The 49498-nt window shown below is 63.8% G+C and carries 52 protein-coding genes; 25 read left to right on the top strand and 27 right to left on the bottom strand.

Annotated elements, in window-relative coordinates; all coding sequences use genetic code 11:
• Positions 1-118: 118 nt before the first annotated feature.
• A complete protein-coding gene (locus tag FJ425_RS28805) occupies positions 119-1054 on the bottom strand; it encodes a helix-turn-helix domain-containing GNAT family N-acetyltransferase (protein WP_140727593.1) in 936 nt (311 codons plus the stop codon).
• 174 nt (positions 1055-1228) lie between these two features.
• Here FJ425_RS28805 and FJ425_RS28800 point away from each other — a divergent pair, with 174 nt between their 5' ends.
• Together FJ425_RS28800 and FJ425_RS28795 are read left to right on the top strand one after the other, a co-directional pair.
• Positions 1229-1525 (top strand): type II toxin-antitoxin system HigB family toxin, encoded by a 297-nt coding sequence (locus FJ425_RS28800; RefSeq protein WP_140542535.1) that lies wholly within the window; start codon positions 1229-1231, stop codon positions 1523-1525.
• Entirely contained in the window at positions 1525-1926 is a 402-nt protein-coding gene (locus FJ425_RS28795) for an XRE family transcriptional regulator (protein WP_140727591.1), read from the top strand. Before FJ425_RS28800 ends, FJ425_RS28795 begins: the two co-directional genes overlap by 1 nt.
• A gap of 5 nt (positions 1927-1931) precedes the next feature.
• Here FJ425_RS28795 and FJ425_RS28790 read toward each other — a convergent pair whose 3' ends face one another.
• The 3 genes from FJ425_RS28790 to FJ425_RS28780 are packed head-to-tail and all read right to left on the bottom strand — an operon-like array spanning position 1932 to position 5544.
• Positions 1932-3068 (bottom strand): alanine racemase, encoded by a 1137-nt coding sequence (locus tag FJ425_RS28790; RefSeq protein WP_140727589.1) that lies wholly within the window; start codon positions 3066-3068, stop codon positions 1932-1934.
• Positions 3065-4345 (bottom strand): D-arabinono-1,4-lactone oxidase, encoded by a 1281-nt coding sequence (locus tag FJ425_RS28785; RefSeq protein WP_140727587.1) that lies wholly within the window; start codon positions 4343-4345, stop codon positions 3065-3067. Before FJ425_RS28785 ends, FJ425_RS28790 begins: the two co-directional genes overlap by 4 nt.
• Positions 4346-4359: 14 nt before the next feature.
• Positions 4360-5544, bottom strand: coding sequence for an MFS transporter (locus tag FJ425_RS28780; RefSeq protein WP_140727585.1), 1185 nt, complete (start codon positions 5542-5544; stop codon positions 4360-4362).
• A 119-nt stretch (positions 5545-5663) separates the two neighbouring features.
• Between FJ425_RS28780 and FJ425_RS28775 the strand changes: the two genes are divergently transcribed.
• On the top strand, positions 5664-6290 hold the full coding sequence (locus FJ425_RS28775; protein ID WP_140631132.1) for a TetR/AcrR family transcriptional regulator: 627 nt from the start codon (positions 5664-5666) through the stop codon (positions 6288-6290).
• A gap of 6 nt (positions 6291-6296) precedes the next feature.
• Here the strand turns inward: FJ425_RS28775 and FJ425_RS28770 are convergent, their stop codons facing one another.
• Positions 6297-7193, bottom strand: a complete 897-nt coding sequence (locus FJ425_RS28770) for a LysR family transcriptional regulator (protein ID WP_140631134.1) — start codon at positions 7191-7193, stop codon at positions 6297-6299.
• Positions 7194-7299: 106 nt separating this feature from the next.
• Between FJ425_RS28770 and FJ425_RS28765 the strand changes: the two genes are divergently transcribed.
• Positions 7300-8055 (top strand): SDR family oxidoreductase, encoded by a 756-nt coding sequence (locus FJ425_RS28765; RefSeq protein WP_140727583.1) that lies wholly within the window; start codon positions 7300-7302, stop codon positions 8053-8055.
• Between the two features lie 8 nt (positions 8056-8063).
• On the opposite strand, the gene FJ425_RS28760 is transcribed toward FJ425_RS28765, so the two are convergent.
• A complete protein-coding gene (locus tag FJ425_RS28760; RefSeq protein WP_246673324.1) occupies positions 8064-8438 on the bottom strand; it encodes a hypothetical protein in 375 nt (124 codons plus the stop codon).
• Positions 8439-8459: 21 nt separating this feature from the next.
• Between FJ425_RS28760 and FJ425_RS28755 the strand changes: the two genes are divergently transcribed.
• The 6 genes from FJ425_RS28755 (at position 8460) to FJ425_RS28730 (ending at position 15007) form a co-directional block, all read left to right on the top strand.
• Positions 8460-8762: a hypothetical protein gene (locus FJ425_RS28755; RefSeq protein WP_181164899.1), complete on the top strand. Its 303-nt coding sequence runs from the start codon at positions 8460-8462 to the stop codon at positions 8760-8762.
• Between the two features lie 229 nt (positions 8763-8991).
• Positions 8992-9288: a co-chaperone GroES gene (gene groES, locus FJ425_RS28750; protein WP_010915433.1), complete on the top strand. Its 297-nt coding sequence runs from the start codon at positions 8992-8994 to the stop codon at positions 9286-9288.
• A 63-nt stretch (positions 9289-9351) separates the two neighbouring features.
• Positions 9352-11007 carry a chaperonin GroEL gene (groL, locus tag FJ425_RS28745; protein WP_140542511.1) on the top strand — a complete coding sequence of 552 codons (1656 nt, stop codon included), beginning with the start codon at positions 9352-9354 and terminating at the stop codon, positions 11005-11007.
• An 882-nt stretch (positions 11008-11889) separates the two neighbouring features.
• Positions 11890-13962: a TadE/TadG family type IV pilus assembly protein gene (locus FJ425_RS28740; RefSeq protein ID WP_281407526.1), complete on the top strand. Its 2073-nt coding sequence runs from the start codon at positions 11890-11892 to the stop codon at positions 13960-13962.
• The gene (locus FJ425_RS28735; protein ID WP_140727581.1) at positions 13962-14543 is read left to right on the top strand and encodes a TadE/TadG family type IV pilus assembly protein; all 582 of its coding nucleotides are present in this window, start codon (positions 13962-13964) and stop codon (positions 14541-14543) included. Before FJ425_RS28740 ends, FJ425_RS28735 begins: the two co-directional genes overlap by 1 nt.
• Complete coding sequence (locus tag FJ425_RS28730) at positions 14540-15007, top strand: TadE/TadG family type IV pilus assembly protein (protein WP_140727579.1); 468 nt, start codon at positions 14540-14542, stop codon at positions 15005-15007. Before FJ425_RS28735 ends, FJ425_RS28730 begins: the two co-directional genes overlap by 4 nt.
• Before the next feature lie 73 nt (positions 15008-15080).
• Here FJ425_RS28730 and FJ425_RS28725 read toward each other — a convergent pair whose 3' ends face one another.
• Positions 15081-15689, bottom strand: coding sequence for a TetR/AcrR family transcriptional regulator (locus FJ425_RS28725; RefSeq protein ID WP_140727577.1), 609 nt, complete (start codon positions 15687-15689; stop codon positions 15081-15083).
• A 112-nt stretch (positions 15690-15801) separates the two neighbouring features.
• Here FJ425_RS28725 and FJ425_RS28720 point away from each other — a divergent pair, with 112 nt between their 5' ends.
• From FJ425_RS28720 to FJ425_RS28710, 3 genes are read left to right on the top strand one after another with little or no spacing between them, the layout of a single operon-like run.
• Positions 15802-16812, top strand: a complete 1011-nt coding sequence (locus tag FJ425_RS28720; protein WP_140727575.1) for an NAD(P)-dependent alcohol dehydrogenase — start codon at positions 15802-15804, stop codon at positions 16810-16812.
• Positions 16813-16849: 37 nt separating this feature from the next.
• Positions 16850-17284, top strand: coding sequence for an OsmC family protein (locus tag FJ425_RS28715; RefSeq protein WP_140727573.1), 435 nt, complete (start codon positions 16850-16852; stop codon positions 17282-17284).
• Between the two features lie 19 nt (positions 17285-17303).
• Positions 17304-17690 (top strand): nuclear transport factor 2 family protein, encoded by a 387-nt coding sequence (locus tag FJ425_RS28710; protein ID WP_140727571.1) that lies wholly within the window; start codon positions 17304-17306, stop codon positions 17688-17690.
• Here FJ425_RS28710 and FJ425_RS28705 read toward each other — a convergent pair.
• The 10 genes from FJ425_RS28705 to FJ425_RS28660 all read right to left on the bottom strand — a co-directional run bounded on the left by FJ425_RS28705 (position 17687) and on the right by FJ425_RS28660 (position 25636).
• On the bottom strand, positions 17687-18085 hold the full coding sequence (locus FJ425_RS28705) for a RidA family protein (RefSeq protein ID WP_140542518.1): 399 nt from the start codon (positions 18083-18085) through the stop codon (positions 17687-17689). The two genes, FJ425_RS28710 and FJ425_RS28705, sit on opposite strands and share 4 nt — an antisense overlap.
• Positions 18086-18206: 121 nt before the next feature.
• On the bottom strand, positions 18207-18818 hold the full coding sequence (locus FJ425_RS28700) for a LysE family translocator (protein WP_140727569.1): 612 nt from the start codon (positions 18816-18818) through the stop codon (positions 18207-18209).
• 417 nt (positions 18819-19235) lie between these two features.
• Positions 19236-19556 carry a YkgJ family cysteine cluster protein gene (locus FJ425_RS28690; protein WP_181176099.1) on the bottom strand — a complete coding sequence of 107 codons (321 nt, stop codon included), beginning with the start codon at positions 19554-19556 and terminating at the stop codon, positions 19236-19238.
• 62 nt (positions 19557-19618) lie between these two features.
• Entirely contained in the window at positions 19619-19777 is a 159-nt protein-coding gene (locus FJ425_RS31740; RefSeq protein WP_181176097.1) for a hypothetical protein, read from the bottom strand.
• 1 nt (position 19778) lies between these two features.
• Entirely contained in the window at positions 19779-20186 is a 408-nt protein-coding gene (locus tag FJ425_RS28685; protein ID WP_140727599.1) for a hypothetical protein, read from the bottom strand.
• 371 nt (positions 20187-20557) lie between these two features.
• Positions 20558-21313, bottom strand: coding sequence for an SDR family NAD(P)-dependent oxidoreductase (locus FJ425_RS28680; protein ID WP_140727567.1), 756 nt, complete (start codon positions 21311-21313; stop codon positions 20558-20560).
• 105 nt (positions 21314-21418) lie between these two features.
• Positions 21419-22078, bottom strand: coding sequence for a glutathione S-transferase family protein (locus tag FJ425_RS28675; protein WP_140727565.1), 660 nt, complete (start codon positions 22076-22078; stop codon positions 21419-21421).
• Between the two features lie 18 nt (positions 22079-22096).
• Positions 22097-23500 (bottom strand): patatin-like phospholipase family protein, encoded by a 1404-nt coding sequence (locus FJ425_RS28670; RefSeq protein ID WP_140727597.1) that lies wholly within the window; start codon positions 23498-23500, stop codon positions 22097-22099.
• Between the two features lie 353 nt (positions 23501-23853).
• Positions 23854-24978 (bottom strand): metallophosphoesterase, encoded by a 1125-nt coding sequence (locus FJ425_RS28665; RefSeq protein WP_181176095.1) that lies wholly within the window; start codon positions 24976-24978, stop codon positions 23854-23856.
• Positions 24979-25027: 49 nt separating this feature from the next.
• On the bottom strand, positions 25028-25636 hold the full coding sequence (locus tag FJ425_RS28660; protein WP_140727595.1) for a TetR/AcrR family transcriptional regulator: 609 nt from the start codon (positions 25634-25636) through the stop codon (positions 25028-25030).
• 278 nt (positions 25637-25914) lie between these two features.
• On the opposite strand from FJ425_RS28660, the gene FJ425_RS28655 reads away from it, so the two are divergent.
• Positions 25915-26673 (top strand): NIPSNAP family protein, encoded by a 759-nt coding sequence (locus FJ425_RS28655; RefSeq protein WP_140727561.1) that lies wholly within the window; start codon positions 25915-25917, stop codon positions 26671-26673.
• Here the strand turns inward: FJ425_RS28655 and FJ425_RS28650 are convergent, their stop codons facing one another.
• Positions 26674-27495 (bottom strand): alpha/beta hydrolase, encoded by an 822-nt coding sequence (locus FJ425_RS28650; RefSeq protein WP_246678051.1) that lies wholly within the window; start codon positions 27493-27495, stop codon positions 26674-26676.
• Positions 27496-27506: 11 nt separating this feature from the next.
• A complete protein-coding gene (choX, locus tag FJ425_RS28645; protein WP_140727558.1) occupies positions 27507-28445 on the bottom strand; it encodes a choline ABC transporter substrate-binding protein in 939 nt (312 codons plus the stop codon).
• Between the two features lie 84 nt (positions 28446-28529).
• Between choX and betI the strand changes: the two genes are divergently transcribed.
• The 4 genes from betI (at position 28530) to FJ425_RS28625 (ending at position 32106) form a co-directional block, all read left to right on the top strand.
• Complete coding sequence (betI, locus tag FJ425_RS28640) at positions 28530-29180, top strand: transcriptional regulator BetI (RefSeq protein WP_140542529.1); 651 nt, start codon at positions 28530-28532, stop codon at positions 29178-29180.
• Positions 29181-29292: 112 nt separating this feature from the next.
• Positions 29293-30690 (top strand): class II fumarate hydratase, encoded by a 1398-nt coding sequence (gene fumC, locus FJ425_RS28635; RefSeq protein ID WP_140542530.1) that lies wholly within the window; start codon positions 29293-29295, stop codon positions 30688-30690.
• A gap of 465 nt (positions 30691-31155) precedes the next feature.
• The gene (locus tag FJ425_RS28630; RefSeq protein ID WP_140542531.1) at positions 31156-31572 is read left to right on the top strand and encodes a DoxX family protein; all 417 of its coding nucleotides are present in this window, start codon (positions 31156-31158) and stop codon (positions 31570-31572) included.
• A gap of 111 nt (positions 31573-31683) precedes the next feature.
• Positions 31684-32106 carry a DoxX family protein gene (locus FJ425_RS28625; protein ID WP_140727556.1) on the top strand — a complete coding sequence of 141 codons (423 nt, stop codon included), beginning with the start codon at positions 31684-31686 and terminating at the stop codon, positions 32104-32106.
• Positions 32107-32110: 4 nt separating this feature from the next.
• On the opposite strand, the gene ppx is transcribed toward FJ425_RS28625, so the two are convergent.
• Complete coding sequence (ppx, locus tag FJ425_RS28620; RefSeq protein ID WP_140727554.1) at positions 32111-33646, bottom strand: exopolyphosphatase; 1536 nt, start codon at positions 33644-33646, stop codon at positions 32111-32113.
• Complete coding sequence (locus tag FJ425_RS28615) at positions 33643-35838, bottom strand: RNA degradosome polyphosphate kinase (protein ID WP_140545464.1); 2196 nt, start codon at positions 35836-35838, stop codon at positions 33643-33645. The genes ppx and FJ425_RS28615 overlap by 4 nt, the downstream gene beginning before the upstream one ends.
• A gap of 251 nt (positions 35839-36089) precedes the next feature.
• On the opposite strand from FJ425_RS28615, the gene FJ425_RS28610 reads away from it, so the two are divergent.
• Together FJ425_RS28610 and FJ425_RS28605 are read left to right on the top strand one after the other, a co-directional pair.
• Complete coding sequence (locus FJ425_RS28610; protein ID WP_140727552.1) at positions 36090-36335, top strand: zinc-finger domain-containing protein; 246 nt, start codon at positions 36090-36092, stop codon at positions 36333-36335.
• 15 nt (positions 36336-36350) lie between these two features.
• Positions 36351-37583 carry an FAD-dependent monooxygenase gene (locus FJ425_RS28605; RefSeq protein ID WP_140727550.1) on the top strand — a complete coding sequence of 411 codons (1233 nt, stop codon included), beginning with the start codon at positions 36351-36353 and terminating at the stop codon, positions 37581-37583.
• Positions 37584-37810: 227 nt separating this feature from the next.
• Here FJ425_RS28605 and FJ425_RS28595 read toward each other — a convergent pair whose 3' ends face one another.
• The 5 genes from FJ425_RS28595 to FJ425_RS28575 form a co-directional block, all read right to left on the bottom strand.
• The gene (locus tag FJ425_RS28595; protein WP_140631193.1) at positions 37811-38479 is read right to left on the bottom strand and encodes a TIGR02117 family protein; all 669 of its coding nucleotides are present in this window, start codon (positions 38477-38479) and stop codon (positions 37811-37813) included.
• 172 nt (positions 38480-38651) lie between these two features.
• Positions 38652-39455 (bottom strand): amino acid ABC transporter ATP-binding protein, encoded by an 804-nt coding sequence (locus FJ425_RS28590; RefSeq protein ID WP_095768430.1) that lies wholly within the window; start codon positions 39453-39455, stop codon positions 38652-38654.
• A 14-nt stretch (positions 39456-39469) separates the two neighbouring features.
• Positions 39470-40627, bottom strand: a complete 1158-nt coding sequence (locus FJ425_RS28585) for an amino acid ABC transporter permease (RefSeq protein ID WP_140631196.1) — start codon at positions 40625-40627, stop codon at positions 39470-39472.
• A 4-nt stretch (positions 40628-40631) separates the two neighbouring features.
• On the bottom strand, positions 40632-41819 hold the full coding sequence (locus FJ425_RS28580) for an amino acid ABC transporter permease (protein ID WP_140545461.1): 1188 nt from the start codon (positions 41817-41819) through the stop codon (positions 40632-40634).
• 62 nt (positions 41820-41881) lie between these two features.
• On the bottom strand, positions 41882-42910 hold the full coding sequence (locus FJ425_RS28575; RefSeq protein ID WP_140545460.1) for an amino acid ABC transporter substrate-binding protein: 1029 nt from the start codon (positions 42908-42910) through the stop codon (positions 41882-41884).
• Positions 42911-43376: 466 nt separating this feature from the next.
• Between FJ425_RS28575 and FJ425_RS28570 the strand changes: the two genes are divergently transcribed.
• The 5 genes from FJ425_RS28570 (at position 43377) to FJ425_RS28550 (ending at position 47807) form a co-directional block, all read left to right on the top strand.
• Complete coding sequence (locus tag FJ425_RS28570; RefSeq protein ID WP_140631198.1) at positions 43377-44549, top strand: cystathionine beta-lyase; 1173 nt, start codon at positions 43377-43379, stop codon at positions 44547-44549.
• A gap of 144 nt (positions 44550-44693) precedes the next feature.
• Positions 44694-45392, top strand: a complete 699-nt coding sequence (locus FJ425_RS28565; RefSeq protein WP_140631201.1) for an RNA polymerase sigma factor — start codon at positions 44694-44696, stop codon at positions 45390-45392.
• A gap of 93 nt (positions 45393-45485) precedes the next feature.
• Positions 45486-46010: a DUF4142 domain-containing protein gene (locus tag FJ425_RS28560; protein WP_140631203.1), complete on the top strand. Its 525-nt coding sequence runs from the start codon at positions 45486-45488 to the stop codon at positions 46008-46010.
• A 92-nt stretch (positions 46011-46102) separates the two neighbouring features.
• Positions 46103-46393, top strand: a complete 291-nt coding sequence (locus FJ425_RS28555) for a cupredoxin family copper-binding protein (protein ID WP_246673331.1) — start codon at positions 46103-46105, stop codon at positions 46391-46393.
• Between the two features lie 328 nt (positions 46394-46721).
• Positions 46722-47807, top strand: a complete 1086-nt coding sequence (locus FJ425_RS28550) for an HPP family protein (protein ID WP_140631208.1) — start codon at positions 46722-46724, stop codon at positions 47805-47807.
• A 101-nt stretch (positions 47808-47908) separates the two neighbouring features.
• On the opposite strand, the gene FJ425_RS28545 is transcribed toward FJ425_RS28550, so the two are convergent.
• Positions 47909-49132: an anion transporter gene (locus FJ425_RS28545; protein WP_140631211.1), complete on the bottom strand. Its 1224-nt coding sequence runs from the start codon at positions 49130-49132 to the stop codon at positions 47909-47911.
• Positions 49133-49498 lie beyond the last annotated feature (366 nt).

Below are 49498 nucleotides of genomic sequence, written 5' to 3'. Positions count from 1 at the left end.
GGCGCGCAGCGCCGAGACGGATGAGGGGTGTTCCAGCGGAGTGAGACGCTGGCATTCCCTGGAGCACCCCTCATCCGTCGCCTTCGGCGACACCTCCCACAGGGGGAGAAGGGAACACCTAAAGCTCGAGATTCCACGTTTGCCCGACAAGATCCTTGCCGAAGGAATGATGGCGTTCTTCCTCGACCAGCTTGAAGCCGGCAGCCTGGTAGATGCGGCGGGCCGAACCAAGGATGTCATTGGTCCAGAGCGTCAGCGTCTTGTAGCCTTTGGCGCGCGCGAAGGCGATGCATTCGTCGACCAGCCGCCGACCGATGCCGAGGCCGCGCGCCGACGGTTCGACGTAGAGCAGCCTGAGCTTCGCGACCTTGGGCGACTTGCGCATGACGAAGACCGAGCCGACCACCTCGCCTTCGCGCTCGGCGATCCAGTTGCGCTCCCATTGCGGGACGAAGTTCTTGACGAATTCACCGAGGATCTCTGCGACCAGAGCCTCGTAGGTCTCGTCCCAACCGTATTCCTGTGCATAGAGCATGCCCTGGCGGTGCGTGACCCAGCCGATGTCGCCGACCTGCAGCGGCCGCAGGATATAGGGCACCTTGGCTTCAGGTCTGTCGCCGAGCAAGTCTTGGACGGTGCGCATAGCCTTGACCAGCCGCTCCTGGTCGGCCGGCGCCAGGCGATCGAGCAGCGTGCGCACCTGGTCATGCGAATCCTGGTTGAGCGGCGCGAAGGCTTCCCTGCCGGCTGGCGTCAGCGCGATCGAGGAGCGGCGCGCGTCGGTCTCACTGGCTTCGCGTCCGACCAAGCCGCGCTCCTCGAATTTCTTCAAGAGCCGGCTGACATAGCCGGGGTCGAGGCCGAGGTCGTGCACCAGGTCGCTTGCGACCAGCCCATCGCGATGGGCGAGCTCGTAAAGCACCCGCGCCTCGGTCAGCGAGAACGGACTTTTCAGCAGGCCCTCGTCGAGCAGGCCGAGCTGGCGGGTATAGAAGCGGTTGAAGGCGCGCACCGCATCGATACGGTCCTTGCCGGGGTGATTGTGGATGGTCATGGGAAATCCTCCTGCCATGGACAGGATCAACCATTTAGTTGACTGAGTCAATAAATATGGCAATTGATGATCTCGCGATAGGTCGAGCCGTTACGGTGGGTGCATCTCGGGCATGGTATTCCCGAATTGGGAAATCTCGCTTGTTCCCAAGATGGGAATACGCTATATGTGGTCATGCAGATCGTCAGCAAGAAAACGCTCGTAACGTTTTGGACCAAGCATCCACAGGCTAAAGCGCCGCTTACCGCCTGGTTCAACGCATCGAGCAAGGTCGAATGGAAGACCTCGGCGGACATCAAGGCCCAGTTCGGCACGACCGTGGATTTTGTCGCCGACAATCGCGTCGTGTTTGACATAGCCGGCAACAAGTACCGGCTGGTCGTGCATGTGAGCTACACATTCAAGCGGTTGCTGATCAAATTCGTCGGCACCCACGCCGAATATGACAAGATAGACGTGGAGAAGGTGTGATGGAAAACATTCGACCTATTAAGACCGAGGCTGATTACGATTGGGCCATTGCCGAGATCACTCGCTATTTCGACCATGAGCCCGCTGTGGGCAGCCCGGAGGCCGACCGCTTCGATGTGCTGGCTGCCCTGATCGAGGCCTACGAAGCCAAACACTATCCCATCGAAGAAACCGACCCCGTGGATGCGATCGTCGCCCATATGGAAATGGCCAATCTCGATCGGGCAGCGCTCGTGCGACTCTTGGGCTCAGCGTCGCGCGCCTCCGAGATCCTGACCCGCAAACGCGCGCTCACGATGGACATGGCATTCAAGATCAACCGCGAGTGGCATATCCCCGCGGAAGTCCTCATTCATCCGTACCATCTAGCGAACGATGGAAAAGAGACTGCCGCCGGATAACGCGGTCACCCCATCGGCAGCACCGGCCAGAACTCCACGATCCGCCCACCGGCGAATACCGCGATCGCGCCGAAATGCTGCAGCACCGCCTCGCTCTGCGTCGGCCGCAGGAAGGCATAGGCGCCAGGCTTGACATTCGTCCCTGCGGGCAGCCCCATGAACTGCTGGTTGGATGACAGGCCGATCAGCCCGTTCGGCTTCATCCCTGCGGGAAACACCGGCTCGGCCATCCACTTGCCGCCGTAGAGATAGCAGCCCTTGCGCGGGAAGAGGCCAAGCGCCTGCAGCGTGCGCGAAACGGCTGGCGGACCGGGCAGCATCGGATCGAGCGCCTTGAGGATCGGGGTGGCGATGAAGGCCGCCGGCTGGAAGCTCTCCAAGCCGGGCGTGTCGAAATCCTTTGGCAGCACGAAGGCCGAGCCGATCGACACTTCGTTGGCCACGCCGCCGCCATGCAGCAGCGCGGTCTTGGAGCCGCCGATGTTGAGAATGCGGCGCTGGTCCGGATCGAGGGCGGCGCCAAAATCGGCGGCTTTGGCAGAGGCCTGCTTCAGCGCCTTGGCCACGCCCCCGAACAGGCCCGGTATTTCCGGCGCATGCGCCTCATAGGCCATGATGCCGTCGCAGAGCAGACCTTTTGGAATTCTGAGCGCGTTAATCTCGGCGGGATCACGAAAACCGCCGCGATGCAGGCCGACGTCGACCTCGAAAGCGAAGCGCAATTCGGTGTCGAGCGCAGCAGCGAGCGCCCCGTATTCCGCCAGCCGTTCCGGCGTGTCGATCAGCCAGCAGACGCGCGACCACCAGCCGGCGCCGCCCCTGGTCAGCGCGGCCTTGGCGGCACCCACCGGAATCGGCTTGCCGTAGAGCAGATCGCCCTCGGGAAACGCGTCAAGCACGGCCTGCGTCACCGGCGGATGGAAGGTTATGAAGCGGTTGGTGCCAAGCGCCTTGGCGATATGCGAGAGCAGCGGCATGCAAGGCAGCGATTTGTCGACCAACCGCACGCCAAGGCCCGGTGCCAGCCTTTGCTTCACCAGCGCGATGTTGCTGTCCAGCCGGTCGCGATCGAGGACAAGGCAGGGCCGGAAAATCTCGGCGGCCATCAATGCGTCGGACAGGCCGGCGAAATAGGCGCTCATTGTTGGATGCCGAACAGGCCGGCCATGTAGGGCGACACGAAACGGTTTTGCGGATCGATGTCGCGCCGCACCGCCATCGCATCGTCCCAGCGCGGATAAAGCTTCTTGAAGTCCGCCGCCGTCAAGCTGTGCATCTTGCCCCAATGCGGCCTGCCGCCATACTTGCGGAAGATCGGCTCGGCGGCGCGCATGAAAGGCAGTGGATCATTCGCCGCATCATGGTGGATGGCGATCGAGCAGGTCAGCCTTTTGTAGAATGGCGAAAGCCAGAATTCGTCGGCCGCCACCGAGCGCACCTCCATCGGGAAATAGACTTCCGGGAAATGCTTTTCCGTAAGCGCAATGATCTCGGCCAATGCCTTGGGACCTTCCTCGTAAGGCAGGTGATACTCCATCTCGTTGAATTTGGTGCGACGCTCGCTGGCGTAGACGTTGAGCCAGTCCTGCACATAGTCTTCCGCCGGCACCTTCTTCACCGCCCCCCTGATCAGCGCCCGGCGCAACGACGGCAGCCAACGCAACGCTGTCCGCAGCTTGCGCAAAGTCGCCAGTCCTTCCTCGTCGTCTTCGGTCGGCCGCGTCGTCGGCGCCGCATCGCTGAGATCGCTGGCGATGAACTGGGCATATCCGGCAAATGGAATGTAGTAGAACTCGGCCGAGCGATGCGCGGCCATCATCGTCTCGAAATTTTTGAGCATGTCGCCGATTGGCAGCACCCATTTGCTGCGGCGCAGCCGATAGGTGGCGATGTTGTTCATCGCCACTTCGGTCAGCACGCCGAAGCTGCCCAGCGCGACGCCGGTGGCGTGGATCATGTCCAGGTCGTCTGCCCGGCTGAACTCGCGCAGCTCGCCTTGCCCATCGACGAACTGCACCGCCTCCAATTGCGTGTGATAGGCGCCGAGCGTCGGGCCCGAGCCATGCGTCGCCGTGCCCAGCGCGCCGCCGATCGCCTGGCGGTCGATGTCGCCCATGTTGGGCAGGCCCTGGCCGATGTTCTGCAGGATGTGCATCAGGGCGCCGAGCCGCGTGCCTGCCCTCACCCGGGCACGGTTGTTCGCGGCATCGTGCGAGACCAGCCCCTCGATCTTCTCCAGCGAGACGATGGTGCCGTCGGACTGAACCAGCGGCGTGAAGGAATGGCCGGCGCCGGCGACGCGCAGCGGACCGGCCGCCGAGCGCACCAGTTCGGCCAGCTCGCCGGCATCGGCCGGTGTCGCGATCATTTTCGGGGAAGCCGTGACGAAGCCGGACCAGTTGCTCCAGGGATTTGCCATTTTGACCCCTTTGCTCAGACCCGGCCGCGCCGCCGCGCGACCAGCACGAAAATGCCGAGCAAAAGCACGCTCGCCAAAGCGGCGGCAGCGGCGAATTCGGGCACGGGCCGGAAATCCGCGCCGTCGATCAGCAGCGAGGCGGCGACCGGGCCGATGGCGAGGCCGAAGAGTTGGGCGGCCGGCACCAGCAGCACCGCGGTGCGCGTCTCGTCGGCGGTGATCGCCAGCCGGATCTGGTAAGGCACGATGAAGAGCAGGATGAAGCCCATCACCAGCGCCACGGCCCAGAACACCGAAAGACCCGGGCCGGACGCAAGCAACAGCGAGCTGATCGCCGCGACGATCCCGATGACGGTGATGGCAAAACGATAGTCAATGCGCGCCTCGAAGCTTGTCGCGGTCATCGCGCCGAGCACCTGCGCGGCAAGGCTCGCCGAAACCATCAGGCCGACAGTGCGGCCATCGATGCCGAACTGCGCGCCGATGGGCTCGAGAAAAGCCCAGACGGCGCCGAAGAACATGAAATAGCAGAAGATCGACAGCAGCGCGGCGATCGCCGGCACGGTCGCCACGTTAGCGAACTGTTCTTGCTTGGGCAGATCGGCGTAGTCGTCCGGCACCGTCCATGCCACGACGAGCGAAAGCAGGCAGACGATGCCGAGCGCGATGAAGCCGCCGGCAGAGCCCGCTCTCGGCACGGCAAAGAGCGCGAGGATCAGCGCCAGCGCGCATTGCGCCAAGGTCTGCAGCGTGACGAAATAGCCGCCGATGCGCTCGGCCCGGCGCGAGCGGGCGATCAGCTCCGTCGCGACGGCGACCAGCCCGCCCTCCGCGAGGCCGGCCAGCGTGCGCGCGCCGATCAGCGTATTGGGGCTGCCGGCATAGGCGGTCCAGACATTGGCGAGCGCGAGCAGGACGAGCAGCACCGTGCTCTTCCAGCGCATGTTCCTGGCGGGAAGCAGCATCGCCACAACGCCCGAGCCGATCGCTATCGCGATCATCTCGGCGGTGGCGACCAGCGCCAGCTCGTCGCCGGTGACGTGACCTTCGGTGTAGAGCGCACCGAGCAGCACCGGCTGCAGTCCGAGGATGAGGAGGCCGACCGAGCCGATCCACAGCGCCGAGGCCAGCTGCAGGCCCGTCGGGTTGCCGACAAGCCAATCGCCATTTTCCGCTTGCGCGGCTTGCGATGCAGTCACGAGGCGCCCTCCCTTGCAGCTCGATCGAAAAACTGACAAGTTGTCAGCATTTGACGGAACTGATACTTGATCATGTTTCTTGTCAACCGCGAATTCGAGGCTTTCACGAGATTTGGCGCATGACGCAGACAAGGCGAACGGCGACGGAACCGCGGCGCAGGCCGAAGCAGGAGCGCAGTCGCGAGCGCATCGACGCGATCCTCGCCACGACCATGCGGCTGATCGGCGAAAAAGGCATCGACGCGGTGACGATGAAGGAAGTCGGCGCACTCGCCGGCGGGCCGATCGCTACCGTCTATCATTACTTCCCCAGCAAGTCGGCGATCCTGGCGATGCTCTATGAGCGGTTCTCCGAGGAAAGCCGTGCAAGGTTCGGCGCGATCATCGCCGGGATAGGCCGGCTGGACGACGTGACCGACGCGGCCGACCGCCTGCTCGACGATTATCATGGCCGTGTCGCCGCAGACCCGGCCATCCAGGACCTGCAGAACGCCATCCAGGCCGACAAGGCGCTGCAGCATCTCGACATCGCCGAGACGAGGCAACAGGCGAAGATGTTCTGCGATAAGGTCGGGCCGATGCTCCAAGCGGAGCAGCGCGAGGCGTTCGGACGTGTCGTGTTCCTGATCTTCCAGCTCGCCGGCGGCGTCGTGCGGCTGGCGCTGACGCAGGACGAGGCGGAGGGCCGGCGCACGATCGAAGATTATCGTTCGATCATCCACACGCAGTTGCGCTTGTTTCTCTGAGCGCGATCAGGGATCCAGCTTCGGCCCCAGGATTTCCACCAGCCAATCAACAAATACCCTCACCCGTGGCGACAACTGGCGGCTCGGCGGATAGAGCACCGAGATCGGCGTCGGCGTCGGCGGAAAATCGGGAAGCACCTCGACCAGCCGGCCGGCAGCGATATCGTCCGCATAGCGGAGCCTTGGCGCCTGGAACAGCCCGAAGCCCAGCCGGACCAGCGCGGCACTTGTGTCTGAGTTCGCGACGGTGACCCGCGACGGCAGGGTGATTTCGCGAACCTTGCCGTCGACGGTGAATTCCAGCGGCATCACCTGCCTCGTGCGCGAAGACACGAAGCCTATCATCATATGGCCGGCCAGATCGTCCGGCGTGCGCGGCACCCCGTGGCGTTCGAGATAGGCGGGGCTGGCGACGGTGATTTCGCGGGCGATGCCGAGCCGCCGCACGATCATGTCGCTGTCGGGCAGCGTGCCGGCCCTGATGACGCAATCGACGCCTTCGCGCACGAGATCGACGAGGCGGTCGCCTTCGCCGATATGCACGGTCAGGCCCGGATATCTGGCGAGCAGCGCCGGCAATTCCGGCAGTAGGAAGGTGCGCGCCATGTGGCCGTTGACGTCGACGCTGAGCCTTCCCCCCACCTCGTGCGCGCCGAAGCCGCCTTCGGCATCCTCGATGTCGGCCAGGATGCCGATGCAGCGCTGGTAATAGGCTTCGCCGTCGAGCGTCGTCGTGACATGGCGCGTGGTGCGGCGAAGCAATTGCACGCCGAGCCGTTCTTCGAGCTGCTTGATAGCGGCGGTGGCGCTGGAGCGCGGCAGGGCGAGATCGGCGGCGGCCGCAGTGAAGCTGCGCCGTTCCACGACGCGGGTGAAGAGCCGCATGCTGTCGAATCGGTCCATCGCTGATTGTTCGCACATGCTGAATAGTGTTGGCAATCCATGGCCGATTATATCGGCCCACCGGGCGAGTATATGCATCTCCATCCAGATAGAAGGAGATTTCGCCATGACCACCCGCCCCATCGCTCTCATCACCGGCGGTAGCCGCGGCCTCGGCCGCAACACCGCGCTCAACCTCGCCCGCAAGGGCGTCGACGTCGTCCTCACCTATCGCTCGCGCGCCGACGAGGCGAAGACGGCAATCGCCGAGATCGAGGCGGCCGGCGGCCGGGCTGCCGCGCTTGAGCTCGACGCCGGCGCCGTCGCCAGCTTCCCGGCTTTCGTTGAAGCGTTGAAGAAGACGCTTCACGAGACCTGGCAACGCGACCGTTTCGATTATCTCCTCAACAATGCCGGCACCGGTCTGCGCAAGCCAATCGCCGAGACGACGCAAGAGGAGTTCGACACGTTGATGAACATCCACCTCAAGGGCGTGTTCTTCCTCACCCAGGCGCTGCTGCCGCTGATCAACGATGGCGGCCGTATCGTCTCGAGCGGCCTGGCGCGCTTCTCGGTCCCGGGCTCCGCCGCCTATGCGATGATGAAGGGCGGCGTCGAAGTGTTCACGCGCTACCTCGCCAAGGAACTGGCAGCCCGGCGCATCACCGCCAACACGGTGGCGCCGGGCGCGATCGCGACCGATTTCAACGGCGGCCATGTGCGCGACGACGCCGAGATCAATCGCGTCGTGGCCGACATGACGGCGCTCGGCCGCGCCGGTGTCGCCGACGACATCGGCCCGATGATCGCCTCGCTGCTGTCCGAGGACAATCGCTGGGTCAACGCCCAGCGCATCGAGGTGTCTGGGGGCATGAACATCTAGGCGATCGGTCACTTGACCTGCCGGATCAGTCCTTCGAAGCCGTCGGCAAGATTGGCATTGCCGGCGGCGATGAAGCTCGACAGGTTCCTGGCCCGCCCAGGGGTCTTGTTGGCATCGAGCAGCACCGCCCTGCCCTCATGCATGACGAAGTCGAACTTGCCGTAATCGAAGCCAAGCTGGCGCCGCAGCGCGCGCAGCTCGTCCGGCACGGGCACCGCCTCGCGGCGGATGGTGTCGTCGCCCTTGACCAGGCTCTGCGGCGAGACATGACGGGTGCAGCGCTCGCGCTCGCCGCAGAACAGCCAGAAGCGGGCGCCAATACCGTCCGACGAACCGCAGGAAGTCCGCGCCCTGCGTTGGCCGGTCGCACCTCGACGTTCCACGAGCTCAAATGGCGCGTGGCCATGACCGCCAACGGCGGCGCGCCTGACTACACGATGCCGGTGCGGAGAATCCTGGAGCAATTCGACGCGCTGTTTCCCGATCGTGAAGAGCTGTCGGCTCGAACCGAATGGGAACTGCCGGTCGTCGGAACCATCGACGTCTACCGGAACTCGTCCGTCGTCTACAGCTTCGCTCCGGCGGCAGCGCTGATCAAGGAAGCCGGGACCTTCTTCGATGATGTCCGGCTGGCCTCGACCGGCACATACGGGCTCGCGGAACGCTGCCCGCTGCTGGTGCTGCGTTCGCCGAAGCGCCTTGACTGACGGGCGGGGTTGCTCGTCGGCGCCTCGCGATGGCCGGCGCATTTCGGCCTGGCGTCTCGCAGGAGAAAAATTTCGCGCCGCTGCCCCGTTGCGCGCGCCTTGACTCCGGCAACCCAGCGGCCTATCTCAGCGCCACGTTAGCACTCGCCTTTGGTGAGTGCTAACTTATATCCGGCGGCCTCGCCGGATGGAGGAACAGTTCTCACCGTTCTCATTCGAGGAAGATAACATGGCAAAGTCCAAGTTCCGCCCGCTTCATGACCGCGTGGTCGTTCGCCGGGTCGAATCCGAATCCAAGACCGCCGGCGGGATCATCATCCCGGATACGGCGAAGGAGAAGCCGCAGGAAGGCGAGATCATCGCCGTCGGCTCCGGCGCCCGCGACGAAAGCGGCAAGCTCGTGCCGCTGGACGTCAAGGCCGGCGACCGCATCCTGTTCGGCAAGTGGTCGGGCACTGAAGTCAAGCTCAATGGCGAAGACCTTCTGATCATGAAGGAATCCGACATCATGGGCATCATTGGCTGATCATCGGCCTCACCTGAATCTTCATCTTCGGGCTCTTCCCGAGCCCCTGCCAGGAGCTAAAACATGGCTGCCAAAGACGTAAAATTCTCCCGCGATGCCCGTGAGCGCATGCTGCGCGGTGTCAACATCCTCGCCGACGCGGTGAAGGTCACCCTCGGCCCCAAGGGCCGCAACGTCGTCATCGACAAGTCGTTCGGCGCCCCGCGCATCACCAAGGACGGCGTTACCGTCGCCAAGGAAATCGAGCTTGAGGACAAGTTCGAGAACATGGGCGCGCAGATGGTCCGCGAAGTTGCTTCGAAGACCAATGACATCGCCGGCGACGGCACCACGACCGCAACGGTTCTGGCGCAGTCGATCGTCCAGGAAGGCCACAAGGCGGTTGCCGCCGGCATGAATCCGATGGACCTGAAGCGCGGCATCGACCTCGCCGTTGGCGACGTCGTCACGACGCTGATCAAGAACGCCAAGAAGATCAAGACCTCGGAAGAAGTTGCCCAGGTCGGCACCATCGCCGGCAATGGCGATGCCTCGGTCGGCTCGATGATCGCCGAAGCGATGCAGAAGGTCGGCAATGAGGGCGTCATCACCGTAGAGGAGGCCAAGACCGCCGAGACCGAGCTCGAAGTCGTCGAAGGCATGCAGTTCGACCGCGGCTACCTCTCGCCCTACTTCGTCACCAACGCCGACAAAATGGTTGCGGACCTGGAAGACGCCTACATCCTTCTGCACGAGAAGAAGCTCTCCAACCTGCAGGCCATGCTGCCGATCCTCGAGGCTGTCGTGCAGACCTCGAAGCCGCTGGTCATCATCTCGGAAGACGTCGAAGGCGAGGCCCTGGCCACGCTCGTCGTCAACAAGCTGCGCGGCGGCCTGAAGATCGCCGCCGTCAAGGCGCCGGGCTTCGGTGATCGCCGCAAGGCCATGCTGGAAGACATCGCCATCCTCACCGGTGGCCAGGTCATCTCGGAAGACCTCGGCATCAAGCTCGAGAATGTCGGCCTCAACATGCTCGGCCGCGCCAAGAAGGTGTCGATCTCCAAGGAGAACACCACCATTGTCGACGGGGCAGGCAAGAAGGCCGAGATCCAGGGCCGCGTGTCCCAGATCAAGCAGCAGATCGAGGAGACCACCTCGGACTACGACAAGGAGAAGCTGCAGGAGCGTCTGGCCAAGCTCGCCGGCGGCGTCGCGGTGATCCGCGTCGGCGGCGCGACCGAGATCGAGGTCAAGGAAAAGAAGGACCGCGTCGATGACGCTCTCAACGCGACCCGTGCGGCCGTCGAAGAAGGCATCGTTCCCGGCGGCGGCGTCGCGCTTCTGCGCGCTTCGCTGAACATCAAGGCAACCGGCGCCAACTCCGACCAGACCGCTGGCATCAACATCGTTCGTCGCGCCCTGCAGGCTCCGGCCCGTCAGATCGCGTCCAACGCCGGTGCGGAAGCATCGATCGTTGCCGGCAAGATCCTCGAGAACAAGGGCCCGACCTTCGGCTACAACGCCCAGACCGGCGAATATGGCGACATGATCGCCATGGGTATCGTCGATCCGGTCAAGGTCGTTCGCACGGCTCTCCAGGACGCGGCCTCGGTCGCCGGCCTGCTGGTCACCACCGAAGCCATGATCGCCGAAGCTCCGAAGAAGGAGTCGGCTGGCGGCGGCATGCCTGGCGGCATGGGCGGCGGCGGCATGGGTGGCATGGGCGGCATGGATTTCTAAGAAGTCCATAAGCTTGCTCAAGCCCGCAAGCGGGCTTGAGTGGTCTCTAATCCAGCCGATTTGGCTAACACACGGAAAGGGCGGCAGAGATGCCGCCCTTTCTCGTTGCGCGGCCCAGGAGCGTAGATAGGATGACGTTTCGTTGAATCGCCATCCTGATCTAACTCTCTGTTGGAGCATGATCTTCTCCGAAACCGGTTCCCACTTTCGGGATCGCGCTCTAGTGGCACAGGGATTTTGACCGGTCGGCTCTGTTTGCGTTGACAGGCGGCATGCCTTGGAGATTGGCCGAAACGCCCATCGCGATCGTCATTCCAGGGCGGAGCAGGAGCGAAGCTCCGTCGCGAAGACCCTGGAATCCATGCCGTTACCTTCGCCAAGGCGTGCAACGGAGCAGAATTCTGCACCGAGGCGGCGCTTCCAAGTCACGGAATGGATTCTATGGTCTGCGCGCGTCGCTGCGCTCCTTGCTCCGCCATAGAATGACGAGGTGGGGGCGGCTTCAGCCAATCCCCGGCGTTTGCGCTGATTTCACGGAAATAAACGGAAGATCTTGCACCAAGACAACCTTTCAAAATCCCTGTGTCGGGGAACTAGTTGGAGCATGATCTTCTCCGAAAGCCGGTTCCCACTTTTTGCATTCGCTGACCTTCGGTTCGGGATCATGTTCTAGCCAAGCGTGCTGCTCCATGGGCAACCCTGCCCTACAGCTCAACCGACTGCCTAAACTTTGTGCAATTCCTCAACAAAATCAGCGCCTTCGGTTAAACGCCCGCGATCGTTGCGGCATTTGTCGGACAATATTTTTTAAGATATCCGCGCTTACTAATGAATAGGGCGTGCTTGATTGCTCGCGCGTTAGGGGTGTCGGGGTCTTCATCGATGCAAATTCTCCACCGGTTCGTGCGTAACCGTGACGGCAACGTCCTCATTATGTCCGCGCTGCTTTTGCCGCTGCTCGTCGGCATGGCGGCGCTGGTCACCGAATATGGCGGCGCGCTGGTCGAGCGCGCCAGCAACCAGCGCACCGCCGATCTCGCGGCCTTTGCCGGCGCGCTCGCCTACAACAAGACACAGTCGACCGACCGGATGACCGCGGCGGCGGTCAATGTCGCCACGCTCAACGGCGTTCCGGCAGCCGATGTGTCGGCGACGCTGGTCACCTCGCCGAAGACAACCGGCGTGAACGCGGTCACCGTATCGATCCGCACGCAGAAACAGCTGCTGCTTGCGCGCGTCCTCGACAATCGCCAGCAATTGCAGATCTACGCCAGTTCTGTCGCTGAGCTGGGCGCGCAGCCATCGACACCGGGCTGCATACTGGCACTGGACGGCACCCAGACGGGCATCACGCTGTCAGGCGGCACGGCCGTCAACGCCCCCAAATGCACGGTCTCGTCGAACAACACGATCACCGTTCCGTGCGGCACCGGCATCTCGGCTATCGGCGTCAACTACAACTCCGCCACGGCCCCGAGCCAGCCTTGCAACGGCATCACCGGACCAAACGGGACGGCGGCGGTGATCACCAAGAAGTCGACTCCCGATCCGCTGGCGGGCAATTCCGCGGTCGCGGCTGCCGTCGCCCGCTTTGCCACCGTGGCGGCGCTCTCGCCAACCGCCGCGCCAGCAGCGCCGACCACCTCGAGCGGCAACAATATCGACTTCGGCTGGACCCAGGGATCAACCCAAGGCCAGGCGAATGCGCTGGGCTGCGCCGCCAGTTGGGCATCGTCGTCATCAACCTGGACGCTGAATTGCGGCAGCAAGACCACCGTCAACCTGGGCACCATCACGATCGGCGGCGGTATCAATCTCAACTTCGCCACCACGGGCGCGGCGACGACCGTCTACAACATCTCCGGCGATCTCACGACCAGCGCCACCACGAAGTTCGGACCGGGCACCTACAATTTCGCGGGCAAGCTGACCACGGCCGGAACCACCACCTTCGGCGCCGGCACCTATAATTTCGGCAAGCAGGTGACAACCACCGGGACTACCACATTCGGTGCCGGCACTTTCAACTTCAGCAAGGGGCTGACGACCGGCTACGGCACCACGGCGTTCGGCGCCGGCACGTTCAAGATCGGCATCAGCGATAACACCTGCGGCGGCATCGCGCGCGTCAGCCTCTGCAACAGCAGCACGCTCACCTTCGGCGGGCCGAGCACATTCGAGCTGCCTGGCGGCATCAACAATGCCGGCGGCGCCACGCTGACTTTCGGCTCGGGCACCTCCAACAGCTACAAGATCGGTCCCGGCGGCAATGGCGATGCCATCACGCTCGGCGGCGGCTCCATCACGATCATGGCCGATGCCACCAGCTCGGGCGTGTTCCAGGTCGTCGGCGATGTGAACGGAGGCGGAGGCGGCAGCTGCTTCGTCGTCCCGGCCACCGCCCAGCACGACATCGAGGGCAACTTCATCGCCTCGGGCGCGGTGCTGCTCGGCGCCGGCGTCTACACGATCGACGGTTACTTCGCGCTGGGCGGGAGCGGCGGCGGCAGCGCCAGCTGCGGCGGCTCGACGATCAGCGTCAGCGGCAACAACGTAACGCTGGTGCTGTCGGGCAAGACCAAGTCGAACTCGGGAAGCTGCAATGGCTATGTCTTCTGCGTGGCCGCCGGCTACAGCAACATCGTGCTGACCGCGCCGCAGACGGGCGCCACGGCGAAGCTTGCCGTGATCGGACCGACGTCGACCTCGGTCACGGCCGGCGCAACCTTCGCCGAAGGCGGTTTCAACGCGCAGATCTCCGGCGCGTTCTATTTCCCTTACGGGCCGATCATCATGAATGGCGGCTCCAGCATCCTGGGTTCGAACACCGATACGACCAAGTGCCTGCAGCTGATCGGTTCCCTGATCACCCTGTCAGGCGGCACGGCGGCCACGTCGGAATGCGTCGCCGCCACCGGTGCTACCACGAGCAGCAAGGTGAGCCTCGTCCAGTGATGCCACGTTTCAAAATCAGCCCAGCATTCGCCCGCTTTCTCCGCCGCGAGACGAGCGGCGCATCGGCCGTCGAGTTCGCGTTGATCAGTCCGGTGCTGATCCTGATCCTTGCCGGGCTGGTCGACATCGGCGCGTCGCTGAAGGCGAAGTTCGATCTGTCCTCGGCGATCTCGGCCGGCTCCAACTACGCGCTGCTTGGCGCCGACAAGGTCAACTCCGCCGGCGGCGGCACGCTTGCCGGCAACATCCTGGCGGTGGTGGCGAATGGGTTGGGCAACGCCGGCGGCAGCGTCCAGGTCGTCGTCAACAACGGCGCCACAGTCAATTACAACACGAGCAACGGCACAGCGACCCAGACCGGCACCGTATCCAACGCCGATCTCTGCTATTGCCCGACCGGCAGCGCGGCCAGCGTCACCTGGGGTTCGGCGGTGACCTGCGGCTCGACCTGTCCGGCCGGCGGCATCGGGGGCAAGTTCGTCACCATCAGCGCAAGCCGGTTCTTCTCTCCGCTGTTCGGCGGCTTCGACGTGGTGAACAGCGGCAACATCACCGTCCGGGCCATGGTGCAGCCGCAATGAGACACGTCCTGGAGCGCTTTGCGGCGAAGTCTTTGATCCCGTTCATCCGCGACCGGTCCGGCGCCAATGCGGTCGAATTCGCCCTGCTTTCGCTGCCGCTCTTGCTGGTGCTGTTCGGCACGGTGGAGTTCGGCCGCATGTACTGGACACAGCACGTGCTGCAGGACACGGCGACAGCCGGCGCGCGGTGCGTCGGCGTGCTGCAGAGCGGCTGCTCGCAAAACGGCACCTACAACGCCGCCAACACCGTTACCTTCATCAGCGGCATGGCTGCGGCGGACGGCATCACACTCACTGGCACCAACATCAACGTCAACAACAACACGACCTGCTCAGGCCTCAGCGGCTTCACCACCGTGCGGGTCTCCTACACATTCGCGACGGTGCTGCCATCCGTCCTGATCGCCTTGGCCAACGGCCCACAGCTCAGCGCCACGGCCTGCTTTCCCAACCAGGGCGCATGATCCGAAAGATTTGAACCGGTTTTTTCGGGCAGACTTCAGGTCGACTCGGCCTGAAATCATCCGGCTTTAGCGGTCAGACGGCTGTCTTTGCAGGGTGAGCTACGCCACCAGCCAGCACCGCCTGCTCGACCAGCGCCGCAACCTCGTCGGCCACGGCGGCGAGCGGCGTGCGGTCGCGGGTGGCGCGGGCGATCACCATCAGGCCTTCGAGCGAAGATTCGACCAGCAGGGCCAGCGCCTGCGCGCGCCGCTCCGGCACCCCTGCCCTGACGAATGCCTGGCGCAGCAGTCCGATCCACTGCTCGAAGGCCGAGCGGCAGATTTCAATCAGGTCCGGAACGTTGTTCGGCGCGTCGAGCACCACCGGCGCGACCGGACAGCCGAGCGAGAATTCGTTTTCCTCCAGCATGCGTCCGACCGACTGGTAGATGTGGTGGACGGCAACGGCGGGATCGCTTTCCTCCAACAGCGCGGCGCCCAGCCGCTCCGTCACGTCTGCGACACTGGCTCGCGTCACCTCGATGACCAGTTGGTCCTTGCCGCCCGGGAAATGGAAATAGAGGGAGCCGCGTGGTGCTCCGCTGGCGCTCAGAATGTCGTTCAGGGACGTGCCGTGATAGCCGCGCTTGCGGATGAGCAGCGCCGTCGCCTCGATCATGCGGGTGCGTGTGTCCGTCGCCACCTCGACCTCTCAAAATGTCAACCTCTGTCAGGAGTGCTCATTATAGGTCTTGCCCAGAATATGACAATCGGTCTACATAATATGTAAATCGGTCTACATATCGGAGGCAAAAATGCGAAGTTACCGGCTCGAGGAGTTCGGCGGCATCGAGGGGCTGGTCATGCGCACGGAAGCGCTGCCCAAGCCGGGTGCAAACCAGATCCTGGTACGAGTGCGCGCCGCCTCGCTCAACCGCCGCGACACGATGATCATCAACGGCACCTATCCTCTGGCACCCCGCGCAGGCATCGTGCCGCTGAGCGACGGTGCCGGCGAAGTCGTGGCCGTCGGCGACGGCGTCACCCGCTTTGCCGTCGGTGACCGCGTCACCGGCAGCTATTTCGCGCGCTGGATCGACGGCCGCATGCATCCGGGCGTGATCGACCAGCTCGGCTGTACGCTGGACGGCATGCTGAGCGAATATGCGCTGCTTGACGAGCAATGGGCAGTGCGGCTGCCGGACCATCTTTCCTGGCAGGAGGCTGCGACCTTCACCTGCGCCGGGCTGACCGCCTGGAGCGCGCTGACGGGCGCCGAGATTCCGAAGCCGGGGCAATGGGTTCTCACTATTGGCTCAGGTGGTGTTGCGTTGTTTGCCTTGCAGTTCGCCAAGCTCATGGGCTGCCGTGTGGCCGCTGTCACCTCGCGGGCGGAGAAAACCGAGAGGCTGAGGGCGCTCGGCGCCGACCTCGTCGTCGCGGCAGCCGAAACGCCGGAATGGGGCATGAAGCTGCGCGAGGCGACCGGCGGCATCGACATGGTCGTCGAAACCGGCGGCCCGGCGACTTTTGCGCAATCGCTGATCGCCAGCGCGCTTCACGGGCGCATCGTGCTGCTCACCGTGCAGGACCGCAACGGCAAGTCGGTCGAGATTCCGGGCGCCGTCTATCAGCGCAGCCTGGTCACCATCGGCCGTCTCTTTGTCGGCAGTCGCAACGGGCTCGAGGCGATGCTTGCCGCAGTCGCCACGCACCGGCTGAGACCGATCATCGACAAGGTCTTCCCGTTCGCCGAGGCGCGCGAGGCTTACCGCCATTTCCAGCTGGGCGACGTCTTCGGCAAGGTCGTCATCGACGGCGTCTGATCGCCGCTTTTCCGCAAAACCAGATAGGAGATCAGCCATGACAATCCGCGAAGCCTCGGCCCAATGGCAAGGAACGCTCAAGGAAGGATCCGGCCGGCTGCGGCTGGGCAGCGGCGTGTTCGAAGGCGCCTATTCCTTCCCGTCGCGCTTCGAGAACGGCCCGGGCACCAATCCGGAAGAGCTGATTGCGGCCGCCCATGCCGGCTGCTTCTCGATGGCGCTTACCGCCATGCTCGGCGCCGAAGGCCACACGGCCGAGAGCATCCACACCATCGCCAAGGTGCATCTCGGCGCGACCACGGCCGGGCCGACGATCACCCGCATCGAGCTCGAAACCGAGGCGAGCATCGCCGGCATATCGGCCGAGGATTTCGAGCGGCTGGCGCAAAAGGCCAAGGCGGCCTGTCTCGTCTCGCGCGCTCTGGCGGGCGTCGCCACCATCACGCTCAAGGCGGGGCTCGTAGCTCAATGAAACGACAGGAGAAGATCCAATGATCCATGAGCACATCATCGACATCGCCGCGGCCAAACGCTCCGCCAAAACGGCGGAAATCATGCGGCGCTACAACGACGTCTTCCAGCGTCACGATCCGGCGGCACTGGACGAATTGGTGGCGGAGGGTTGTGTGATCGAGAACACCACGCCGGCGCCCGACGGCGCCCGCCGCAGCGGCAAGGCGGCATGCGTCGAATTGTGGTCGGCGATCGCCACCGGACCCGGTACCCGCTTCGACATCGAAGAGACGTTCGTCGCCGGCGACCGCGCCACGATCCGCTGGCGCTTCTGGATGGCCGACGGCAGGTCGCTGCGCGGCGTCAACCTGATGCGTGTCGCCGATGGGCAAATCGTCGAGGCGATGGGCTATGTGAAAGGTTAAGCGTCGACCACCGCAACCGCATCGACCTCGATCAGATATCCAGGCGACAGGCTGGCTACTCCCAAGACGACGTTGGCCGGCTTGTGGTCCCCGAACAGAGCCACGCGGGCGGCATCGATAATCGGGTAATGGTCATCGAGCCGGTAACCGACGACGTAGACCATGATCTTCGCCACGTCGTTGGGACGGGCGCCTGCGGCGGCAATAGCCCGACCGAGATTGGCGAACACCTGGCGCGTTTGAGCCGTGAAATCACCTTCGCCGACAAGCTTGCCGTTCAGGTCTTCAGATTCCTGGCCGGCGATAAATATCAGCCTGGTGCCTTTCGCCACGACAACTTGGCTGTATGTGTCAGGCTTGGGTAGATCCTGGGGATTGATGCATTCAAGCGTCATTGCGACCGCCTTTCTTACTCGGATTTCCGGCCTTACTCGGATTTCGGGATCTCTCGAGCCTCATTAGCCCAAAGCTCCCCCGAGGCGACCATGGGCTATGTAGAGGACTGGCGCTCAAGGGCTACCGATCGGCCAGCGCCAGCTTGGCGCCGAGCATGACGAAGGCGGCGGCAAAGCTGCGGCGCATCCATGTCAACACCTTCGGCCGAGACACGATGTGGCTGCGCACCGATGCCGCGAAGACGCCGTAGATGGCGAAGACGACGAACGTCATCAGCATGAAAACGCCGGAGAGCTCCAGCATCTTGGGCAGCGCGTGCGGCTCGGTGGTGCTGACGAATTGCGGCAGGAAGGCAAAGAAGAAGATCGACAGTTTCGGGTTCAGGATGTTGATCAGGATGCCCGAGGTGATCGTTCTGGCGGTTGAGCGCGGCGCGGCGTCCTCGTCGATGCTGAGGCCGCCTTTTTCCTTCAATGTGTTCCAGGCCATGTAGAGCAGATAGGCGACACCGAGATATTTCAGCGTCTCGAAGGCGACGGCGCTTGTGTGCAGCACTGCGGCGAGGCCGGTGATGGCAGCCGCCATATGCGGGATGATGCCAAGCGTGCAGGCGAAGGCCGCGACAATTGAGGCGCGCGCGCCGCGCGAGAGGCCGGCGCCAAGCGTGTAAATGACGCCGGTTCCGGGCGAAGCCACGATGATCAGCGACGTCAACAGGAATTCAATGCTCATGGGTTTCCTCCGCAGCCCTGCCCCGGGGGGAAGGTACCGGGAGGCGTGCAACAGGGCAAGCGGGGCGCTTTTCCTCGCCCCCACGAAATAAGCTACGCTATGCACACATCTTCTGTGACTGGCGTGACTGATCAGGCCGAGGCTTGATTGCCACGTGGTTCCCCCAATCCGTCGCTGCTTCGCAGCGCCACCTTTCCCCCCTCCGGAGGGAAAGGAAGGGAGCGTTGCTGGACGGGCGTTGACGGCAAAAGCTTGGCGCCTTCCTCTACCCCGTCGATCGGGGGAGAGGTGGCTCGGCGAAGCCGAGACGGAGAGGGAATGGCGCCGCCTTTGAAGCAATCTGAGGAATCGCCGGCGCGCAGCCCCTCTCCGGCCGCTGCGCGGCCACCTCTCCCCCCGCTTGGCGGGGCGAGGAAACTAGCTCACCGCAAGCCCATGCGCCGCCCTCGCCATCAGGCAGTCGTCGCCGCCGGGCATGCAGGCGCGGCAGACGTCGGGGCGCAGCTCGTAGATGCCGCAGGCCGTGTGCTTGCCCACCTCGCCGGTGAGCGCCGAGCATCGGCCGCCCTCGCAACGCATGCCGGACTGGTCGGCTGCTACCAGCTCGGCCGGGATGCGGTCGAGCTGCTCGTCCTCCTCGGTCGAAAAACGCGGCCAGTCTGGCGAGTAGGAGCAGCAGGCGCCGCAGCTCTGACAGTCGAAGACGGCGACCGCACCGCCATCCTCGTCGACAGACACAAAGGACTGACCGGGCAGGCCGAGCGGCCCGGCTGTGCGACCGCCGTCCTGCGGCAAGGGCGCTACTTCTTCCTGGTCTTGCGCGCCGGCGCTTCGGCCGGCGACTTGAACAGATCGGTCGCAACCTCTGCGGGCGCATCCGGCTTTGCCGCCGACTTGGCTGGCTTGGCAGCGGCGGGCGGAGCTGCCGGCTGTTCCTTGGCGGAGAATTTTATGGCCATGTCAGTCCTCGTCAGAAAAGCGCGATGATGGCGCATTCGGTTTGCGCAAGCGGCCGATCAGCGCCGAGACCGCCGTGATGTTCATTTCCTCGGGCGACCAGTTCCTGGCGTCCTCGATGTGGTGCGGCGCCAGCTCACGATGCGTGCTGCCGCTGTAGGCGGCATCCTGATAGCTGGTGCGCTGATGGGTCTTGGCGTCTTCCCGCACATACTCGATCAGATAGTTCGGGGCTTCGGCGCGGCCGCGCACGCCAACGCGCACCTGAGCATCGCCATGCGCGCGCTTGCAGCGTTCGAGCCTTTCCAGCACTCGGCGAACATATTCGACCGGCTTGTCAAGGGTGTCGACCATATCGGCGATGGTCGCATCGGCGGCGATCGGCGTTGATGGTACGCGTTTGGCGGCCATCAGCGTGTGCCTGCCGGTTTCGGCAAAGCCTGCCCACATGATTCATTCGAGCTAGCGGTCAAAATCTTCTCCTGCCCGGAGGGCTGATGCCGAAATGGCAGAGCGTCTTTCGGCCATGACCACGCACAAAGCAACACGGCGTCGGATTTAAATTGCGGACGCCCGCATCCCTGACCTTGCAGCATTCTTATCACATCGTGGCGGACGTTGGGGCTATCCGCAAAAAAGGACAAAAAATTCGTCGGCTGCGGAACCAATGCCATGGCGGGCCGTTTCCACCCAAGCCGTCAGCAATTCACGAGCAATCGAGAACGGCTGATGGCAAAAGCGCCTCCCGCGCCGTAACAAGCGCGAGAGGCGTTTTCTATTGTTCACCGCTCCTGATCGGTCGGACGGATAAGTATCTCGTTGACATTGACCCTTGGCGGCTGGCTGACGGCATAGAAAATCGCGTTCGCAATGTCTTCCGCGGTCAGCGCTTCCATCGTGGCGAGACGGTGTTCGAGTCCGGCCTTGGATTGCACGTTGGTGATATGATCGCCGAGTTCGGTACGCACAAGGCCCGGCTCGACGACGGTGACGCGCACCTTGTCGGCATAGACCTCGCGGCGCAGCGATTCCGAAAAAGCCACCACCCCGAACTTGGTCGCCGCATAGCCGCTGGCGCCGGGATTTGCGACCCGGCCGGCGACCGAGGAGACGTTGACGATATGACCCTTTGAGGCCTTCAGGTGCGGCAGCGCCGCCTTGGTGGTCGCCATCAGGCCGATAAGGTTGAGCTCGATCATCTGGCGCCAGTCGTCTAGATCGGCTTCGGCCGCGGGAGCAAGCAGCATGACGCCGGCATTGTTGACGAGGATATCGAGCCCTCCCCATTCGGATACGACCTTGTCGACCATCGCGGTGATGTCGCCGGGCTTGGCGATGTCGGCTTCAATGGCGAGCGCGACGCCATCGGCCTGTTCGATGCGCGCAACCAATGCTTCGAGGCGATCGGCACGACGGGCGGCGACCGCGACTTTCGCGCCGGCCGCGGCAAGGACCGCGGCGGTGGCCTCGCCGATGCCGGACGAAGCGCCGGTGACGAGCGCGACCTTGCCCGTGAGTGGTGAATTTGCGGTTGTCATGAGAAATCTCCAGGAGCCCGGCCCGCCCCTTCACATAGGCCGCCCCGCCGGGGCTTGAAGGCCCCATGAGAGCCATCGACGCAATTTGCCCGAGCCTGCCCGGGCTCAATCCTGTTCGTGCGGCCCAGGCTCCGGCCAGGGCTCCCTGGCGGCTTCGGCATACCAGTGCCGCATCGCGGGCATCGCCAATATCGCGTCGACATAGGCGCGGGTGACGGGCGCCAGCTCGCCGCCATAGGTGTCGAAGCGCGTCACCACCGGCGCATACATGGCATCGGCCGCGGTGAAATGGCCGAACAGGAACGGGCCGCCTTCGCCATATTGCTCGCGGCACTGGCGCCAGATCGCTTCGATCCTCGCCCGCTGCGCCTCGCCCTCGGCATCGAGCGGCTTATGGGATTTCGGCCTGCGCAGGTTCATCGGCCATCCGTAGCGGACTTCGCGGAAGCCCGAATGCATTTCCGTCGCCACCGAGCGCGCCAGTTGACGGGCGCCGAGATCGGTCGGCCAGAGCCTTTTTTCCGGATAGAGATCGGCCAGATATTCAAGGATGGCAAGCGTTTCCCAGACGATCCTTCCATTATGATTCAAGACCGGCACGAGGCCGGTCGGCGACACCTTGGCGAGGTTGGCCGCCGTCTCGGGTGTGCGCAGCCGCACGAAGCCTTCCTCAAAAGGGATATCCAGGTGCTTCATCGCCACCCATGGCCGCAGCGACCATGAGGAAAAGCATTTGTTGCCGATATAGAGGGTGAACTCCGCCAAGACCGTCTCCTGATGATGTCAATCCGCTGCGGCCGTCGTGATCGCCGTCGGCCCGACGCCGGCGCGGGCCTGGATCGCAGCGACCGCTGCCTTTATGTCGGGGTTGACCTCGATCGCCTTGCGGCCGGCCTCGATCGCGAGGTCTACCTGGTCTATCGGCAGCCGCAGCCTAGTCGGGATCTCGTTGAGCTTCGCCTGCACCGCCGGATCGACATCGGCGAAGGACAGGTGCTGGACAACAAGGCGGACATCACGGCAGTTCCAGCCGGAAGCCGAACCACGATAGGCGGAAACGGCGGAGGCCGGCAGGCCACAACGATAGCGCACCAGCTCGCCCTTCCATTGCGAGACGGCGAGCGTCAACGCATCGAACTCGTCGCGGACCGAGGCGGCGAGTGTGGTGCTGGTCACGGCGTCGAGGAGTTCGGCAGCCCTTGGCCCATGCAGGGACTTCGCCCAGCTCACGTCGCTGTCGCTCCCCGCATCCGCGACAATGAAGATCAACGTCGTCAGGCGGACCGCGGCCGATGGCGACAGCGGCCCGTAAGGCGTACCCGCGGCGGAACGCTCGAGCGTGAAGCCGGTGACGCCGATATTGTCGGTGAGGCCGCCGTCGAGCAGCTTCACATAGTCGAGCGGATCGGCGTTCTGATAGGAATCCAGAGCGCTGGCATAGGCCTTGAGCCGCAGCGAGGCATTGCGGTCCTCGAGCGCCAGGCTCAGCCATTGCGGCCTGCGATAACCGCAATGGGGACTGGTCGCCGAGACCACGATCGGCGCGAAGACGATCGGCACGGCCGCTGATGCCGCGACAGCATCGGCAAGCCGCACCTTGTCGAGATCGCTGCACAGCGCCGCGAACGTGTCGTAGGTGAAAAGGAAAGGCGTGCGGTTGTAGATGTCGGAAGCGTTGATCCAGACGATCGGCCCGTTCGGCCTGTGCAACGCCTTGAAGGTCGCACCGTCGAAGAGATGGTCGTTCAGCCATTTGGCGAAGCCGCTGCGGTCGTTGACGCCGCCATAATAGGCGCGAACCAGATTGACCGGAGAGATCGATACCCTGAGATCGGCCTCGGCATTCTGGGTCAGGAAGCGCTCGCGAAAATCCCGGTAGCCGTCCCTGCCCTTGTAGCCGAAATAGGCGGCGGCGACGGCGCCTCCCGAGGCGCCAGAAATCATCCTGATGTCGTCGACCAGCGTGCGGCGTTTCGGCCGTTCGTCGATGACGATATCGTCGAGCGCCCGCAGCACGCCATAGGAGAAAGCGGCCGCCCGAGTGCCGCCGCCCGAGAACGCCAGCCCGACGACGGTCGAACCGTCATCGGCGGTGTCGGGTATGTAGGTGGGTGACGGGTGGCCGACTTCTGTGCTCAGCACGTTGATCGGCCCGACATCGTCGGCGACGCAGCCGGCCACGGCCATCAAAACTGCGACAAAGGCCACACGAAGACGCAAACTCGTTTCCCCCAGGGCTGCCCTCTCCCGCAGCCGCGGCAGACCCTAACCGGATTGCCTTATCCGATGCAACCGCACCGAGAGAGTGATCGCCGCGGCCTGGAACCCAAACGGATCCGGCACGTTGTCAGACCCGGATGCGGTTCTCGTGTCCAGACCCAGGAGATGCGCGTCAAGCCAATGAAGGGCTTCCGTCAAGCAACGGCCGGCAAGGTGCAGAAGGCTTAGTGGCGACGTGAACGAGAAGGTTCGCAAAGCATTCTGAGGCCGTCTTGTCTTGATGTCGAGATAGGCAAGAGGCCGCCGCGAGGCGGCCTTTTTCATGTCTGGAATTGCTTGGCGAAAGCGTTGGTGAAGACGATCTCGCCATGGTCGCCGGCCGCCTCGCCCAACACCACATCCATGTTGCCGGCAGTGACCCTGGCCAGCGCGAAGCCGCCCATATAGGCCGCCTTCGGCTTGATGATGTCGAGCCCGTCACGCTGGTAGATCATCGGCACTTCGTGCTGGTGGCCGTGGAAGACGGCAATCACATTGTAGCCCTTTATCGCGGCCAGCAGCGCCTGGCGGTCGGCCTCGCCCCACCAATGCGGGCGGCCGGAGCCATCGTCACCATAGGTGTGTTTCACGGGATCCCAGCGCTCCGTCGAGAAAGTGTCCCAGCCATAATGCTGGAACAGGATGACCGGCCGGCCGTCGCCGGCATAGGTGGCGAGGTCCTGCTTCAGCCAAGGCAGGCTGCTTGGCGCGCCATGGCCGGTATCGCCGGCGAAGCGGTGCATCTGGACGAGATGCAGGCCGCCCCAGTCCCAGGAATAGCAGTCGGTATCGACGTCGTATTCGGTAGCGGGCACCGGCGGCTTGAAGAACACGCCGGGACGATGGTTGACCTCGACATAATCGCGCAATTCGCGGCGATACCAATCGACGTGCGGCGGCGAGCCGTTCTGGTCGAGATCATGATTGCCAAGCCCGACATAGACGGGGATGTGGACCCGGTCCGGCCCGACACCTTCCTGATAGCGCTTGGAGAACTGCAGAAGCTGCGTGCCTTCGCTGGGCTCCGTGACCTGGCCGCCGCCATCGTCGGTGATGTCGCCGCCGGTGACGAGGCCGAGCGGCGTGCCGATGCGGGTGCCGGCCGAACGCAGGCCGGTGGCAACGCCGTCGATCTCGGCCGGCCACTTCTTGTCGGCAATCGCGTTCAAGGCCGCGACGTTGCGCAGAAGTGCTGCATCGGTCTTGCCTTCCTGCAGGCAGTTGGGACTGAGCCCGCTCGCCATGCGGCAGGCATGAATATCGGCGATGAAGAGGAAAGTGGCGTCGATCGGCTGGATGCGCCTGCCGGTCTGGCCGAACGCGACGCGAGGCAGTACGCCGGCAGCAGCGAGACCTCCGGCGATGAAGATGCGGCGCGAAACGGTTGCTGGCGAAGAGCGATTCATCGTCATCCGATTAAACACCCTCGGACCACCTCCCTCTGTCCTGGCAGCGTTATCGCAACAACACCCTGCGGCGTCGTCTCGTTGCCAATCCGCCCAAAGACGGATGCACGCTTTCCAGCCCCCTCAAGCACTCCAGCAACACCGCGGCGTCCTGTGATGTCTTGGCCATCGACATGGCGCCGGAATAAGCAGCCACCGCAAGCGCGGCGAAGCGGTCGGGTTCGGTCCCACCCTCCCAGCCGTCCTGCTGGTCGGCCCGGATCTTGTCGGCGATCGCCCTCCGCCAGCCGGCGAAGATCTTGGCAAGCGCCAGGCGAAACTCGTCGTCGGCCAGCGACAGTTCATGCGCCAGATTGTTAAGCGGGCAGCCGCGGACATAGCCCTGTCGCTCTAGCTCCGCAGCCACCGCCTCGAACACGGCCCGCACGCCTTCGCGGGCCGATGTCGCCGCCAGCACCGGGTCGATCCAGGTCTCCTGGACCGCCGCCGCCACTCGTTCCTCGATCACTGCGAGCGCCAGCGCCTTCTTGGTCGGAAAATGGTGGTGCAGCGCGCCGCCGGTGACACCGGCCGCCGCCATCAGATCGCCAAGGCTCGAGGCGTGATAGCCGCGCGCCTGGAAGGCGCCTTCCGCCACGTCGAGGACGCGCCGGCGCATGCCTTCCGGATCGTTGGTGCGCTTTTTGCGTTGGGCCACGGCGATCTCCCCGTTCTCCTTGTTGGAGAGGGTACCTGAGCAAAGTGAGGACGGATAAGCGTGTTCCGGGAAAGCCAACCTCTCACTCCGCTGGAACACCCCTCATCCGTCTCGGCGCTGCGCGCCGATCCACCTTCTCCCACAAGGGGAGAAGGGGAAAATCACGATAGCAGATTGACAAAACAGGACAACCGGTCTGTTTATAAACAGGATGATCACCCTGTTTTGAGATTCTGGCCATGAACCGACCTTCCCGCCTTGCCTCGCCCGTCGTCGAGCTTCGGCAATACACGCTGAAGCCCGGGCAGCGCGAAACGCTGATCGCGCTGTTCGAGCGGGAGTTCGTCGAAACGCAGGAAGCGACGGGCATGACCGTCATCGGACAGTTCCGCGATCTCGACCGCCCCGACATGTTCGTCTGGCTGCGCGGTTTTGAGGACATGGAAACGAGAAAGGACGCGCTGAGCGCCTTCTATGGCGGCCCGGTCTGGGCAGCGCATCGCGATGCCGCCAATGCGACGATGATCGATTCCGACGACGTGTTGCTGCTCAAACCGGCTTGGCGGGGCGCGGGTTTCGACCTGTCGGGGGTGCTGCGGCCGACAGCCACCGAGGCTGAAACCATGAGCAATGGGAGTCGGTTGCCCGGCTTTGTTGAGATTTCGATTCATCATTTGCGGCCAGGCACTGAGGCCGGCTTTGCCGAGCGCTTCCAGGCTGAGGCCGTTCCGCAACTTGCGACAAACGGCGCCCGGCTTCTCGGCGCCTTCGTCAGCGAGCATTCCGAAAACACGTTTCCTCGGCTGCCCGTGCGGGCCGGCGAAAATGTCTTCATCGCCGTTGCCGGTTTCGACGATGGCGATGTCCACGCGGGCCATTGGGCCGGCCTCGCCGCTTCGCCGGCATGGCGGGCGGCCCGCGAAGCCATGGCGGCCGTCGCCACGAAGCCGGCCGAGACGTTGCGCCTGACGCCCACGGCCCGGTCGCTGTTGCGATAGTCACGCTGTCGGCAACATGCCGGCTATTGCCTCGGCGACAAAGGCCGGATCTTCCCAATGCGGATTGTGGCCGCAATCCTGTGCCCACACCAGGCGCGATCCGGCCAGCGCCCCTGCCATCGCCCGCTGATGCGCTTCGCCAAAAAGCGGATCGCGCCCGCCTGCGATGATCAGCGTCGGGGCCTGCACGGCGCGCGCCGCGGCGGTCAGATCGGTGCGACGGACTTCTTCGAGAATGGCGCGCCAGCGCGCTGCGGGAATCGCGGACGCGTCTTTCGCCAGGCCGGCGAGAAAAGCCCGCGGCACGCCCGGCCGGCAGGCATGCCACCAATGATAGAAGGGATCGACCGGCGAGATCGGATCGCGCAACGCCGCGACACCATCGATCAGTTGGTGATCCTGCTCGAAACCGGGCATCAGCGCGCTTGCCAGGATTACCAGGCCGCCGACCAGTTCCGGATGCCGTGTAGCCAGCGCGATCGACACCATGCCACCCAGCGAATGGCCGACGACGACCGGCCGGTCGAGCCGCAGGCGCCGGATCAGCCCGGCGATGTCGTCGGCGAAATCGGCGATGCCGCAGCCCTCGCCCGCCTGCGAGCCGCCGTGGCCGCGCAGGTCCGGCACGATAAGCCGGCGGCCGGGAAGATGCGGCGCCAGCAGCGAGAAGCTGCGGCTGGTGTCGGTGAAGCCGTGCACCAGGACAAGCGGCGGCTCCGAACCCGGGATCTCGACATAGGCAAGGTCGAGACCGCCGATGTCGACGGTCTGCTTGCGCCCGGCCCAGGACGCCTGCTCGGCCTCCTGATCCGTCAGTTCCAAGGCTGACGGCCTCACAGTCCGAGCTTTTCCTTGACCGCGGCAAGGCCGGGCTTGCCGTCGAAGGTGGTGACGCCGGCGAGCCACGCATCGAGCCGATCCTTGTGCAGGGTGATCGACTTCAGCGCCCCATCCTCCGGCTTCATGCCGTCATTGATGAGATAGCCCATACCGACATTTTCCATGTCGATGTCGAAGGCAAGGTTCTTCAGGAACTGCGCGACGTTGGGACATTCCTGCAGGAAACCCTTGCGCACCTGGGTGGTCACGGTAGCGGCGCCGAAATTCGGGCCGAAGAACTTGTCGCCGCCGGTCAGGTACTTGAAGTCGTACATCGTGTTCATCGGGTGCGGCGCCCAACCCTGGAAGACGATGAACTGCTTCTCCTTGATCTCGTAGCCGACCTCCGAAAGCATGCCGGCTTCGCTCGATTCGACCACCTGCCAGCCGTCCAGACCATATTGCGGATCGGCAATGGCATCCATCATGAGCTGATTGGATCCGGGCTCGATGCCGTACATCTTCTTGCCGAACTTGTCGGCGAATTTGTGCAGGTCCGACAGGTCCTTGACGCCGGCGTCCCAGACATAAGTCGGCACGGCGAAGGTGTATTTGGCGCCGACCAGGTTGACGCGCACATTCTCGATCGAACCGTCTTTCTTGTAGGGCTCATAGTAGGTGACCATGGCCGGATCCCAGCAGCCGAGGAACAGGTCGAGGTCTTTGTTCTTCATGCCTTCATAGATGACGTTGATGCCAAGCACCTCGCTTTGCGGCTCGTAGCCGAGCGCCTGGAGCAGCACCTTGGCCACACCCGTGGTGAAGGCGAGATCGTTCCAGCCGGGTTCGGCCATGCGAACCGCTTTGCAGCCTTCGGCCTCGGCGGCTCCGGCCGCATGGGAAGCCAGCATTAGCGCCGCGACACAGACGCCTCTCGCAAGCATGCGCAACATTCCGGTTCTCCTCTTTTCGATCGCTTTTGACCTGTTGGTCATTTTATTGTCCCATTGGTCAATCATTGATCTGAGCGGACGAAAATGTCAACGTGGATTCGCCATGCATGGATCGGTACGGTGAAACTCACACGCCTCAGCGACATACGCCGCAAGGAACTGCGGCAGGCGGCCTTCGCGGTGCTGGAGCGCGAAGGCATCGCCGGCGCGACGCTGGAAAAGGTCGCGGCCCAGGCCGGCGCCTCGAAGGGCATCGTGCTGCATTATTTCCGCAACAAGCAGGAGCTGTTCGAGCACGCCATGCGCGAGGCGAACGCCGTGCTCTGTCACGCCGTCGTCGCCCGGCTTCAGCGGGCGCGGACACCGATGGAGCGCGTGGACGCCGTGATCGAGGGCAATTTCGAGGAGCATTTGTTCCTGCCGCCGCTTTGCCACGCATGGCTGTCGCTCTGCGCGGAGGTGCCGCGCGACGAGAAGCTGGCGCGCATCCAGAAAGTCATCCACGCGCGCATGCGCTCGAACCTCTTGTCCGGCCTGCGCGGCCTCGCTTCGCCCGAACTGGCCGAGGAGACCGTGCTCGGCGTCACCGCTTTGATCGACGGACTGTGGCTCAGGCTTGGCCTGCAGCCGGGCAGCGTCACGCGCGAGCAGGCGGTGCGCCAGGTCAAGGATTTCGTCGCGGGCCGGCTGGGTCTGCGCCAAGCCAGGCCCGTCGGGTTAGCCTCGGCCGGATAAGGTTCATACCCGTTCCTTCAACCGATTTGCATCTTCCCCGCTCGCAATCTCCGCTTGATGCGGTTTGTGCAACGCGATACGCCCTTGCCCAATCGACAGACGGAGACTTGCCGTGAGCGCTGAAAAGACCAGAACCGAAACCGATACGTTCGGTCCCATCGAGGTCGCGGCCGACCGCTATTGGGGCGCGCAGGCGCAGCGTTCCCTGGGCAATTTCAAAATCGGCTGGGAGAAGCAACCGGCTTCGATCGTGCGTGCGCTCGGCATCGTCAAGCGAGCCGCCGCCGAAGTGAACATGGAGATGAAGCGGCTCGACCCGGCCATCGGCGAGGTGATCGTGGAAGCAGCGCAAGAGGTGATCGACGGCAAGCTCGACGAGCACTTTCCGCTGGTCGTCTGGCAGACGGGCTCTGGCACGCAGTCGAACATGAACGCCAATGAGGTGATCTCCAACCGGGCGATCGAGATGCTCGGCGGCGTCATGGGCTCGAAGAAGCCGGTGCATCCGAACGACCACGTAAATATGAGCCAGTCGTCCAACGACACCTATCCGACGGCCATGCACATCGCTTGCGCCGAGCGGGTCGCGCACCACCTCATCCCGGCGCTGCACCATTTGCACAAGGCGCTCGGCGCCAAGGCCCGTGCCTTCAATCACATCATCAAGATCGGCCGCACGCATACGCAGGACGCTACGCCGCTGACCCTCGGCCAGGAATTTTCCGGCTATGCCGCGCAGGTCGCCTCCTCGATCAAGCGCATCGAGCTGACGCTGCCCGGCCTGCAGGAGCTGGCGCAGGGCGGCACCGCCGTCGGCACAGGGCTCAACGCGCCGGTCGGCTTCGCGGAAAAGGTGGCGGACCGCATCGCCGCTATCACCGGCATCGCCTTCGTCACCGCGCCGAACAAGTTCGAAGCGCTGGCGGCGCATGATTCCATGGTGTTCTCGCATGGCGCGATCAACGCGGCCGCCGCGGCGCTGTTCAAGATCGCCAACGACATCCGCCTGCTCGGCTCCGGCCCGCGCTCGGGCCTCGGCGAGCTCTCGCTGCCGGAAAACGAGCCGGGCTCCTCGATCATGCCGGGCAAGGTCAACCCGACCCAGTGCGAGGCGCTGACGCAGGTCTGCGTGCAGGTGTTCGGCAACAATGCAGCACTTGCCTTCGCCGGCAGCCAGGGCCATTTCGAGCTCAACGTCTACAACCCGCTGATGGCTTACAACTTCCTGCAGTCGGTACAGCTGCTGGCCGATGCTTCCGTCTCCTTCACCGACAATTGCGTGGTCGGCATCGAGGCGCGCGAGGACAACATCAAGGCCGCGCTAGAGCGCTCGCTGATGCTGGTGACGGCGCTGGCGCCGACCATCGGCTACGACAACGCGGCCAAGATTGCCAAGACCGCGCACAAGAACGGCACGACCTTGCGCGAGGAGGCCTTGGCCACCGGGCTGGTCAGCGAAGCCGATTACGATCGGCTGGTGCGGCCCGAGGACATGACGCATCCCGGGTAGCGACGCGGAGCGAGGCTGTTACAGGCTGCTGCAGCCTCGCGATGTCGTCATTCCAGGGCGAAGCAGCCGCGAAGCGGCGTCGCGAAGACCCTGGAATCCATGCCGTTACCTGAACCGAAGGACGCAGCGGAGCAGATCCTCCACCGCTTGCGGCTACTTTGAGGTCACGGCATGGATCCTCGGGTCTGCGCGCGTCGCTTCGCTCCTTGCTCCGCCCGTGGATGACGACGTCATGAGCGTCTCGGCAAATCTGCGAAGCCAGCGCTCGCAAACCTCGGACGGACGGTCCGTTTTGCGGCAGCAGAATTTACTGGGATAGCCCAATCCCGCGACACGATTTTTGCGCACAACCGTCAATCCCGAAAACATACATTCTGTGAACAATGTGTCGCCACATAGGCGGCTTTGGTGAACAGTCACTGTCGTCTATCTGACGGACTATTCAACCCCGTTCGGAGAACCGCCATGTCCATCAACTCTTCCGTCGCCGGCACTGCGTCCAACAGTTCCACCACGATCCTCCTGGGCCGCATTCTGCTCGCCGTCATCTTCCTGCTTTCCGGCTTCGGCAAGCTCACCGCGATTTCCGGTACTGCCGGCTATTTCGGCGCTCTCGGCCTGCCGATGCCAACCGTAACTGCCGTCGTCGTCGGCCTGATCGAGCTGCTCGGCGGCCTTGCCATTCTCGTCGGCTTCCAGACCCGGATCGCCGCCTGGGTGCTCGCCATCTTCACGATCGCCACCGGGCTGGTCGCGCACACCGGCTGGGCCGACCAGATGCAAATGATCCAGTTCCTCAAGAATCTCGCCATCACCGGCGGCTTCATCCTGCTCGCCTCTTCCGGGGCCGGCGCCTATTCGATCGACGCCAAGCGCGGCTGATCTTTTTCCTCCCAGACTGCCAATGGAAGCGGCGCGGAATTTTCCGCGCCGCTTTTTCGTTTTTCCAATTGCAGGCGTAAACTGCATCTGCAGACGGCAAGGAGTTGGCCCATGGCCCGCAACGCACTGCTTTTGGTCTCGCGGCTACTTCTTGCCGCGCTGTTCGTACCGTCGGGCTTCCAGGCGCTCAGCAATATCGCCGGCACGACCAGTTACTTCGCTGGCCTCGGCCTGCCGCTGCCGACCTTGGCGGCATGGGGCACAGGCCTGTTCGAGTTGATCGCCGGGTTATTGGTCCTCGTCGGTTTTCAGACGCGGATCGTGGCGCTGCTGCTTGCCGCCTTCAGTGTAGCCGCCGGTTTCATCGGCCATTACGGCCAGGGCGCGGACGACGCCACGCTGTCCTTCATGCACCAGCAGATGCTGATGAAGGACATCGCCATTGCCGGCGGCTTTCTGGCGCTGGCCATGGCCGGCGCCGGCGCATGGTCGGCGGACGGGCGTGGCTTGGGAATCGGCGCCGACGTCACCTGATCCGCTACTTCACCGAGACGCTCGGCCCGCCCTCGACCGCTAGGACCAGGCGGCGATTGGTGATGCGTGCCAGTTGCGCCAGCCGGCCGGCCGGACGCTCGCCATAGAGGTCGGACAGCGAGGCCGGCAGCACCAGCGCGAGCGCTCCGTTGCCGCGGCTTTCCCATTTCAGCCTCGGCATAACGCCCGGCATTGCCGCCGTCAGCAGATAGACGACGCGCATCATGGCCGCGAGCGTGCGGGCGCGTTCCAGAAGGCGCGGCGGCGCCAGCGCCTTGATCTCGGGTGCGATGCCGTCGTTGAAGACGCCGTCATGGCGATAGGCGTTGGCCAGAGCCAGATAGGCGCGGCCCGGATGGTCGACGCCGGTGAAGGAGGCATGCGCGATGATGTTGAGCGACTGCCGGCCGCGATATTCCGGATGCGCGCGCCAGCCGATATCGGCAAGCAGGCAGGCGGCGTGGCGGTAGCGCGCCTCGTCCTCCGTCTCGTCGATGCCGAAGGCCTTGAAGGCCTTGCCGGTCCATTCGACCAGGTCATGCGCGTGATGCACCGAGCGCGAGCGCAATAGCGCCAGTTCCTCGGCGGCGGAGATCAGCGGGTCGGCCTTCTGCTCGGCGGCGTCGAGCAGCGAATAAAGGAAACCCTCGCGCACGCCCTGCGCCGAGACGACGATCTTCGAGGGCTGCATGGCCGACATGATCTCCTGCAGCACGACGGCGCCGTAGGGTAAGAGCGAGCGGCGGTTCTTGGAAACGCCCTCGATGCCCCTCACCTTCTCGACCTCGCTGCGGGCGACCTGCTTGAGGAAAGTCTGCGCGCTGTCGGCCGATATCTCGTAGTGATGCATGACGCCGAGCGGGTAGTTGTTCATCTCCATGTGCAGCCGGGCAAGGTTTCGCCAGGTGCCGCCGACGGCGTAGAAAACCCTGCCCTGCCCGCCCTTCAGAAGCTTCGCCCGCGCCAGTTCCTGGCGCGCGATCTTCTGGGCCTGCACGAGCGAGTTCCTGGCCATATCCTGCAGGCGCAGGCCGCCGAGCGGCAACGTGATGCCGTCGCCCATCGCTTCGCCATTGATGTCGATCAGCTCGAGGCTGCCGCCGCCAAGATCGCCAGCGATGCCGTTGGCCGGATGGAAGCCGGAAATGACGCCGAGCGCCGAATAATAGGCCTCCTGGCGCCCGGTGAGCACGCGGATCTCGGTCTTCAGCACCTCTTCGGCGCGGTGGATGAAATCGGGGCCGTTGCCCGCCTCGCGCGCGGCGGCTGTCGCCAGCACATAGATGTGCTCGGCACCCGCCTGATCCGAGAGCGCGCGGAACCGGCGGAATTCCTCCATCGAGCGCGTCACCGCCTCGGGATCGAGCTTGCCCGTCGAAACGATGCCGCGGCCGAGGCCGGCCAGCATCTTCTCGTTGAACAGAAGCGTGGGCGAGCGCGCCAGCCCCTCATAGACAACAAGGCGGATCGAGTTCGATCCGATGTCGATGATCGACAGCGGCCGCCGGTCCTGAAGCCGGCCTTGGGAAACTGCAATCACGCGGCGCTGTTCTTCTTGCGGCGCTTGAACTGGGCAATGCGCTTGGGCGCATGCGATTTCAGCGCGTCGCCCCGCCCGGAGAGGCTCGGATTGGTCATGAAATATTCCTGCGCGTTGAACGGCTCCTCGCCCTCCTCCAGCACAGCGCGCCGGGAGGTGCCGTCAGCCAATACGTCGAAACTTTGCTGGTTGTCCATGATGTTGCCCAGCATGATCTGGCCAAGCACCTGTTCATGCACAGTTGGATTGGTGATCGGCACCAGGGTCTCGACGCGGCGGTCGAGATTGCGCGGCATCATGTCGGCCGACGAGATATAGACGACCGCCTCGTCGGACGGCAGGCCGTGGCCGTTGCCGAAGCAGAAGATGCGGCTGTGCTCGAGGAAGCGGCCGACGATCGATTTCACCCTGATATTCTCGGACAGACCCGGCACCTGCGGCCGCAGACAACAGATGCCGCGCACGACGAGGTCGACCTCGACGCCGGCGCGGCTGGCGTCGTAAAGCGCGTCGATGATGGTCGGATCGACCAGCGCGTTCATCTTCATCCAGATGCGCGCCGGCCGGCCGTCGCGGGCATGAACGATCTCGTCCGAGATGTGTTTCAGGATGCGCTTGCGCAGCGTAAAGGGCGATACAGCAAGGCGCATCTCCTCGGCGGGCTCGGCATAGCCGGTGATGAAATTGAAGAGCTGCGCGACATCGCGCGCGATCGTCGGGTCGGTGGTGAAGAAGGACAGGTCGGTGTAGATACGGGCGGTAACCGGGTGGTAGTTGCCGGTGCCGAGATGCACGTAGTTGCGCAGCCGGCCATCCTCGCGGCGCACGATCAAAGACATCTTGGCGTGGGTCTTCAGCTCCAGGAAGCCGAACACGACCTGCACGCCGGCGCGTTCGAGGTCGCGCGCCCAGCGGATATTGGCCTCCTCATCGAAGCGCGCCTTGAGCTCGACAAGCGCCGTGACCGACTTGCCGGCCTCGGCGGCGTCGATCAGCGCGCGCACGATCGGGCTGTCGTTAGAGGTGCGATAGAGCGTCTGCTTGATCGCCACCACTTCCGGGTCGGCGGCGGCCTGGCGCAGGAACTGCACCACCACGTCGAAGGACTCGTAGGGGTGATGGACGACGATGTCCTTCTCGCGGATGGCGGCGAAGCAGTCGCCGCCATGCTCGCGGATGCGCTCGGGAAAGCGCGGATTGTAGGGTGTGAATTTGAGGTCGTCGCGCGGGATGGCGACAATCTCGGATATCTGGTTGAGCGCCAGCGGACCGGTGAGCACGCTGATGCGGCTCGACGACACGCCGAGCTCGCCGGCGACGAAGTCCCGCAACGCGGCCGGCATCAGCGTGTCGAATTCGATGCGGATCACCGAGCCGCGGCGGCGCCGCTTCAGCGCCGTTTCGAACAGGCGCACCAGGTCTTCCGACTCTTCCTCGACCTCGATGTCGCTGTCGCGGATGATGCGGAACGTGCCGGAGCCCTTGACCTCGTAGCCGGGGAAAAGCTTGCCGATATAGATGCCGACCACTTCCTCCAGCGGAATGAAGCGGACATGGTTCTTGCGGTCGGGCAGGCGGATGAAACGCCTGAGCGCCACCGGCAGGCGCAGCAGCGCGCTCATCTCCTCGCCATTCTTGCGATGGCGCAATTGCAGGGCGATGGAAAAGCCGAGATTGGGGATGAACGGAAACGGATGCGCCGGATCGATCGACAGCGGCGTCAGCACCGGGAAAACCTGTTCCTGGAAATGCTCCTCCAGCCAGGCCTTCTCATCCTTGGTCAGCGCGTCGCGGGTGATGCTCTCGATGCCTTCCTTGTTGAGCAGCGTCATCAGCGCCGAGAGGCTCTTCTGCTGGTCTTCCTGCAGGCGCTCGACCTCCCGCAGCAATTGTTCCAGCTGCTGTTCGGGCGTGCGGCCGTCCGGGCTCTTCAGCGCGATGCCCTCGCGGACCTGGCCGGCAAGGCCGGCGACGCGGACCATGAAGAACTCGTCGAGATTGGCGGCCGAGATCGACAGGAAGCGGACGCGCTCGAGCAGCGGATGATGCTCGTTCAGCGATTCCTCCAGCACGCGGCGGTTGAATTGCAGCCAGGAGAATTCGCGGTTGACGAAACGATCGGGATTGCCGCCGTCGGGGCTTGCCGCCTCGACGGTGATGAACTCGCTCTGCACCGGCTTCAGTTCGTTCATAGTTTCCTGCTCTTGCCCGCAACCGTCCCCAGGGGGCGTCGCATATTGCCGTTCAATGACGCTCTAGCATGTCTTTATGACGCATGATCGTCACGGAATCGCTCCGACACCGCCCTATGCGCTTAACCGGCTCAACTTATCCTCTGCCAGCCTTTTGCGACAGTTTGATTTCATCGATCTTGCAAACTGGCCTGTTATGCTCCAGATGCAAACTGGTCACACCCACTGGCCGAACCCAATTGGAGACAACGATGGCAGGCGGCAGCATTCCCCATTTCCAGAACGACGCGGGCCATCCCATCATCGAGATCGGCGTCAAGGAATTCATGTGCACCGGCGCCAACCCGCCTTTCGACCATCCGCATGTGTTCCTCGACATGGGCGACGACAATGAAAAGGTCTGCCCCTACTGCTCGACGCTCTACCGCTATTCACCGTCGCTGAAGGCGACGGAAACGCAGCCGGCCGGCTGCCTCTATGTCGACCAGGCCGCCTGATCGTCCCGATCAACCATGACTGAAACAAGGTCCCGGCAGATCGTCATCGCCGGGGCTGGCATTGCCGGGCTCGTGGCGGCGCTTGCCTTTGCCGAGCGTGGCTTCCCGGTAACACTGTTCGAGCAGGCCACGCAACTCGAAGCAGCCGGCGCCGGCCTCCAGCTTTCCCCCAACGCGACCCGCATCCTGCGGCGGCTCAGCGTGCTCGATCGCCTGCTGCCCAACGCGATCCGGCCGCGAGCGGTGGTGCTGAAGGACGCAAGGAGCCTGCGAGAGCTGGCGCGCGTGCCGCTTGGGGAAGCCGCAGAGAGGCGCTGGGGGGCGCCCTATCTCGTGGCGCACCGCGCCGACCTGCAGGCGGCGCTGATGGCGGCAGTGGCCGAACGGCGCGATATCGCGCTTGTCACCGGCGCGCGCGTTAACGGCTTTGCCGTCGACCCGCAAAGCGTTACCGCGACGGTCGAGATCGACGGCAAGGCGACGGATGTCGCATGCGGTTTGCTGGTTGCAGCCGACGGCGTCTGGTCGTCGGTTCGCGCCCAGCTTGCCCGGACGGCCGGCTTTGCGGTAAGCCGCTTTTCGGGCGAGCTCGCCTGGCGCGCGACAGTCCCGGCGGAAAGCGCCGCCGGCAGCGCTTTTGCCGAGATCGGAGCCACCGACAGCGTCACCACTTTCCTGCATCCCGGCTTCCACATGGTCGCCTATCCGGTGAGCAAGGGCAGCGCCTTCAACCTTGCCACTTTCACCAAGGGCGAGCGCATTGCCGAAAGCTGGTCCGGCCATGCCGACCCCGCGATTCTTTCAGCTGCCATGCGAGGCACCGCGGCAGCGCTGGCGGAGCTGGCGGCGCTTGCCGGGCCGTGGACAGCCTTCCCCATCCACACGGTCGCGCAGCGGCGCTGGACCATGACGGAGGGAGTAGCGCTGATCGGTGACGCCGCGCACGCCATGACGCCGTTCGCGGCGCAAGGCGCGGCCATGGGGATCGAGGACGCCGCCATGCTCGCCAATCTCGTTGCCGATTTTCCGGGCGATCCGAAGCAGGGCCTGACTACCTGGGAGAATCTCAGACGGCCCCGTGTCGAAAGAGTGTTGAAACGCGGCGCGCTCAATCGGCTGGCCTGGCACGCCTGGGGGCCGGTGGCGATCGCGCGCAATCTCGTGCTGGCAGCGCGACCGGCGGAAAAGCTCGCGGCGGACCTGGACTGGCTCTACGGGTGGGAGGAGCGGAAGGTTGTGCGGCGGTAGCGCCTGCCACCAGCTGGATAGGTCGGCGGGACAGCACCCCCCTCTGCCCTGCCGGGCATCTCCCCCGCAAAGGGGGAGATTGGCAGCTTGGGCGCTGGCTCCCGCCTTGCGACGTTGATGATTGGCGGTAGCAGCCACGACAGCTGATCTCCCCCTTGCGGGGGAGATGGCCGGCAGGCCAGAGGGGGGTGTGACGGAACGCGGCGTTTGCAAATTCCCATCAACCCTCAATCATACAGCCTCAGCGACCACCACAACGAAACCGGTAGCGGATTCCACCATCCTGTTCGTAGGCCGGCCGTGCGCAGCCCCGCCGCAGTCCAGGTGTTGCAGCCGACCAGCGCGTTGAAATGACCGTCGGCTTCGTAGAACCGGTCGTAGGTGGAATAGCCGGCGTCCTCGATGACCACGGGCCCGTCAGGCCCCTGCTGAAAACTCGCAGCGATGTAATCAAGCAGCGCTGAAAAATGCTCCGCGTCGATATCGAAGACTGCGACATCCGGGTGCGGTTCTTTGATCGCCCCCGCGACATCGACATGCATCACCGCGGCGTCGAGCGTAAGCGCCTTCAGCACCGGCATGGTCTTCAATTGCGACCAGGTCGGCGTCTCCAGATAGAAGGCGCGGCCGCCCCAGCCGAAGACGATGTAGCGCGCCTCCGGAGCCTCGATCGGCAGGCCGGCATCGGCCAGGAAGGCAAAGCGCCGGCGCACGCCGTCATCGAGGGGCACAGCGATGTCGGTGTGGATCGGGTTCCTCAACACCAATATGTGCCGCGTCCCCTCGCCTTCAGCCCGTGCCGCCGACCAGAGCGGACGCGGCACCAGCGTACCGAGCGCGGCGGCAAGCACCGCCGCTCCCAACAGCATCACCATATATCGCAGGACTCGTCTCATCGAGTGCGGTGGTTCCATCTTGTCTGCGTCAACCCCAGGAAAACCTGGACGATCAGGCTAGACGATTTCGGAGCGTCAACCAAAAATGAGCCGATCCTTGTCCGATCGCCCGAATGCAAAAAAAGCCCGGCTGTTTCCAGCCGGGCTCCCGAAAATTTAGCGTCGCGCCCGCTCAGTGCAGGATCTGCGACAGGAAAAGCTTCGTGCGTTCATGGCGCGGATGGTCGAAGAATTCGGCGGGCGTGTTCTGCTCGACGATCTGGCCCTGATCCATGAAGATCACGCGGTTGGCGACCTTGCGGGCAAAGCCCATCTCGTGGGTGACGCACAGCATCGTCATGCCCTCTTCCGCCAGCCCCACCATCGTCTCCAGCACTTCCTTGATCATTTCCGGATCGAGCGCCGAGGTCGGCTCGTCGAAGAGCATGATGCGCGGGTTCATGCACAGCGAGCGTGCGATCGCCACACGCTGCTGCTGACCGCCGGAGAGCTGGCCCGGATATTTGTTGGCCTGCTCGGGGATCTTGACGCGCTTGAGGAAATGCATGGCGATCTCCTCGGCCTGCTTCTTCGGCATCTTGCGCACCCAGATCGGCGCCAGCGTGCAGTTCTCCAGGATGGTCAGATGCGGGAACAGGTTGAAATGTTGGAACACCATGCCGACCTCGCGGCGCACCTCGTCGATCTTCTTCAGATCGTTGGTGAGTTCCTTGCCGTCGACGATGATCTTGCCCTTCTGGTGCTCTTCCAGCCGGTTGATGCAGCGGATCATGGTCGACTTTCCGGACCCGGACGGACCGCAAATGACAATGCGCTCGCCACGCATCACCTTGAGGTTGATGTCCTTCAGCACATGGAATTCGCCATACCATTTGTGCATGCCGACGATGTCGATGGCGACATCGGTGGTGGAGATGTGCATCTTGGCGGCGTTGACCTTGATTTCTTCCGCGCTGACGGCGTTTTCGGTGGCCATAACCTGTTCCCTTTTTATCGTTTATAACCGGTGTCGAGCCGGCGTTCGGTATACATTGAATAGCGCGACATGCCGAAGCAGAACAGCCAGAAAACGAAGGCGGCAAAGATCAGGCCGGACCTCGCGGTCTGCGGGGTCGCCCAGTTTGCATCGGCGAAATTCTGCTTGACCACGCCGAGCAGGTCGAACATCGAGATGATCAGGACCAGGCTGGTGTCCTTGAACATGCCGATGAAGGTGTTGACGATGCCCGGAATGACCAGCTTCAGCGCCTGCGGCAGCACGATCAGGCTCATCTTCTGCCAGTAGCCGAGGCCGAGCGAATCGGCGCCCTCATACTGGCCCTTCGGGATCGCCTGCAAGCCGCCACGAATCACTTCGGCCATATAGGCGGCGGCAAACAGCGACACACCGATTAACGCACGCAGATACTTGTCGAAGGTGACGCCCGCGGGCAGGAACAGCGGCAGCATGACGCTGGCGAAGAACAGCACGGTGATCAACGGAATGCCGCGCACCGTCTCGATGAAGACGATACAAAGCCATTTGATGATCGGCATCTTCGAACGGCGCCCGAGCGCCAGCACGATGCCCAAAGGCAGCGACACCGCAATGCCGACAAAGGAGAGGCTGAGCGTCACAAGAAGCCCGCCCCAGCGCGAGGTCTCGACGACCGGCAGGCCGAACACGCCGCCAAGCAGCAGGAAAAAGGCGACGATCGGCAGCGCTACGAACAGCAGCATCGCATTCAATCCCTTGCGCGGCACGCGCGGGATCAGCATCGGCACCAACAGCGCCACGAACAGGATGGCGACCAGGATCGGCCGCCAGCGCTCGTCGATCGGATAGGTGCCGAACATGAACTGGCCGAACTTGGCGTTGACAAAAGCCCAGCAGGCACCGGTCCAGCCGTCGGGCTGGATACCGCCTTGCGTGACGGTGGTGCAGACGGTGCGATCCGGCCCGGTCCACTGGGCATTGAGGAAGGCCCAGCTGATGACCTGCGGCAGGATCCAAAGCACGATGGCGATGCCGAGGATTGTGAGGACGATGTCGCCGACCGAACCGATCAGGTTCTTGCGCACCCAGGCATAGGCGCCGCGTTCGGTAGGCGGCGCCGGCTGGGCAAGCGCCATCTCGGTGCGCACCCAGGACATGTCATGTTCCTGCATGGCCCTACCTCTCCACCAGCGCCATTCTGGCGTTGACGATATTCATGACAAAGGACGTCACCAGGCTCAGCACCAGATAGGCGATCATCATGATAAATACGCCCTCCACCGCCTGGCCCGTCTGATTGAGCACGGTGCCGGCGGTGGCGGTAAGGTCCGGATAGCCGATGGCGATCGCCAGCGAGGAGTTCTTGGTCAGGTTGAGATATTGGCTGGTGAGCGGCGGGATGACTATGCGCATCGCCTGCGGGATGACCACCAGCCGCAGGATCGGACCGGAGCGGAGGCCGAGCGCCGCCGCTGCTTCGCTTTGCCCTTTGTTGACGCCTCTGATGCCGGCGCGCACGATCTCGGCGATGAAGGCCGCCGTGTAGAAGGAGAGCGCCAGCAAGAGCGACAGGAATTCCGGCTTGACCCAGAAGCCACCGGTCAGGTTGAAGGTCGACTGCTTCGGAAAATCGAAGGTGAGCGGCATGCCGCCGAGCAGGAAGGCCAGCACCGGCAAGCCGACGATAAGCGCGACCGACGTCCAGAAGACCGGAAACTGCTGGCCGGTCGCCTTCTGCCGTTGTCGCGCCCTGTGGGCGACGAACCAGGCCATTGCAATGGCGAGCAGCAGTGCGACGCCGATCAGCCAGGAGCCATCGCCCCAAACGGCGCGCGGAAAATAGAAGCCGCGCTGGTTGAGGAACGAGCCGAAAGGCAGGTGGATGCTCTCGCGCGGCGGCGGCAGCACGGCCAGCACGCCGGAATACCAGAAGAAGATGACCAGCAGCGGCGGGATGTTGCGGAAGATCTCGACATAGACCGTGCAGATCTTGCGGATCAGCCAGTTCTGCGACAGGCGGCCGATGCCGATGGCGAAGCCCACGATGGTCGCAAGCACGATGCCGACGACGGCGACGATGATGGTGTTGAGCAAACCGACGACCAGCGCGCGGAAATAGGTCGAGTCGGACGTATAGGCGATCGGCGTGTCGGAAATGTCGAAGCCGGCCCTGCTCCTGAGAAAACCGAAGCCCGACGCGATGTGCAGACGCTGGAGGTTTTCGATGACGTTGTGGACGATCCACCAGATCGAACTGAACAGCAGGATCACAACCAGCGTCTGAAAGAACAGGCTGCGTATTCTCGGGTCATTGATGAAGGAGCCGCGACTCGGCTCCTCGCGAAGGATTTCCTGCGAAGCCATGGACCGTCCTCTGGAAAGAGAAACCGGGAGACAGACGACCTGCCTCCCGGATCACGTTTCAATCAGCGGATCGGCGGACCGTATTGCAGGCCGCCCTTGGTCCACAGCGCGTTGATGCCGCGCGCGATCTTAAGCGGGCTGCCCGAGCCGACATTGCGCTCAAACATTTCGCCGTAGTTGCCGACAGCCTTGACGATGTTGACGACAAAGTCGTTGGAGAGGCCGAGATCGGCACCATACTTGCCGTCCGGTTCAGTGCCGAGAAGGCGCTGGATGTTCGGGTCGGTCGACGTCTTCATCTCATCGACATTGGCCTGCGTGATGCCGGCTTCCTCGGCGTTGAGCAGCGCGAAATATGTCCAGCGCGCGATATGCGCCCACTGGTCGTCGCCCTGGCGCACGGCCGGGCCGAGCGGCTCCTTGGAGATGATCTCGGGCAGCACGACATGGTCGGCCGGCGAGGACAGCGTCAGACGGATACCATAAAGGCCGGACTGGTCGGTGGTGTAAGCATCGCAGCGGCCGGCGTCATAGGCCGCGTTGACCTCTTCGAGTTTTTCGAACACGACGGGGTTGTACTCCATCTTGTTCTTCTTGAAGTAGTCGGCGAGATTGAGCTCGGTGGTGGTGCCGCTCTGCACGCACACGGCGGCGCCCGAAAGCTGCAGCGCGGAGTTCACGCCGGGCAGCTTCTTGGCATTGATCATGAAGCCCTGGCCGTCATAGTAGGTGATGCCGACAAAATCGAGGCCGAGCGCGCTGTCGCGGTTGCTGGTCCAGGTGGTGTTGCGCGACAGGATGTCGATCTCGCCCGATTGCAAGGCGGTGAAACGTTCCTTGGCGCTGAGCGGCGTGAACTTGACTTTGGAGCCGTCACCGAAGACAGCGGCCGCAACGGCGCGACAGAAGTCCGCGTCGATGCCCTTCCAGTCGCCCTTGTCGTCCGGCGCCGAGAAGCCGGCGAGGCCGGTCGAGACGCCGCACTGGATAAAGCCCTTCTGCTTCACGGTATCGAGCGTGCCGGCCGAAGCGGCAGACGCCATGAACCCGAGCGCGGCGACGCCAAGAATGCCGATTGCAATGTGTTTCATGACCCACAGACCCTTTTCTGTTACAGGCGCCCCTATTGCCAGGCGACGCTTGATCTTTTTTCGTTTGTGAATGCAGCTCCCACTCCAAGGCCCACTCCCGGGACCCGCATCGATTGCCGATGCGCTGCCTCCCATTCACGAAACGCATCGAAGGCGATTATTCCTGTGAGGTCAAGGGAAATGACCGATTCCAGGGAGGTTTGAAAAGCAATTGGCGCAAATGCCTGAATTGCGGACAAGAGCACATGAAACCGGCAGGCGATGCGAACAAATCAGCCAAGTCGCGCCGCCGCGAATCCGTGGTCTGGCGGCAGAATCCGCTGCGGCACTAGCGGTGCTTTACTGGGCTTGCGCGCCTTTGGATTGGCCCAGCGGAAGACCGGCTTTTGGCGGGCGCGGCGCGGTTGCGCCGGCTTTGCCGCCGCTTTATGGCTGGTTCCTGACATCATTCGACAGGCGACGAACCATGGCTAGAGACGGCATCGAGATGGGCATCAATACGCTGCTTGCCCATTCCGGCAACAACCCGCGCGACTATTTCGGCTTCGTCAACCCGCCGGTCGTGCATGCCTCGACAGTGCTTTATCCCGACGCCGCTTCGATGGCCGGGCGCAGCCAGAAATACACTTACGGCACGCGCGGCACGCCGACGATGGACGCGCTGACGCTCGCCGTCGATGCGCTGGAAGGCTCGGCCGGCACGATCGCGGTGCCTTCCGGGCTGGCGGCGGTGACGGTGCCGCTGCTCACCTTCCTTGCCACGGGCGATCACTTGTTGATCGTCGACAGCGTCTACCACCCGACGCGCCACTTCGCCGACACGATGCTGAAGCGGCTCGGTGTTGAGATCGAATATTACGAGCCGCGCATCGGCGCCGGCATCGCTTCGCTGATCAAGCCAAACACAAAGGTGGTGTTCACCGAATCGCCGGCATCGAACACCTATGAGGTGCAGGACATCCCGGCGATCTCCAAGGCGGCACATGCGGCGAACGCTATCGTGATGATGGACAACACCTGGGCGACGCCGCTCTATTTTAAGCCGCTCGACCATGGCGTCGACATCTCCATCCACGCGGCAACGAAATATCCGGGCGGCCATTCCGACGTGCTGCTCGGCCTGGTTTCGGCCAACGACGCCTGCTGGACGAAACTTTATGACGGGTTTTGCACGCTGGGCTGCTGTTCCGGTCCCGACGATATCTACCAGGTGCTGCGCGGCCTGCGCACGATGGGCGTGCGGCTCGAGCATCACCGCAAGAGCGCGCTCGACATCGCGCGCTGGCTGGAGGAGCAGCCTGGCATCGCGCAGGTGCTGCATCCGGCGCTGGAAAGCCATCCCGACCATGCGCTCTGGAAGCGCGATTTCTGCGGCTCGAGCGGAGTTTTCTCGATCGTGCTCAACGGCGGCGGCCAGAAGGCCCAGCACGCCTTTCTCGACGCGCTCAAGATCTTCGGCCTCGGTTATTCCTGGGGCGGCTATGAAAGCCTCGCCGTTCCGGTCTTCCTCGGCGACCGCATGCTTGCCAAAGGCTCATATGCCGGCTCGCTGATCCGCCTGCAGATCGGGCTCGAGGATGTCGAAGATCTCAAGGCCGACATTCTGCGCGGGCTCGCGGCGGCCGCCGCAGCCGGATGACAGGCTGATCGGCACGGAAATCCGCACCGGCGGCAGACAAGCCCCGGTCGAAGCGTTAGCATGGTCCGTGCAACCAGCTCGGGAACCTTTTGTCGGCAGACGCATCCAACCGTGGATGCAACATCTGTCGGGAGATCGGGCGCGATGATAAAGCCCGCCATCGAAACTGCCGAGGTCGGTACGGCCGAAGCCGGCGACATGGCATTGGTTCGCCGGGCGCTTGCGCGCGATCCGAATGCGTTCCGTGCCATCATCAAGACGTACAACCAGCGACTCTACCGCATCGCGCGCGGCGTGGTGCGCAATGACGCGGAGGCCGAGGACATCGTGCAGGAGGCCTATATGCGCGCCTTCGCAAATCTTAGCAGCTTTCGCGGCGAGGCCTCTTTATCCACCTGGCTGTCGCGCATCGTCATCAACGAAGCGCTCGGCCGGCTGCGCAAGCGCAAGCGCGTCGCGGCGATGGATGAGAACCCGGAGGCGCAGATCATCCGGTTTCCCTTGAATCCAACCGACTTGAACCCAGGCGACGATCCGGAGCGGACCATGGCGCAGCGGCAGATTCTGAGGCTTGTCGAACGGGCGACCGACAGCCTTCCCGATGTCTATCGCACCGTCTTCGTCGCCCGCGTCATCGAGGGCCTGAGCATCGAGGAAACCGCCGATTTTCTCGGCGTGAGGCCCGAGACGGTGAAGACCAGGCTGCACCGGGCGCGAACGCTGGTGCGAAAGGCACTGGACGACGAGATCGGTCCGGTGCTGCTCGACGCCTTCCCCTTTGCAGGCCGGCGTTGCGAGCGGCTGACGCAGGCGGTGATGAAAAGGCTGGATTTCGAGGGCTAACTTTCCCGGGAACGTTTCGACGCGTCCGGCATCCAATCTACCGTCAACCTCAAATGAAGCCCGAGGCCAGCGCCGCCGGGCGAAGGAGATGCCATGTTCATGCGATCAACCGCCGCCCTCGCCGCCCTTTTCTTCGTGAGCACGGCGCCGCTGGCGCTAGCCGCCGAAAAGCCCACCGATCCGCAGATCGCCCACATTGCCTATACAGCCGGCACGCTCGACATCGAAGCGGCCAAGCTGGCGATCAAGAAGTCCAAGAACAAGGAGGTCGTCGACTTCGCCAAAGACATGGAGCGCGACCACGAGGCGGTGAACAAGCAGGCGCTCGACCTCGTGAAGAAGCTGAAGGTCACGCCCGAGGACAACGACACCAGCAAGGCCCTGGCCAAGGCTGCGAAGGAAGAGGACGCTAAGCTGGCGAAGCTCAAGGGTGCCGCCTTCGACAAGGCCTATATCGAGAACGAAGTGGCCTATCACAAACAGGTCAACGGCGCGCTCGAAACCTTGCTCATCCCCTCGGCAAGCAATGCCGAACTGAAGGACCTGCTGGAGACCGGCCTCAAGATTTTCCGGGGGCATCAGCAACATGCCGAACACGTCGCCGGCATGTTGAAATGAGGCTACTATTGCTTTGTTTTGAGGCAATTCCTGACGGAAGGCTACGGCGAAGTCGCTGCGCCCAACCGTTTCACACTTTTCCAGGAATTGCTTTGCTCACTCTGGCGCTGGCGCTCATCGCATCGCCGGCGTTCGCGGCGACCATCGAGATAACGATCGACAGGCTGGTCTTCTCGCCCGCAAACATTCAGGCCAAGGTCGGCGATACGATCGAGTGGACGAACAAGGACGTGATCGCCCACACCGCGACGGTGAAAGGCGGCTGGGACGTGATGATCCCGGCAAAGTCGAAGGGCAAGGTTACGCTGAAGGCGGCGGGAACAGCGGACTATTTCTGCCGCTTCCATCCCAACATGAAGGGCCATGTCGAGGTGGCGCCCTAGCTATCCGAGAGCGAGGCGCGCGCAGCGCCTCGCTTGACCTTGTCGCAGTCCTCCCATGCCGAAAGCAGCCTCAGCGCCGCGCGCCGCACTCGCACACTTTCGCCGAGGCCAGGGCATTCGGGCGAATTGCCGAACCGACTCTGCAAACCGTCGTAAAGGCTTGGCGCGATTGAGAAAGCCGAGGCCGCTGGCGGCGCGTTCTGCGCGGATCGCTGTGCAATAATATTCCCTTCAGCAGCGAATCTACGGATTGGTTTGGCTTTCAAATCCGCGGCTTCAGCGGCATTGCGGGGCAACGCAATTCCACCTCTTCGATCCAGGGTCTGCCATGGCGTTTCGCCTTTTCGTTCCGATCCTTGCAGGCGCGACGCTTCGCGAACGGCTGCTTGCCTGCATCGGCGCTACCATCGGTATCGCGCTCACCGGCATGATTAGCGGGCTCGCCGTGGGTAGCGGCTCGCTTGTGGCGATGCTGGTGGCGCCAATGGGCGCTTCGGCGGTGCTGCTCTTTGCCGTTCCCTCGAGCCCGCTGGCGCAGCCCTGGTCGATCATCGGCGGCAACACGATTTCGGCGCTGGTCGGCGTGACGGTGGCGCATTTTGTGCATGACACGGTGATCGCCTCCGGCCTAGCGGTGGCGCTGGCGATCGCCGCCATGTCGTTCACGCGCTCATTGCATCCGCCGGGCGGCGCAGCGGCGCTTACCGGCGTGCTCGGCGGGCCGGCCGTAGCCGCCGCGGGCTTCCTGTTTCCCTTCGTGCCGGTAGCACTCAACTCGACCATCCTGGTTGCGCTCGGCTTCCTTTTCCACAAGCTGTCGCGGCGCAACTATCCCCATGTGCATGTGCCCGCCGCCCGCGGCCACGGCACCGCCGACCGGCCGCCGGCCGAGCGCGTCGGCTTCCGGCCCGAGGATGTCGACGCCGCCCTCTCGGCGCTCGACGAAACCTTCGATATCGACCGTGACGACCTGGAGCGCCTGCTGCGCCAGGTCGAGTTGCAGGCCATGGTGCGCTCGCAGCGTACGCTGCTTTGCAAAGACATCATGTCGCGCGATGTGATCTCCGTGGCGGAAACGGCCTCGGCCGACGAGGCGCGCAAACATCTGATCGACCACAACATCCGCACCTTGCCGGTGATCGACGCGGACGGACGGCTCTCCGGCGCGGTCGGTCTGCGCGAGCTGACAAGGGCGACCGACACGGTCAAAGGCGTGATGTCTAAGGCCGGCACCGCCTCTCCCGACACGCCGGCGATGAGCCTGCTACCGGTGCTGACCGACGGGCGAAGCCATGCGGTGGTGATCGTCGATGCCGAGCGGCGCATCCTCGGCCTGATCACCCAGACCGACCTGCTTGCAGCCGCCGCGCGCCTGCAGCAGACAGACAAGGCGCCGTTGAAAGCGGTGGCCTAGGCAAGGCCCTCACCCCGGCAGGCCGGCTGCCAGGTCGAGGCGCTGCCGCCGGTCATCTCGCCGCGGCGCTCTCAATCTGGCGGTCCGAAGGGACAGCGTCTTCAGGCCCAGGCCAGCCAGGCGGTGCCGGCAAGAAGCGTCACCAGCGTCAGCGGCAGGCCGACCTTGAAGAATGCGGAGAAGGAAAGCTCCTTGCCGGCAGCTTTTGCCTGTTCGGCGACGATCAGATTGGCAACCGAGCCGAGCAGCGTGAAATTGCCGGCAAGCGTCGAGCTCATCGCCACGACCAGCCAGGCGCGCCCCGGGTTTTCCAGCCCAGGAACGAAGGGCCGGAGCGCCAGCACCGCCGGCACATTGCTCATGATGTTGGAAAGCACCGCGGTGAAGCCGGAGAGCCGCCAGACATCGTCTAGTCCGATGTTCTTGGCCCAGGCGATCATGTCGGGCGTGAGCAAGGTGCGCTCGGCACCCGCCACCACCACGAACAAGCCGGCGAACATGAAGAGCAGCGGTCCGTCGATCTCGCGGTAAATGCGCCGCGGCTTGATTGCCCGCGTGACCAGCAGGAAGGCGCCGGCAACGAGCGCCGCCTTCGCGACGGGAACGCCGGCGAAGAAGGCGAGCGCCAGCAACACGCACACGATGGTGGCCTTCAGCACCTGCCCGGGCAGCATGCGGCCGCGATAGACTTCCGGGCTGAGTTCGGCAGGGCGGGAGAATTCGGCACGGTAGACGATGCGCACGATGACGATGACGCAGAGCAGGCCGAACAGCGCCACCGGCGCGAGCGCCAGCGTGAAAGCCGGATAGGAAATACCGGACAGCGCACCGATCACCATGTTCTGCGGGTTGCCTGTGATGGTGGCGACGCTGCCGCAGTTCGAGGCCGTGCAGGTGGCGATGAGGTAAGGCACCGGGTTGCGGTTGATGACTCGTGTGACGTGCACGACGATCGGCGCCATCACCAGGCAGATCGCGTCGTTGACCAGGAAGGCCGAGAGCGCGCCGGTCAGCAACGTCACCATCACCAAAAGCATGAAGGGCGCGTGGGCATGCTCGATGGCAAAGCCGCCGAGCGCCCGAAACGCGCCCGAGACCTTCAGATGCGCCACGACGATCATCATGCCGAGCAGCAACGTGATGGTGTCGAAATTGATGGCTTTGTAGGCATCTTCGATGCCGATCGCGCCGATGGCGATCATGGCGGCGCCGCCCAGCAGCGCGATGCCGGCGCGGTCGAGCCGCAGGCCCGGAATGCGGCCGACGGCGACGCCGGCATAGGTGAGCACGAGGATGAAAAGCGCGCCCGCGCCGGTCCATGTCATTGCAAGAAGGTTCCCGTTGCCTGCCCTGTCCCGCCGGAATCGGTCGACGCACCGGGCGGCACCACATTTAACAAGGCCAGCGCAAAGGGAAAGCGCGCAAGCGCCTGAAAGCTTATGTCGCTTTCATGCCTTTCACATTCATAAACGCTAATGTAAAGAATGGTGAATTAACATATGTGACCGATAATCCAGGCGTTGGGGACTAAACGGATGAACATGGTCGTTGAAGCGGAACATAGCGTCCCGTCACGGGAGGAACTGATGCGTCCGCAGGAATGCCCCCGCTGTCACGCTAGGGCATATACACATCTCGCAAGGCCCAACCGTCGGCACAGGCACGGAAGTATGCGAGGCCGTTGTAGAAGG

Source organism: Mesorhizobium sp. B2-7-2 (assembly GCF_006440775.1).
Classification (GTDB): domain Bacteria; phylum Pseudomonadota; class Alphaproteobacteria; order Rhizobiales; family Rhizobiaceae; genus Mesorhizobium.
This window is presented reverse-complemented; position numbering and strand designations above follow the sequence as displayed.

Bases quoted from the DNA above. Each gene is read 5' to 3' on its own strand.
- FJ425_RS28795 (WP_140727591.1), top strand. From the start codon at position 1,525: ATGGAAAACATTCGACCTATTAAGACCGAGGCTGATTACGATTGGGCC.
- FJ425_RS28685 (WP_140727599.1), bottom strand. From the start codon at position 20,186: ATGGCCGCCAAACGCGTACCATCAACGCCGATCGCCGCCGATGCGACC.
- FJ425_RS28575 (WP_140545460.1), bottom strand. From the start codon at position 42,910: ATGAAACACATTGCAATCGGCATTCTTGGCGTCGCCGCGCTCGGGTTC.
- FJ425_RS28660 (WP_140727595.1), bottom strand. From the start codon at position 25,636: ATGCGCCGGCGCGTCCTCGACGTGGCGGAAGGCGCCTTCCAGGCGCGC.
- FJ425_RS28605 (WP_140727550.1), top strand. From the start codon at position 36,351: ATGACTGAAACAAGGTCCCGGCAGATCGTCATCGCCGGGGCTGGCATT.
- FJ425_RS28730 (WP_140727579.1), top strand. From the start codon at position 14,540: ATGAGACACGTCCTGGAGCGCTTTGCGGCGAAGTCTTTGATCCCGTTC.
- FJ425_RS28710 (WP_140727571.1), top strand. From the start codon at position 17,304: ATGATCCATGAGCACATCATCGACATCGCCGCGGCCAAACGCTCCGCC.
- FJ425_RS28625 (WP_140727556.1), top strand. From the start codon at position 31,684: ATGGCCCGCAACGCACTGCTTTTGGTCTCGCGGCTACTTCTTGCCGCG.
- FJ425_RS28790 (WP_140727589.1), bottom strand. From the start codon at position 3,068: ATGAGCGCCTATTTCGCCGGCCTGTCCGACGCATTGATGGCCGCCGAG.
- FJ425_RS28550 (WP_140631208.1), top strand. From the start codon at position 46,722: ATGGCGTTTCGCCTTTTCGTTCCGATCCTTGCAGGCGCGACGCTTCGC.
- FJ425_RS28590 (WP_095768430.1), bottom strand. From the start codon at position 39,455: ATGGCCACCGAAAACGCCGTCAGCGCGGAAGAAATCAAGGTCAACGCC.
- FJ425_RS28720 (WP_140727575.1), top strand. From the start codon at position 15,802: ATGCGAAGTTACCGGCTCGAGGAGTTCGGCGGCATCGAGGGGCTGGTC.
- groL (WP_140542511.1), top strand. From the start codon at position 9,352: ATGGCTGCCAAAGACGTAAAATTCTCCCGCGATGCCCGTGAGCGCATG.
- FJ425_RS28665 (WP_181176095.1), bottom strand. From the start codon at position 24,978: ATGAATCGCTCTTCGCCAGCAACCGTTTCGCGCCGCATCTTCATCGCC.
- FJ425_RS28570 (WP_140631198.1), top strand. From the start codon at position 43,377: ATGGCTAGAGACGGCATCGAGATGGGCATCAATACGCTGCTTGCCCAT.
- FJ425_RS28630 (WP_140542531.1), top strand. From the start codon at position 31,156: ATGTCCATCAACTCTTCCGTCGCCGGCACTGCGTCCAACAGTTCCACC.
- FJ425_RS28700 (WP_140727569.1), bottom strand. From the start codon at position 18,818: ATGAGCATTGAATTCCTGTTGACGTCGCTGATCATCGTGGCTTCGCCC.
- FJ425_RS28735 (WP_140727581.1), top strand. From the start codon at position 13,962: ATGCCACGTTTCAAAATCAGCCCAGCATTCGCCCGCTTTCTCCGCCGC.
- FJ425_RS28580 (WP_140545461.1), bottom strand. From the start codon at position 41,819: ATGGCTTCGCAGGAAATCCTTCGCGAGGAGCCGAGTCGCGGCTCCTTC.
- choX (WP_140727558.1), bottom strand. From the start codon at position 28,445: ATGTTGCGCATGCTTGCGAGAGGCGTCTGTGTCGCGGCGCTAATGCTG.
- FJ425_RS28765 (WP_140727583.1), top strand. From the start codon at position 7,300: ATGACCACCCGCCCCATCGCTCTCATCACCGGCGGTAGCCGCGGCCTC.
- groES (WP_010915433.1), top strand. From the start codon at position 8,992: ATGGCAAAGTCCAAGTTCCGCCCGCTTCATGACCGCGTGGTCGTTCGC.
- FJ425_RS28800 (WP_140542535.1), top strand. From the start codon at position 1,229: ATGCAGATCGTCAGCAAGAAAACGCTCGTAACGTTTTGGACCAAGCAT.
- FJ425_RS28670 (WP_140727597.1), bottom strand. From the start codon at position 23,500: ATGGCCGTGGCCGGCTGCGTCGCCGACGATGTCGGGCCGATCAACGTG.
- FJ425_RS28545 (WP_140631211.1), bottom strand. From the start codon at position 49,132: ATGACATGGACCGGCGCGGGCGCGCTTTTCATCCTCGTGCTCACCTAT.
- FJ425_RS28565 (WP_140631201.1), top strand. From the start codon at position 44,694: ATGATAAAGCCCGCCATCGAAACTGCCGAGGTCGGTACGGCCGAAGCC.
- FJ425_RS28805 (WP_140727593.1), bottom strand. From the start codon at position 1,054: ATGACCATCCACAATCACCCCGGCAAGGACCGTATCGATGCGGTGCGC.
- FJ425_RS28585 (WP_140631196.1), bottom strand. From the start codon at position 40,627: ATGCAGGAACATGACATGTCCTGGGTGCGCACCGAGATGGCGCTTGCC.
- FJ425_RS28740 (WP_281407526.1), top strand. From the start codon at position 11,890: ATGCAAATTCTCCACCGGTTCGTGCGTAACCGTGACGGCAACGTCCTC.
- betI (WP_140542529.1), top strand. From the start codon at position 28,530: ATGTCAACGTGGATTCGCCATGCATGGATCGGTACGGTGAAACTCACA.
- FJ425_RS28680 (WP_140727567.1), bottom strand. From the start codon at position 21,313: ATGACAACCGCAAATTCACCACTCACGGGCAAGGTCGCGCTCGTCACC.
- FJ425_RS28615 (WP_140545464.1), bottom strand. From the start codon at position 35,838: ATGAACGAACTGAAGCCGGTGCAGAGCGAGTTCATCACCGTCGAGGCG.
- FJ425_RS31740 (WP_181176097.1), bottom strand. From the start codon at position 19,777: ATGGCCATAAAATTCTCCGCCAAGGAACAGCCGGCAGCTCCGCCCGCC.
- FJ425_RS28755 (WP_181164899.1), top strand. From the start codon at position 8,460: ATGACCGCCAACGGCGGCGCGCCTGACTACACGATGCCGGTGCGGAGA.
- FJ425_RS28705 (WP_140542518.1), bottom strand. From the start codon at position 18,085: ATGACGCTTGAATGCATCAATCCCCAGGATCTACCCAAGCCTGACACA.
- FJ425_RS28560 (WP_140631203.1), top strand. From the start codon at position 45,486: ATGTTCATGCGATCAACCGCCGCCCTCGCCGCCCTTTTCTTCGTGAGC.
- FJ425_RS28770 (WP_140631134.1), bottom strand. From the start codon at position 7,193: ATGGACCGATTCGACAGCATGCGGCTCTTCACCCGCGTCGTGGAACGG.
- FJ425_RS28785 (WP_140727587.1), bottom strand. From the start codon at position 4,345: ATGGCAAATCCCTGGAGCAACTGGTCCGGCTTCGTCACGGCTTCCCCG.
- FJ425_RS28655 (WP_140727561.1), top strand. From the start codon at position 25,915: ATGAACCGACCTTCCCGCCTTGCCTCGCCCGTCGTCGAGCTTCGGCAA.
- FJ425_RS28715 (WP_140727573.1), top strand. From the start codon at position 16,850: ATGACAATCCGCGAAGCCTCGGCCCAATGGCAAGGAACGCTCAAGGAA.
- FJ425_RS28595 (WP_140631193.1), bottom strand. From the start codon at position 38,479: ATGAGACGAGTCCTGCGATATATGGTGATGCTGTTGGGAGCGGCGGTG.
- FJ425_RS28775 (WP_140631132.1), top strand. From the start codon at position 5,664: ATGACGCAGACAAGGCGAACGGCGACGGAACCGCGGCGCAGGCCGAAG.
- FJ425_RS28610 (WP_140727552.1), top strand. From the start codon at position 36,090: ATGGCAGGCGGCAGCATTCCCCATTTCCAGAACGACGCGGGCCATCCC.